Consider the following 57,671-nt stretch of genomic DNA (forward strand, 5'->3'; position numbering starts at 1 on the left):
ATTGGCGACGGTAGACGGCCGTGTTGAATTCGATAACGTCACCTTCCGCTACTTCAGCGGCGGCGAACCGGTCCTCAGCGACATCAGCTTCAGCGCCGAACCCGGCCAGACCATCGCCCTGCTCGGTTCCACCGGCAGCGGCAAATCCACCGTCATCAACCTGATCCCCCGCTTCTATGATGTTAGCGAAGGGCGCATCCTGGTAGACGGCCACGACGTGCGCGATGTAACCATCGAAAGCCTGCGCCAGAAAATCGGCATCGTCCTGCAAGAAACCACCCTCTTCAGCGGGACCATCCGCGACAACATCGCCTTTGGTCGCCCCGACGCCAGCGATGAGGAAGTGATCGCCGCCGCGCAGGCCGCCGCCGCCCACGATTTCATCGTCGGCTTCCCCGAAGGCTACGACACGCCGGTCGGCGAACGCGGTTCCACTCTCAGCGGCGGGCAAAAACAGCGCATCGCCATCGCCCGCGCCCTGCTGATGGACCCCCACATCCTCATCCTGGACGACTCCACCAGCAGCGTAGACTTGAACACCGAATACCTGATTCAGCAAGCGTTGGACAAACTGATGCACGGCCGTACCAGTTTCGTCATCGCCCAACGCATCAGCACCGTCCTCAACGCCGACAAAATCATCGTGTTAGACCAAGGCCGCATCGCCGCCATCGGCAACCACGAAGAACTGATGGAAAACAGCGCCATCTACGCCGAAATCTACCATTCCCAACTCGCCGAAGACGTGGCGATTGTGGATTGACGATTGACGATTGGTGTACCCTCTTCACAATCGTAAATTCCGGAGTTTCTTATGTTTCACCGACAAGATATGCTTTTTACCGAAGAACGCAAGGCGCGCAGCGTCAGCGCGACACTGCGACGGCTGGGACATTACTTCCGCCCTTACACGCTGGCGCTGCTGGTCATCGCCGTGGTGGTAATCGCCAGCACCTACATGCAAGTTCTCATCCCCGACCTTACCGGGCAGTTGGTAGATTGTTACCTCACACCCTTTGCCGCCGGCAGCAACATGCAAGACCTCTTCGCCAACCTGCCAGTGGATCAATTAACCGGTCAGGCAGGCAGTGGGACGGAAACCGCTTTCCAGAGCAACTGCTGGTACACCACACCCGACATTACGGCCACAGCCGAAACCGCCATCCGGGGCATCGGCGTGCTGATGTTGATTGTGACCGGCCTTTACCTGGGCAACGCCCTGCTCAGCGGCATTGGCTTTTATCTGATGAGTTGGGCCGGTTTCCATGTGCTGCGCGATTTGCGGGCGCGGGTGTTTGAACACGTCCAACGCCTGTCGCTGGGCTACTTCACCCGCCACGAAGCCGGCGATGTCATGAGCCGCTTCACCAACGACATGGACACATTGCAGCAGGTGGTGGGCTTTGGCCTGTTAAGTGTGCTGCAAGGGCATTTTGCTCATCGTCTGGACCGTCTATGTCATGCTGACCAAAAGCGTGCCCTTTGCCCTGATTAGCCTGGTAACGCTGCCGTTGATGTTTATTGCCACCAACTGGTTTTCCGGCCAGGCGCGCAAGGCTTTCCGCGTGGCGCGCAAAGAAATCGGCTCGGTCAACGCCGACCTGCAAGAGAGCATCTCGTCGGTGCGTGAAGTGCAGGCGTTCAGCCGCGAGCAAGAGAACATTGACCAGTTCCAGATCAGCAATGCCGCCAACCGAGACGCCAATATCCGGGCGCAGGTGTTCACCAGCGCCCTGGCGCCAACGTTGGAAGCATTGGGTTACGTCAGCCTGGCCATCGTCGCCGGGATGGGCGGTTTTTACATCCTCACCGGCCAGGATATGTTTGGCACTATCATTTCGCTGGGGCTGATTATCACCTTTATCGCCTACACGCAGCAGTTTAACCGGCCGGTGCAGCAAATTTCCGTGCTGTGGACCAACATCCAGAGCGCCATCGCCGGGGCGGAACGCATTTTTGGCCTGCTGGATGAGACGCCCGACGTGGTGGACAAACCAGACGCCATCGAGATGCCCAAAATTGAAGGCCACGTCCACTTCGAGAACGTGTGGGCGGAGTACAATTCGGGTGAACCGGTGTTGAAAGGGGTGACAATTGAAGCGCAGCCGGGCGAAACGATTGCCATTGTTGGGCCAACCGGAGCGGGCAAGACGACGATTATCAACCTGCTGCCCCGTTTTTGGGACATTACCGACGGCCGTCTGACCATTGACGGCCATGATGTGCGCGATGTGACACGCAGCAGCCTGCGCCAGCAAATGGGCATTGTGCTGCAAGATTCATTCTTGTTCAGCGACACAGTGATGAACAATATTCGTTACGGCCGTCCCGACGCCAGCGACGAAGAAGTCATCACCGCCGCCAAACTGGCCCGCGCCGACACCTTCATTGACCGGCTGGAAAACGGCTACCAGACCATCCTGGGCGAACGCGGCTCCGGCCTGAGCCAAGGGCAGCGGCAGCTCATCTCCATCGCCCGCGTGGCCCTCATTAACCCGCGCATCCTCATCCTCGACGAGGCCACCAGCAGCGTAGACACACGCACCGAGCGCGAAATCCAGACAGCGCTGGACCAACTGCTGGCCGGCCGTACCAGCTTTGTCATCGCTCACCGGCTGAGTACCATTCGCAACGCCAACCAGGTCTTGGTGCTAAAAGATGGCGAGATCATCGAACGGGGCACGCACCAGACATTGCTGGCAGCCAAAGGCTTCTACTATCATCTTTACATGAGCCAGTTCCGCCGTCAGGTAGAAGACGACGGCAGCGCCATCGAAGAAGCAATCAACGAATTAGACGCCTTTTTTGTGCCGGGTGATTGAGTTAACGTGAGGCTATTATGGCGATAAACCCTGCTGCATTGGATGACGCGAAAATTTATTGTGACAGAGATGGGCAGGCCAGCGAAGTCCTGATGAGTTATGCAACTTTTCGGCAAATTGAAGCGATCTTCGATGAAGTAATGCCGCATGAGCAGCAATACGCTTTAAGTGAATCCTGGCAAGCGCGTATCCGTGAAGGAGAAGCGGACATCAAAGCAGGACGCACACGCACGGCTGCCTCTGAGAATCTGGACGCGGCGCTTGAGTGGTTGGATGAGTGAGATCACCATCGTCTTCACCGAACGGGTGAAGAAGGATTACCGCCTTTTGCCGGAGAGCATTCAGAAAAAGTTCAAGTTTTGGTAGGGGCTGGACGGCGTGGACAGGCAGCCGCCGCAGCGGACGCCATTTTCCCGCGCCGTCTCGCCCATTTTCGCCTGAACCGGGCGAGACAGGCGGCCGCAGAGATGTTGGAGAATGGCCGAGACGTTGGCCCGCCTATCCCCCCTGCGAGCAGGTTCATCATTGGAATTGCTGCTATTTTGAACCATGCCAGATTTGTTAAACTGCTGGCTAACGTGTGTTGATTTTTCGTTAACGTGAAAGCATTCAATAACTGGCTGCGCCGGCCGCAGCAGCGTCTGTTAAAGGTGGGGGCCGTCATTATTGTGGGGCTGTTGGGGCTGTATCTGGCCTACCAGCTTTTTCAGGCCAGCAGCTACTTGCGCAATCTGGATGACCCACGCAACCGCGCTTTTTTACAGTGGGCCAGGGGGGGCGAGGAGGCCCGCAGTGAGCTGGTCACGGTCCAGCGCGACGCCTGCCCCGGCGCGCCCTTCATCTTGCCCTCAGACGGCTTCATCGGTCTGCTGTACGACGACCCGCGCAGCCCCTACTCCAGCCGCAATCCCCATCAGGGCATTGACATTTTCAGCAGCACGCCGCCCGGCGAGACGCCGGTTTACGCCGCCTATGATGGCTACGTAACCCGCGAGGAACATTGGCGCAGTTCGCTGATTATTCGCGTGCCGGAAGACCCGCTGCGGCCGGGGGAGCCGGTGTGGCTTTACTACACGCACATGGCCGACCGGGAAGGCAACGATTTTATCCACGAGGCGTTTCCGCCGGGGACGCAAGAGAAGTTTGTGCCGCAGGGCACACTGTTGGGCTACACTGGCGATTACAACGGCCGTTCGCCGCGCGCAGTCTGGGTGCATTTGCACTTTTCGTTGGTGCAGGCGGATGGCAGCGGCCGTTACGCCAACGAGTTAGAATTCAGCAACACCCTGGACCCTTCGCCCTACCTGGGGCTGCCGCTGAACTATCGCTGTGAAACGGCCGTTATCACCTGCACGCCAAACCCGGTGTGTCCAGGTTAAACATCACTTTGGGAGCAGCATCATGAAAAAATTTCCACGACGGTATTACCACAGTTTGCGACAGATTGGGGGAGATTTGGTGTGGCCGCTGCGCAATCGGAACAAACTGCGGGCGGCAATGAGCGGTGAGTTGGTCTCGTTTGCCATGCGCGAGCGGTTGATGTTGGCGGTAACGGCCGTCAACGACTGCCGCTATTGTTCCTATTTCCATGCCAAAGAAGCTCTACGCGCCGAGCTGCCTGAAAGCGAAATCCGCCACCTGCTTGAAGGTCACCTGCACCACGCTCCGGCCAACGAACTGCCGGCCCTACTGTATGCGCAGCACTGGGCCGAAAGCGACGGCCAGCCCGATCTGGCCGCTCGACAAACCTTGTATGCCACCTATGGCGCGGAAAAAGCAGAAGCCATTGAAGCAGTTCTGCGCATGATTCGCACCGGCAACCTGGGCGGTAATACACTGGACTATGTAGTGTATCGCCTGTCATTTGGCCGGTTGGGGAAGTCACAACGGGATGAGTTGAAGACAGCCTGACCGGTTAGATCCTGTCCGCAGCCTCTCGGTCATCAGACGATACTCGTAAAGATCATAATCTGATATTTTTTGTAGCGGTCAAAGATTAGTCAAACTCATCAAGTGAAGGGCTTTGCGTCGCAATTTCATTCTGACGAGTCTTCGAGGAAGCATTCCTTTCCCGCCAACCAATAGGCTCGAGGTTCGCTCAAATTGAGCGGTAAATAGTAAAATTGGCGGCATGACTATGCCAGAATTCACAATCAGTGTTGAACGGCTGGATGACCTGCCGCTCTTGTATGGGTTTATCGAAAAGATGGGCATTCAGTCCACCATTGATACCGTCATCAAACCGCACGGGAATTGGCAGGGACTGAGCATGGGTTGGGTGATCTCCATCTGGCTCAGCCACATCATCTCGGCGTACAACCATCGGATGGATCGGGTTCAAGAGTGGGTGGCAACCCATCAGGTTTCTTTGCGGCAGTTGACCGGACAGGACGTGACCGAGCTTGACTTCACCGATGACCGACTGGCGATTTGTCTGCGGGAACTGCACGAGCCTGACCAGTGGCGGCGGATCGAGAGCCTGTTGGGTAATCGGTTGCTGCGCGTTTACGACCTGCGGTCGGTGAACATCGTGCGGCTGGATGGCACAACCGCCGGCTGTATCACGACCCGGCGGGTCACCTGTTGTTTCAGGTGGGGAAGAACAAAGAAGGGTCTATGAACCGCAGTTCAAAGCGATGCTGGGCCAGCCTCGACCCGTTGGGCTTGTTGTTGGCGCTGGATGTGGTTCCTGGCAATCGGGCCGATGACCCGCTGTATGTGCCTTGCTACCAGCGGGTGAAAGAGATGCTGGCCCGGAATGGACTGCTCATTGTCGGCGACAGCAAGATGAGCGCCTTTGACACCCGGGCCACGATTGCGGCGGGCCACGACCACTATCTGACGCCCCTGCCCGATGGCAAGAGTGAACCGGGTCTGCTGGACAAGTACCTGCGCCGGTGGTGGGCTGACGGCGGCGCGGCGATGCCGGTTTTCCTGCCCGACGATGAGCCTGAGGAGGGACAAGAGCCTGACTGCTCCCTGGCCATCGCCGAAGGATTCGAGGTCAGCCGCGCCCATCAGGCTGGGGTGGGCACAGCATGTCGTCTGGTCGGAGCGTTGTCTGGTGGTGCGCTCGTTGAGCTACCAACAGACCGAACAGGCGAACTTGCGGCAGCGGCTGCAGCGGAAGGGGCGCTGCGGGACTTAACGCCTGCGCCAGGGCGGGGTAAACGCCCCATCACCGATGAAGCGAGTTTACAAAAAGCCATTGCCGCTATTGAAAAGCAGTATCGCGTGGCCGGTCTGTTGCCGGTCAGCTACACTCGCCAGGTCACAGAACGCGCCATCCCGGCTATCGCGGTCAACCGGCACGAGTAGAGCAAGACATTCGCTACCAGGTGCAGGTCAAGCGAGACGAGGCGGCGATTGAGTGGGCGCTGTTCCGGGCCGGTTGGCGTATCTACCTGACCAATGCGCCGCAGGCGTCGCCTTTGACCGAGGCCGTCCTGGCTTACCGCGACCAGTATATCGAGGGAGAACATTTTCCGCCGTCTCAAAGGCAAGATGCTCTCCATCACCCCGGTCTATGTCCAGCGGGATGACCATGCGCAGGGCTTGTTTCATTTGCTCTCGCTGGCGGCGCGACTGCTGGCCTTAGGCGATTACACGGCTCGTCGCGCTCTGGCCGACCAACAGTCAGAACTGAGTGGCATCTACCCCGGCAACCCCAAGCGGGCCACGGCTCGGCCGACGATGGAGCGGCTGCTGGAGGCATTTGACAACATCAACCTGAGCATTATCCATCTGACCGGGCAGCGGGTCTGTCAGGCGACGCCGTTAACGCCGTGCAGCAGCGCATTTTATCTCTGTTAGGCTTGTCGGCTCGTTGTATACCAACTGGACTGTGGCCTGAACCGGTTAACCAGGGGTGGATTGGGCCTGTTGACGGTATTTGATTGGTAAAGTGCTTGTTTTTTGTAGCTGTCATATCGGTTTTGCTGGCTTCTGAACCACTTCACCGATATGGCAATCTGAATTGGACTTTTGCTCGTTTATTTGAGCGAACGCCCTGAATAGGGATTCTTCGCTCCCAAGACTCCGCTTAGAATGACAACGATTCCTACTAACCCTTGACCATTACAAAATCTGACATTGTTGTCACCTTGTCAGATGTCACCTTATCACCTTGCCAGGCATCACATCGCGCACCGCCCGGTCGCGCAGCTGCCCACAGCCCGCCTGAATATCAATGCCCCGTCGCACGCGCACCGTGCTGCTGACGCCATAGGCCGTCAACACCTCCTGAAACTTGTCTACCTGCTCATGCGACGAAGGCGCGCCACCGTAACCGGCCGTCGGGTTCAGCGGAATCAGGTTGACGTGACATAACATGCCCTGCACCAGTTTACCCAGCGCCTGGGCCTGCTCGATGGTGTCATTTTCACCGGCGATCAGCGCCCACTCGAAGGTGATGCGCCGGCCGGTTTTTTCCACCACGTAACGACAGGCGTCCAGCACCTCGGCGATGGGCCAGCGGCGGTTGACGGGGATGAGTTTGTCGCGCTCGGCGTCGGTGGCGGCGTGCAGGGAGACGGCCAGCGGCGTCTGGCGCTGTTCGTCGGCGTAGCGGCGCATGGCCGGGACCAGGCCAACGGTGGAGATGGTGATTTTGCGCGCGCCCAGGTTAAAGCCGGCCGGATCGGTGAGGCGGTCTACGGCCGTTAACGTCTGCTCGTAATTGTGCAGCGGTTCGCCCATGCCCATCATCACGATATTGGTCACATGCTCGCCGGTTTGGGCCAGTTCATGGGCGAAGTGCAGCACCTGGGCCACAATTTCGCCCACCGTCAGGTGACGAAAGAAGCCCATTTGCCCGGTGGCGCAAAAAACGCAGCCCATGGCGCAGCCCGCCTGGGTGCTGATGCACAGCGTGCGCCGTTTGTCGTAGGTCATCAGGACGGTTTCGATGTATTGACCGTCGGGCAGTTGGAAGAGGACTTTTTGGGTACGGCCGTCGCTGGAATGCAGTTCATCCACAATCGCGCCGATGCGCAGCGTAGCCTGTTCGGCCAATTGGGCGCGCAGCGCTTTGGGCAGGTTGCTCATCGCCTCAAAATCCAGGGCGTACTGCTTGTAAAGCCAATCCCAGATTTGCCCGGCGCGGAATTTAGGCTGGCCCAGCTCGGCGATGAACTCGACGAGTTGGTCAAAATCTAGATCATACATATTTCGTTTAGCTGTCATGACATATCCTGTGCGAACACGGCCGTTAACTCCCCAATATCCGCCAACACAAAGTCCGGTTGAATGCCCACCTGCTCTATGTCTGCCCGTCTGCTGATGCCCGACAGCAGCAAAATCGCCTGTAACCCGGCGTTTTTTGCCCCCAGGATGTCGGTACTCAGCCGGTCGCCGACCATGGCCGTGTTTGCCGGCGTACCGCCCATGCGCCGCATCGCCTGCTGGAACATAATCGGGCCGGGCTTGCCGATGAGCGTCGGGCTGACACCGGTTCCGGTCTGGATGAAGGCCAGCAGCGCTCCCGCGCCGGGCAGCGGCCCAATTTCGCTGGGAAACGAGGGGTCCGGGTTGGTGCCGATGAAGCGCGCCCCACGGTTGATGAGGTGCGCCGCCATCGCCATAATCTCATAAGTGGCATTGCGCGAGAAGCCGACGACAACGGCCGCTGCCCCCACCCCACTTCTCGCTTCTTCCGGCGTCACAATCGTAAAACCCTGGGCGGCAATCGCCTGATGCAGCCCGGCGTCCCCCACCACGTAGACGGCGCTGCCATTTTCATATTCATCCCGCAAAAACGCGGCCGTCGCCTCGGCCGAGGTGACAATCTGTTCTGGCGGCACGTCTACGCCAAAGCGAGCGAGTTTTTCGGTGTACATCACGGCCGTTTTGGTCGCGTTATTGGTCGCCAATGCAAAACCCATCCCCCGCTGGCGCAGGGTGGCGAATAATTCTACCAGTCCGGGCATGGGCGTTTCGCCGCGCCACAAGACCCCATCCATGTCCAAAATCAGGTTTTCAATATGCGATAACATCGTCATAGTACTATTTCCGTAGTCCACCCGCCGTTTACCAACCGGACGGTTTGTTATAGAATCCACCGACTTGGCAACCAACAAGGGAAATGACATCCATGAAAGTTTCTGTGATTATACCTGTTTACAACGAGCGAGAAACGCTTATTCCGGCCGTAGAGGCTGTGTTAGCCGTCAACCAGGCCTACGAAATTATCGTGGTGGATGACGGCTCCACCGATGGCACGCGCGATTTGTACCCGGCGCTGGCTGAACTGTCCGACCTCATCCACATCCATTTGCATGAGCGCAATATGGGCAAGGGCGCGGCCGTGCGCACCGGCTTCCGCGAAGCCACCGGCGATATTTTCCTGATCCAGGACGCCGATCTGGAGTATGACCCCCGCGATTACGAAGCGCTGCTGCGCCCCATTCTGGAAGGCAAGGTGGCGGTGGTCTATGGCTCCCGCTTTCGCGGCGGCCCGACCAAGACGATGTTTTTCACCCACATGGTGGGCAACAAAATCCTGACGCTGGTAACCAATATCCTCTACAACACCATCATGACCGACATGGAGACCTGCTACAAGGTATTCCGCGCCGACGTAGTGCGCGACATTCCGCTGCGCGCGCGCGGCTTTGAGTTTGAGCCGGAAATCACTTCAAAAGTGTTAAAGCGAGGCTACCGCATCTACGAAGTGCCCATTTCTTATAACGGCCGTGAGTTTAATGAAGGCAAAAAGCTCAATCCCTGGCGCGAAGGGCCAAAGGCGCTCTACTATCTGATCAAGTATCGGTTTGTTGATTAGGCGCGATGGGTTGGCGGGCTAAAATGAGTTTGTGGGTGGTGGTGGGGCTAACGGCCGTTCTCCGTACCCACGCCCTCTTCGCCAACACCTTCCACGCCGACGAAGCGCTGTTTGCCACCTGGGCGCGCTTCATCGCCGCCTGGCGCGACCCGCTGCTGCTGACCCAGGCGGTGGACAAACCGCCGCTGCTCTTTTACCTGCAAGCCCTGTTTTACGCCTACCCGGTGCTGGGTCCAACAGAAATAGCCGGACGGCTGCCAAACTTCATCGCCTCGATTGTGTTGGTCCCGCTGGTGGGGGTGTGGGCCTGGCGGCTGTATGGGGATGGGGTGACGGCCGTTCTCGCCGCCCTGCTCGTCGCCCTCTCTCCTTTTGCCATCCAATTCAGCGCCACCGCTTTCACCGACCCGCTGCTGACATTCTGGTTGGTGGCGGCGCTGGCGAGCGGGAGTTTTGGATTGCGGCTTTTGGATTTTGGATTTCGGAGCAGAGTGCGGCAAGCAGCCGCCAGCCGCCCGCTGCTTGCCGGCCTCTTGTTTGGCCTGGCGGCGGCCACAAAATACCAGGCGTGGTTATTTTTGCCGCTGATCCTGGGGTTGGGCTGGTTGGGTGGCTGGCGGCGGCGCGATTGGGCGCGGTTTGCTCTGGGGCTGCTGCCGGTTCTGGCGCTGCTGCTGGTCTGGACGGCCGTGCGCGGCGCGGGCTTCTCGCTCTGGTCGGCGCAGATGGGCAACTTTGGCGGCCTGCGCCTGGTCTGGTCGTGGGAGTTGTGGCCGCGGCTGGTCGGCTGGCTGGCCTTGTGGCGCTGGCTGTTTGGCTCGCCCGTTTGGTCGGTGGTGGTGGTGATGGCGTTGATACGGCCGTTCCTAAACAAAATTGAGACGCAGATCAACACAGATGAACACAGACCACCAATTCACAATTCACAATTCACAATTCACAATTCACAATTCCTCTCCCTTTTTATCATCGCCTACTTCCTCCTCCACTGGTTCCTGGCCGTGCCCATCTGGGACCGCTACCTGCTGCCGCTGCTGCCGCTGGTGGCGTTACTCGTGGCGCGGTTTCTGGCCGAAATGGTCAATGGGCGATGGTTAACAGCCAATGGTCAACGGCGCGGCTTCATTGTTGTCTGTTCACTGTTACTCGTTAGCTTGTTATTTTCCGCTTTAGACGGGAGGAACGGCCGTCTGCCCATCGGTGGCACACCCCAGGCGGATGGCGGCGCGGCGCAGGTGGCTGCCCTGCTCTACGACGCGCCCTACGGCGCGGTATTGTACGACCATTGGTACAGTTGGCAGTGGGAGTATCACCTCTTTTGGCGGCGCGTTTTTGTCAATTGGGTTCCCTATCCCGACGCCCTGGCTGAAGATTTGCGCGTCTTTGGCGGCGATGGCAGCCCACGCTACCTGGTTTTGCCGCTGGACCAACGTGCGTTACCATTCCAGCGGGCGGTAGCCGCCGCCGGTTTCCGGCTGGCCGCCATAGACGCGCCGCAGCCAACCGCCATGCAGCTTTACCGGATTGAGCGGGAAACAATGAGCGATGAACGATGAGCGATGAACGGGGCATACTGACGCGGATAGGAACTCGCTTTTGGCCCTGGCTGGCAATTTTGGCGCTGGTGCTGCTGTTTTTCAACCAGATGGCCTTCAGTAACCTGATTTTGGCGCGGGGGGATGTGTTTCTCTATTTTTACCCCTATTGGGCGACGGCGGCCGATGCGCTGCAGCACGGCCGTATTCCCTTCTGGAACCCGCATCTCTTCATGGGCGCGCCGCTGCTGGCAAACAGCCAGGTCGGCTTTTTCTACCCGCTGAACTGGCCGGTCTGGTGGCTGCTGCCCACGCCCTACGCCGTCAGCGCCTCCATTTTGCTGCATGTGGTTATTGCCGGGTGGGGGGCGTATCTGGCCGGGCGGCGGGCGCTGGGGCTGGGCAAACTGGCGAGTGGGTTAACGGCCGTTCTCTTTGCCCTCGGTGGTTATTTCACCGCCCAGGTGGAACATGTGAACCAGGTACAGGGTCTGGCCTGGCTGCCCTGGTTCCTGGTGGCGCTGGCACATGGGCCTGTCCGCGACTGGCGCGACGGCCTGAAACGCGCCCTGCACCTCGGCGTCTTATTCGCCCTGCAGCTCCTGGCCGGCCACAGCCAAACCGCCTTCATCAGCGGCATAGCGGTGGGCGTGTGGACGCTGACGATCGGCGATTTACGGTTGGCGACTGACGATTGGCGATTGACGATTGGCGATTTTTCCCGCCGCTTGCTGCCGCTGTTCGGGGCCGTTGGGTTGGCTTTGCTGCTGGCGGGGATTCAACTGCTGCCCACGCTGGAGCTAACCGGCTTGTCGGCGCGGCAGGGAGGGCTGCCGGTCAATGAGGTGTTGTCCTTCTCCTGGCATCCGCTGCTGCTAGGGCGCTCGCTGCTGCCCGCCTATGGACAATCGTTGTTCAGCGAATACGTCGCCTTTTTGCCGATTACCGCGTTGGTGTTGGCGGTGATCGGCGCGTGGCAGTGGCGCAACCGGCCGGGCGTGCTGGCGGCGTTGGCGCTGACGGCCGTTGGCCTCTTCCTGGCTCTGGGTCTCTTCAACCCGCTCTACTGGCTGCTGGCCCGCCTGCCCGGCTTCGACCTGTTTCGCGTCCCGGCGCGCTGGTTGGCGCTGTACGCCCTGGGCGCAGCGCTGTTAGCCGGGGTAGGGCTGGAGAGTGTTATCCGCCAACCGTATGCCGCAGCCCGTATGCCGCTCCGCGTTCCGCGTTCCGCGTTCCTTGTTATCTTTCTGCTGCTGGCCTGGAACCTGGCCGCCGGCTTCCTGAGTCGGATCATGCCCATCGGGCCGGAAGCGCCGTTTGAACGGCCGTCGCCCCTCACCTGGGTGTTGTGGAGCGCCGAGCTGGCGCTGCTGATTGGCCTGCTGCGCTGGCGGCGGGGGGAATGGGCGCAATGGGGGCTGGCAGCAGCAGCCGTTCTCTTCCTCTTCCTCGCCTCCCGCAGCCTGCCCTACAACCACCTCACCACGCCAGAAGCGTTTTTTGATTTGCGCCCACCGGCCGCCAGACTGATTGCCGATGACAGATTTCGGATTTCGGATTTTGGCGCGCCGCCCGACCGGCTGCTAAGTTTGTCGGCTATTTTTTTTGATCCGGGCGATTTGGGCGAGATTGAGAGCATTTACGCCGACCAACTTTCGGCGGCGGCGCTGTATGATTATGTCGTCGCCATCAAGCAGAAGGAGATTATCGCGCCGAATTTGCCGCTGGTTTATGGGCTGGCTTCGGTAGATGGTTTTGATGGCGGCGTGCTGCCGCTGCGCCGCTACAGCGAGCTGATGCGCCTGATTTTGCCCGACGGCCAGATGACCACCGACGGCCGTCTGCGTGAACACCTGACGGCCGTGCCACAAGCCAGGTGGCTGGATTTGTTTAACGGCCGTTACCTCATCACCGACAAAACCGGCGACGAGTGGCGCGCGCTGGACGAATTGGGGCTGGCCGTTTTCTTCGACCGCCAACATCCCACCACCGCCCCGTTCTCGATAGCCTATCTGCCCAATTTCCCCGCCGATACGCTGGTGCTGCTCTCCAGCGGCGACCTGGGCGCAGTGCTGGTGGACAATGGCCGGCCGGCCGATCTGTTGTTCCAGGCGGGCGACCTGAGCTTGTGGGCGCTGCCGGGCGGGGCGGCGCAGATTGCCTTTGCGCCCGGCGCGGGAAACTGGCAAATTCTGGCGGCGACGTTGGCCGATGGGCGGTCGGGCACGTTTATGCCCCTGACGCTGGGCGATTATCGCCTGATCCATTCGGGCGATGTGAAGATTTATGAGAATCTGAACGCGCTGCCCCGCGCTTTTTTGTTGGCGAATTGGCAGTGGCAGCCGGACGAAACGGCCGTATTCAGCGCCATGCAAGCGCCAGACTTTGACCCCCGACAAACGGCCGTTTTGCTGGGCGAGGGCACAGATCAGGCAGGTCTGGCGGCCCTGCCCGGTTCGGCGACCATCGAATCTTACGCGGCGGAGCGGGTGCAGATTCGCGTGGACGCCGCCCAGGAGAGCCTGCTGCTGCTAACCGACGCCGATTATCCCGGCTGGCGGGTGACGGTAGACGGCCGTCCGGCGGCCATCATCGTGGCAAACGGGCTGTTTCGCGGCGTGTTTGTCCCGGCGGGGGCGCATGAGGTGCTGTTTACCTTTGTGTCGTCGAGCTTTGTGAACGGCCGTCTGATTTCATTGGCAGGTTGGGGGATTTTGTCGGTGGGTTTGTTGGTTGGCTGGTTTGTTGGTTGGCGGGTAAAGCGGCCAACCGGCCAACTTAACAAACAGCGCCAATAACAGCCACAGCAGCATCTTTATGCCGGTGATTGTGTTAGAATTAGAGGCCGTGTTAGGGGTTGTGGTTGGCTGATTTTGTTTGATTCCCGCGAAACTCTAAACGAGCCTTCGCGCATTATAGAGGAGATTTTTTTACATGTCTGAGAAAAGAAAGAAAGTCCGGGTCGCCATCATTGGCATCGGCAACTGCGCTTCATCACTGGTGCAAGGCTTGCAATATTACAAAGACGCGCCCGACGACGCCGAAATCCCTGGTCTGATGCACGCCACCGTCGGCGGCTATCACATCCGCGACATTGAACTGTCGGCGGCGATTGACGTGGTGGAAGGCAAAGTAGGCAAAGATTTGAGCGAGGCGATTTGGGCGCACCCCAACAACACCATCAAATTCGCCGATGTGCCTTACCTGAACGTGCCGGTTGCGCGGGGCATGACCCACGATGGCATTGGCAAATATGTCAGCACCGTCGTCAAAAAAGCACCCGGTCCCACGGACAACATCGTCAAAATCCTGAAAGACAGCGGCACGGACGTGGTGATCAATTTCCTGCCGGTTGGTTCGGAAATGGCGACCAAATGGTATGCCGAGCAGGTGATGGACGCCGGCTGTGGCTTTGTGAACGGTATCCCGGTGTTTATCGCCAGTTCGCCTTATTGGAGCAAGCGCTTTGCCGAGCGCGGTCTGCCCATCGTCGGTGATGACATTAAGAGCCAGTTAGGCGCGACGATTACGCACCGGGTGTTGACCAATTTGTTTAAGGACCGGGGCATCCACATTGACCGCACCTATCAGCTCAATTTTGGCGGCAACATGGACTTTTACAACATGCTGGAGCGAGACCGGCTGGAGTCGAAGAAGATTTCTAAGACGCAGGCGGTGACAAGCCAACTGCCGTATGACATGGGCGCGGACAACGTCCATGTGGGGCCGAGCGACTATGTACCCTGGCTGACAGACCGCAAATGGTGCCATATTCGCATGGAAGGGCGGGCCTTTGGCAATGTGCCGCTGCAATTGGAGCTAAAGCTGGAAGTGTGGGATTCGCCCAATTCGGCCGGGGTGATGATTGACGCGGTGCGCTGCGCCAAACTGGCCCTGGACCGGGGCATTGGCGGCCCGCTGATTGCGCCATCGAGCTATTTCATGAAGTCGCCGCCGGAACAGTTTACGGACGATGAGGCGCGGAACAAGACGGAAGCGTTTATTGCGGGGGAATAGTTGGGAGTTGGGAGTTGATAGCAAAAAGGCCGGATAAATCCGGCCTTTTTCAATTGTCAATTGTCAACTATCAACTATCAACTGACTTTGCGTTTGACAACGGCCGTTCCCCCCACCAGCAGCGCCAGCAAGCCGACTACCAAAAGCAGCGGGGTACTCTGGCCGTTGGCGGAGAAGGATTGCAGGGAAACGGCCGTAGGGGTGTTGCAACTATTTAGCGATTGAACAACGCCGACCCCAATACTATTCGGGCACCCATTAATCCCCATAGTATTGATTTGTCCAACAGCCGTTCCTGGGTTACCTAATTCCCAAGTTTCTATTGTGTAATTACACTCTTCACAGCTAGGAACAGCAACTCGATAATAACCCGGTGTATTAGGGTATCCATCAGTCACACCGTTATCTTCAGCGACATAGAGTCCTATTAAATTGCTACCAACGTAAACTGCCACAGCACGACCATCGCGACTTGTACCAATGCTTTCTTCTATCCATCCCCCCGTTGTTGTCATGTCCAGAAAAGTTGGACCTGTCAGATCGGCTGGAGAAGGAGTACCTGCTCCCACGACACGAATTCGAAGCCTAATATTGGACGCTCCTACCGGAACGGTGTTTGATGCACGTAAATAGGCCCATCTTGAAAGTGAGCAATTCGTACCACACCCAGATACAGTAGTTCCTAATGCAAGGTATGATGTACCAAAACTACCGCCTGTTGTGAATGAACCACGATCAGTACCACCGTGGTTAATTCTGGCTGTGAATTCATAACTAGTGTTTTCGTTTAGACCTGAGACAGTCAAATATATCGCAAACGGTGTATCGGTGTTGCCTGTTCTTGCATAAAGTGGCATATGTACGATGGTAGGTATTCCGTCCGCTAAAACAGATTGTGAATCAAACAAGGTCAAAACAATCATAAATGTCAAGACCAGAAAAACGGCCGTCACCCGCAACGGCCGCTGCCAACCACCCAACCCATCCATGCTCAAAAATTGCCTGTTCATGTGTGCCTCCCATGCGGAAATGTGACCAAGGGAAACAGGGCAGAACAGCCCGCGTCTCCCCGAAAATAAACGCAGGCCAATTTTACCAGTACAAAAGTTCTGATTAGGTTAGAAAACGGTTTAAATCAAACCCCGTCCCACCTTAACGGCCGTCTACCAACCCCGCCACATCCGCCCCCACCACATAGGCATAGGGCATCGCCGTCGTGCTAAACGCCACCCCCACATGTCCCCGCGCATCAATGGCGATCAGGCCGCCCGTGCCCTGCACCCGCGCCGCCAAAAGCTGAATGGCCGCATCGCAGGCCAACTGCGCCGGCAAACCATTGGCGACAAAATCACAGGCCCGCTTGCTGATCACCACCTTCATCAACGCCTCCCCCAGCCCGGTGGCGCTGACGGCCGCCGTCCAGTTATCGGCATAACCGCCGGAACCCACCAGCGGGCTGTCGCCGACGCGCCCCGGCATTTTGTCGCGCGTGCCGCCGGTGGAGGTGGCCGCCGCCAGGTTGCCCGCCATATCCAGCGCCACCGCGCCCACCGTGTCGCCCAACGGGCCGGCGGCAGGCTGCGCCCCATCGCTTTCCGACGGCGCTGCGCCGCTTTCCGGCGGCACGATTAGCTCTGCCGCCCCGCAGCGCGGAAAGCCAATGCGGTCGGCGAAAGCGTCCGCGCCCGGCCCCACCAGGAAGGTGTGGGGCGTGTCGCTCATCACCCGCCGCGCCAGGCTGATGGGGTGGCGCACCCGCTGGATGGCCGCCACCGCGCCCATCGCCAGAGTACGGCCGTCCATAATCAGCGCGTCCATTTCAATATCGCCGTTGGCGTTGGGGTAACTACCCCGGCCGGCGTCTAACGCCGGGCAATCTTCCAGAATGTGGACGGCCGTTTCCACCGCGTCCAACGCCGAACCACCCGCCAGCAGCACCGCGTGGCCCGCCAGCGCCGCCGCCCGGCAGCCCGCCTGCCCCACCGCCAACCGCGCCGAGGCCACATCCCACGCCCCCGCGCCGCCATGCACCACAATCGCAATGTTGTTCACCACAGCCTCCATTCACCCAACCTGGACAAGCCAGAACCAGAAAGATTATCCACAGATTTCACCGATTAAGAATCGGTGGCATGGTTCATTTCAGTTGATTTGTGCTTTACAAATTTTGCAAAAAAGCGTGTCATGCTGAGAGCCTGTGCTGAGCTTGCCGAAGCATCCTCCGAAGCATCCCGTTCCTCTGGCGTTAGCGGGATGCTTCCCCGTTCGACGTTGCTCAGGGCCGAAGACTCCGCTCAGACCTTGTCCTGAGCAACGCCGAAGGAATGACAATGCCGCGTAAATTTGTAAAGAAGATGTTTCGCCCGATGAACCATGCCGAATCGGTGAAATCTGTGGACTAACTGCTTGCACAATGAGCAAGGATCTAAAAAGATGCGACGCACTGTCGCACCGCCCCCGGTATTCTACATCCGCCACAAAACATTGCCATACCCGAAGGATAGAGTAACATTGACGCGACACCCTGCTTCCACCTGCTTTGCATCCATGCCGGAGCTTCAATCCATTAAAAACATCACGCCTCTCTTCACGGAACACGGTCTACGGAACACGGAACACGGAACACGGAACACGGCCTACGCCTGATAGTCAACACGCCATATGCAAAAGTATCGCACAACCACACGGATGATTGTCTTTGCCAGCCTGCTGATCGGGTTGGCCGGGCTTGGTTTGTTGGCCTGGCTGATCTGGCCCTGGGCAGCGGACGCCCTGGCCGACGCACCAGCCATCGAGACCGCCCTGCGCCAAACCATCCAGCAAGCCGATCTGACGCCGCTGACGGCCGTTCCCCATTCCAACCCCGCCCAGATCACCCTCGGCCAGGCCCTCTACTTTGAAACCGAACTCAGCGGCAACCGCGACGTAAGCTGCGCCACCTGCCACCACCCCGACTTTGGCCTGAGCGATGGGCTGCCGCTGGCCGTAGGAACCGGCGGCCACGGCGTCGGTCCGGCGCGGCGAGTGGGCGACGGCCGTCAATTTGTGCCACGCAACACCCCAGACGTTGCCAACCGCGGCCTGCCGGGCTGGCAAACGCTGTTCTGGGACGGCCGTATTGCCGGCAGCCCGGCCACCGGCTTCATCTCCCCCGCCGGTGATTATTTGCCGGATGGCTTAGACAGCTTGCTGGCGGTGCAGGCGATGATGGCCGTCACCTCCCGCCACGAGATGCGCGGCGGGTTGTACAATGTGTCCGGCTACCTCATCCAGCCCGGCGAAAGCCCCACCGATTACCAGACTCAGGCGGCACGGCCGTTAGGTTGGTCTGATCAGGCCATAGACGGCCGTGCCAACGAACTGGCCGCCTTTGGCAACGCCCCCGACCAAATGCCCCTCATCTGGCGGCAGTTGATGACCCGCCTGCTGGCCCTACCCGCTTATCCACCCCTGTTCGCCGCCGCCTACCCAGACACACCACTGGCCGACATGGATTTTACCTACGCCGCCAACGCCCTGGCCGCTTTCCAAACCGCCGCCTTCACCGCCACCGATACACCCTGGGACCATTATCTGGCCGGGGACAGCGCCGCCCTTTCTCTGGACGCCAAACAGGGGGCGCTGCTCTTTTTTGGCGCGGCCGGCTGTGCCCACTGCCACAGCGGCAGCCTGTTCACCGACCAGCAGTTCCACAACATCGGCGCGCCGCAGTTGGGGCCGGGCACATCGCCCATTGCGCCGTTGGACGACGGCCGTTACGCCATCACCAACCAACCCACCGACAGCTTCGCCTTCCGCACACCCTCGCTGCGCAGCGTCGCCCTTACCGCCCCTTACCTGCACAACGGCGCCTATGCCCGCCTGGAAGATGTGGTGCGCCACCACCTGAACCCGGCGGCGGCGCTGGCAAAGTACGACGGCCGTTCCCTGCCACCAGAATTACGCCCCAGCCTGCAAAACGAACCGGTGACGCAGCGGCAGATTTTAGCCACCCTGTCGCCGCTGCTGGCCGAAAGCCAGCCGCTGACCAATCGGCAAATCGGGCAGATTGTGGCTTTTCTAAATAGTTTAACGGACCAGAGCTTACAAGTTTCGGCAAACCCGTAACAGTCGTAAACCGAAGTCCGTATGTCGTTTGCCGTTGGCATTTGCCACAGGCAGCGCCCTACGGAACACAGACTACGGAACACGAGTAGGCTCCAACTGACAACGGAGGTTTTATGATAAGTCGTTTCTTGCCTATCGCGCCGCAGCGCCTGGTTGTTTTGCTTTTATTGGTGCTGGTGTTGACGGCTGCGGCCGTTTTTGCCCGCCAACCCCGCCTCGCCAGCGGCCAACAACCCCAAATCAGCGCCGCCACGGCCCTGGAGGATGTGAACGTAACCCTGGTGAACGTGGCCGGGGGCTTCAACCAGCCGACCGACATTGCCAACGCCGGCGACGGCCGTCTCTTCATTATCGAGCAGCCGGGCCTCATTCGCATCATCGCCGCCAATGGGACCGTGCTGCCCACCCCCTTCCTGGACATCCAGGACCGGGTAGGGACCGGCTTCTACGAGCAAGGTTTGTTGGGGCTGGTTTTTCACCCCGACTACGCCAGCAACGGCTACTTCTACGTCTACTACATCGCCACCGACGACAGCAGCCACATCGCCCGTTTCAGCGTTAACGGCGGTGATCCCGACACGGCCGATCCCAACAGCGAATTCACCATCCTGACCATCGCCCAGCCCTACCAGAACAACAACGGCGGCGACCTGAATTTTGGCCCCGATGGTTATCTGTACATCGCCCTGGGCGACGGCGGCAGCGTGGGCGACCCCGATGACAACGCCCAAAACGGCGGCACATTGTTGGGCAAAGTGCTGCGCCTGGACGTGGATGGCGTGACCGCTACAACCAACTATCTCATTCCGCCCGACAATCCTTTTGTCGGCGATGCCGCCGTGCTGGACGAGATTTGGGCGCTGGGGCTGCGCAATCCCTGGCGCTTCAGCTTCGACAGCGCTACCGGTGATCTGTACATCAGCGACGTGGGTTTGACCCTGTACGAGGAAATTAACTTCCAACCGGCCGCCAGCCCTGGCGGCGAAAATTACGGCTGGCGCTGCTACGAAGGCAACGAAGCCCACAACCTGGCCGGCTGCGGCCCGGCGGCGGATTACGACTTCCCGGCGCTGGCCTATCCCCATTTCGACGGCAGCACGTTCCTGGGCTGCTCAGTGACCGGCGGCTACGTATATCGTGGCAGTTGGTCCCCCGCCCTGATCGGCCGCTATATCTTTGCCGATTATTGCAGCGGCCGTTTCTGGGCAATGTCGCCCGACGGCGGCGGGGGTTGGGATGTGGCGGCGCTGAACGCGCAGTTGGTCAACGCCAGCGCCTTTGGCGAAGGCGCCAACGGCGAGTTATACGTGGCCGGGCGTGACAACGGCATTATTTACCGCCTCAAGGCAGAGCCGACCACGCCCACCGTCAGCCTGGGTGTGGTGGCGTCCGGCTTTAGCAGCCCGGTAGGCATTGCCAACAGCGGTTTGCTGGGTGACGGCCGTTTATTCATCGTGCAAAAAGGCGGCCTCATCCGCATCCTGGAAAGCAGCGGCGCGATCCGCGCCACCCCCTTCCTCAGCCTGGTCGGGCAGGTCAGCGGCGGCTCTGAACAAGGGCTGTTGGGCCTGGCCTTCCATCCCGACTACGCCAACAACGGTTATTTCTACGTCAACTACACCAATCTCAGCGGCCATACCGTCATCGCCCGCTACACGGTCAGCGCCGGCGACCCTGACGTGGCTGATCCGGCCAGCCAGCTGACGCTGCTGACCATCAACCAACCCGTCAGCAACCACAACGGCGGCGACTTGAAGTTTGGCCCAGACGGCTACCTCTACATCGGCATGGGCGATGGCGGCGGCAGCGGGGACCCCAACGACCTGGCGCAAAACATGGCTCTGCTGTTGGGCAAAATGCTGCGCATTGACGTGAATCCGGCGGCTGGCCTGGCGCCAGACTGCGGCGGCGGCAGCAATTATTCCATCCCCGCCGACAATCCTTTTGTGGATGGCAGCGGCGGGACGTGCGACGAAATCTGGGCACCCGGCTTGCGCAACCCATGGCGCTTTAGCTTCGACCGCCTGTTGGGCGATATGTACATTGGCGATGTGGGCCAGGGCATCTGGGAAGAGGTGAACTGGCAGCCGGCCAGCAGCCCCGGTGGGGAAAACTACGGTTGGCGCTGCTACGAAGGCAACGCCGCCTACAACCTGACCGACTGCCAACCGGCCAGCGCCTACACCTTCCCCATCTTTGTCTACAACCATTCGCAGTCTAACTGCACGGTGACCGGCGGTTATGCCTACCGCGGCGACGATTACCCGGTGTTGTGGGGCCATTACGTGTTTGCTGATTATTGCAGCGGCCGTTTTTACGCCTTGCATCCCGATGGCGATGGCAGCTGGCAGTCGGTGGCCTTGGGCCAACTGTTGACAACCTTTGGCCCCAGCAGCTTTGGCGAAAACGTGAATGGCGAATTGTTTGTCAGCCACATCGGCAATGGCACGATCTATCGCGTGCAAGAGGATACGCCGCCGCCGCCTACCCCCATCCCCACAGCCACCGCCACGGCGACGGTAACGGCCACACCCACTGCCACGCCTACCGCCACGCCAATGCCCGACTTTGATTGGTTTGTGTATCTGCCTCTGGTCAGCGCCGAAGCGGAAGAGTAGCAGCCGTAAGCCGTAAACCGTAGTCCGTAGTCCGTGATCCGTGATCCGGATTACGGGCATGGTTCACTCCAGGCGATATGTGCTTTACAAATTTGGCAAGAAAGCGCGTCATGCTGAGAGCCTGTGCTGAGCGAAGCCGAAGCATCCCGCTGCTCTGGTGGGAATGGGATGCTTCACTCCGAAGACTCCGTTCAGCATGACAATTCAGCGTAAATTTGTAAAGAATTTGTTTCGCTTGATGAACCATGCCGGATTACGATATACGGATTACGGAATACGGATTACGGATAGCAGGCATCCGCCTTGTCTGACGGCCGTATCTACGGTTTGAGTATGACCGGCAGGTAGATGCTGTAGTCGCCGTTCACGGCCGTTGTCGTCAACACACTCACGGCCGTTGCCAGCGCATCCCCGGCCGAGGTGGCCGTGATGGTAACGCTGTCGCTTTGGCCGTGAACGGCCGTTAGCGGAACCGCCACACCAACCACAAACTGCGCCGACTCGCCCTCGCCCAGCGCCACAATGCCCGGCGCTGCCGCCCCCCACGCGCTGCCGCCGAGTGTAATGGCGAACGTGTCGCTGACATTGCCCGTATTCGTTATAGACAGGGTGTACGTGACCATACTGCCCGAAGCGCCAAAGCCATCGGCGGCGGTGGGCGTCAGTATGACGCCATAATTGGTTTCGGCCGTGGTCGTCAGCGTAGACGCCGCACTGACAGCGGCATCGCCAACCGAGGTCGCCGTCACCACCATCACATCGGCATCACCGCCGACCGCGCCATCGGGCACAGCCACCGTCAGCGGCACGGCGGCCGCTGCGCCGGCGGCCAGCGTCACCGTCGGCGGCAGGCCAACGGCCCAATTCGCCCCCGCCGCCGTGAAGCCAAAGCTGTCGCTGATAGTGCCGCTGTTGGTGATAGACAGTGTATACGTCACCGTGCTGCCCGGCGCGCCAGTTTGGTTGGCCGCCGCGGGAGCCAGAGTCACGCCATACGTGGGGTCGCCCACTGCCAGCGGCACAAACATCGGGCCGCTGTAACAGGGATACGTTTCCGGGTTGGGTTCGCCAGATACCGTCCAGCAGTAGTAACTGCCCGGTGTGGCGTTGGTCACCATTTGCGGCGCATACCAGATGACAATGTTCTCAGCGACAATAGATTCGCCGTTGATGTAATTGTGCGGCCCTTGCTGGTAATTGCTGTTGCAGCAGGAGCCAATCACGCCCAGGTCGGTATCTCCTTCGGCCGGTTTGTGCTGCGTGACATAAATGAAACCATTGTCGCCCAGCCCGCCATCGCCAAACTGCCCCTGCCCCGGTTCCAGGGAATAACCCGCGCCAGAAACGTCGGACACCTGCCATTTGTATCCTTCCACGGTGTAGGGCACGTCTTGAAGCTGCCAAAATTCGATGTTTTCGGTTTGCCACTCTGAGCCGTTCCAGGTGGCGAAAGAATCATTGGCCGAGCCGTTAACGGCGATGTCCACACGGACGACGGGGCGGTAGGTGGCGTTTGTGCCACACCCTTTGCCATAAGCGCCGCTGACAACCCGGAAACGGCCGTCGCTGAAAAATTGGATGTGCTGGTCGTAGCGGTAGTTGCAGCCGCTGCCCCAATTGCTCATGCGGAAATCCTGCACCACCTCAAAGCCAATCACGTTGCTCTGGCCATCTAGCAGATCGTGTATCTCCGTCTCGCCGTAGGGATAAATGGGGAAACCACCGCCGCCGCCGCCGCAGCCGGTGGAATCTACAAAACCCGTGCTGGTGTAAGCCGCGTGCCATTCCACCAGCTTGATGTTGTTGGCGACCAGTTCGCCGTTGTAACGGATGGTATGCACGCGCAGCCCATCGGTTCCGGTGGTCTCATAGGCCAATTCCCAGCCATCGCGGTTGACTGTGCCCGGCGCGGGGCAGCCCTGGGGAATGGCGGGCATCGAGGTGTTGGGTGTGTCGGGTATCATCTCTGTCCAGGCAATGTCCACCAGACGCTCGTCGGTTAAATCCACGACGGCCCAGAGGAAGCGGTCGCCCAGGTTAAAGGTGGGCGCGGCGCACAGGTGGCCTTCGTCGCAGATGGTTCCCGGCATTCCGGCAGGCACTGGGGCCACTGCAACAGCCTGCGGGCGGTAACCCAACGCTTCGATAACCTGGGGCGCGTTGGTGGCAATTTGCACAGCGCGGTCGGCCAGCCGTTTGTTGATGCCTGGCTGCACGCCTGGCTGGTGGAGTACGTCTAGGACTTCGTTGGTATCGGCGCGAACGATGGCTAACACGGCCGTGTTGTCATCGAAGTTGTAGATTTCTACCTGGTAGCATACGGCCGTGGCGCAGGCGCTGCTGTCTGGGGTGAACTGGCCCATCACGTCGCGCACGCCAAACACCTCGGCGCGGCGGCCAACCGTGTGTTGGATGACGCGGGGATCGGCTAAAGCGGCCGTTTGCGCCGCTTGCTGCGCCTGGGTGGCCGTTTGCGCCAACGGTGCGGCCACCGGCTTGCCGCGCACCGTCTGCGTCGGCTGCCACAGCAAAACAACGCTTAACAGCAAAATAGCGGCCAGCAGTACAAACAGGCCAAGTGGTCGGAACAACGCTTTTGTTTCATCATCACCTCGGAAATTTGAACGGTCGTTTGCAGGCTGCGCCTGGGCTGTCGCTGTCATGGCTGACGCAGAGATGGGAAAAGGCGGCCAGGTTGTCCCTCCGCGCCCTCCGGGCGGCGGCAATGAAATAGCAGGAGGGGCCTGACTTTCCAGGCGGCAAGCAATTGTAGCAGGTCAGGCGGCGATCTGTAAAGCGTCGGAGCGCGATCAGCAATTCTCAATTTGCCCTGGTGTGCTAGTAAGGGCGGGACGGCGCGGACAGGAACAGCCGCAGCGGATGGCATTTTCCCGCGCCGTCTCGTCCCTTTTCGCCCTGATCCGTAAAAATCCGCCAAAATCCGTGCCAATCCGCGTCCCAGTTTAGTTGATTATCTTTGCAGTTTTGTACTGATCAGTTGCTTGACGCGATTGTTCTGCTTTATGTCATGCTGAGAGCCTGTACTGAGCCTGCCGAAGCATCCTCCGAAGCATCCCGTTCAGCTTTAACAAACAAAGCATGGGATTCTTCGCTCCGAAGACTGCGCTCAGAATGACGTGAATGAAACGCACCCGATGCCAATTCAGACAAATAGTAATAAAAAGCAGTACCAAATATCTATTTTGAAAAATCTAATAAAATAATACAAAGAAGCGCAATACAAAATATAACAAAATGCTCAACTATCCTCTCAATATCTTGAGACTGTGGCCGCATCCCAGTCCCGAAGGGCAGCTCTCCTGACCGAGCCACAAGCAGGTAAAGTCAGAGACTACCGGATCTGCCCCAAGTTATTGAAAAGATATGTAAGGTTGCAGCCCTTATAACAGTGCTGCAATGTGGGGCTTGCCACTTGGTGCGGTAAGCAGTTCGTCATTTACCCCCCGGCCCTCTTTTAATCATTTCATCATCATATTTTCATCTGGAGAGAACTTCATGTTGACTCACGTTGCCACATATCTGCTTGCCTGTTGGAAAAAACCTCCCTTATGGCTGTTAAGCGCAGCCCTGATCATCGGTCTGCTGCTGGCCCGGCCCGTCAGCCCGGTCGCCGCCCAGACCACCACGGTTGTCGTCTCGCCGGACCAGATGAATGGCTGGTCGCTGTACCGCGAAAACCCCAACCTGGGAGCGGGAACCGGCCAGTTTGTATCTGGCCCGGCCACAGCCCCGCTGGGGAGTGGCAGCCTGCGCCTGACTGTAGCTTCAACGGCCGTTGGTGAAAGCATCGGCCGACATCTACCGACCACCCGGTTTAGCGCTGTGACCAACCTGACCTACAGCGCCTACCGCGCCAGCGGGGGGGCGGCCCAGGCCGTCGCCCTGCAATTCAACGTCTGTCGCAGTTACTTCTTCTCGTTTTGCACCGGCGCAAGTCGTCTGGTCTATGAGCCTTATTGGACGGGGACCTATCCGGCTGTCGGCGTCTGGCAAGAATGGAACGCCCTGGCGGCCAACGCCCGTTGGTGGATGACCAACATCAATGCCGCAGCCACCTGCGGTCGCAACAATCCTTGCACTGTTACCCAACTGCTGCAAGCCTACCCCAATCTAGACATCTATCCCACCAACAATATCGGCGTGCTGCTAAAAATTGGCGGTGGCTGGCCTTCCTTTGATGGCAATGTAGACAGGTTGACCATCGGCATCAACGGCGTCAATACCACCTACGATTTTGAGCCAGGGCTGCCGGTGCATAACATCACCCAGAACACCCACCACGCCACCATTCAGGCGGGGGTGAATGCGGCTGCGGCCGGTGACGTTATCGAGATAGACCCCGGTAGTTACAGCGAAAACGTGGTCGTAGACCGTTCATTAACCTTACGCGGCGCCGGCGCGGGCTTAGACCCGGCGCAGCATACCATTCTGGAGGGCGTCAGCCAGACGGGGCGGGGCGTGACCATTAACGGCGGCGTAACGGCCGTCACCCTGCAAGGTATGCGCGTGCAAAACTTCGAGCAGTCCGGCATTTACGCCGCCGGCAGCAACAACAACCTGACGGTACAACATGTACAGGTAATCAACAACGGCCGTCCCGCCACCAGCGACGCCGGCCTGTACGTCAACGGTCCGGTAGATACCGTCCTCATCCATCACGTCGAGGCAGCCTACAACGAGACGCGCGGCATCGTTATCTGGAATGGCTTCAAAACACGCATCACCCTCAGCAACAACTACGCTCACCACAACAACTGCTGCGGCATCGAACTGCAAGACGGCACGGCGTCTGGCGTGACCATTTCTGGCAATACCGTGCAAGACAATACCGACAGCGGCCTTTCGGCCATTGGGCTGACGGCTGGGGCAGGGGCCAACCTCATTTCCGGCAACGTGGTGACAAATAACGGCCGTTTCGGTATCGAGATCAAAAACCCCAACGGTACCGGCCTGGACAGCGGCGATGGCAGCATCGTCGTGGAAAACAACACCGTCACTTTTACCCCCACGCCCACCATGAACGTCCGCGACCACGCCGGCATTGCCATCTTCCGCCGCTCATTCACCAACGGCAATCCGCAGGGGTACGCCGATATACCGACCGGCGTGATTGTGCGTAACAACAGCGTCAGCGGCTACCAGCAGCAAAACCCTGCTCGCGTTGAAAGCGAAGGCTTTGGCATTGTCATCGAAGGGACCAACCATACCGTCAGCGGCAACACCCTACAAAACAACGATGTCGCTGTGCAGCACCAGGGCGGCTTGCATCCACATGCCAACTACACGCCCAACAATGTGGGCGATGGCGACCAGGCCGACGGCCGTTCCGCCGCCTATTTTGGCCGTGGCAACGCCCCCTACGCCTGCGACATTGCCATCCGCGACAATACCTTCAGCCTCAACAATCAGGATTTGCGTCAGGCCGTCGGCGGCGGCAGTGGTGGTCTGGTCACCAACACCACCACCAGCAAATACTTCTGCACCATCCAGGCAGCCATTGACGACAGCCACACCAGCGCCGGCGATACCATCACCTTATCCGCTAATGTGTTCAGCGAACTGGTCAATGTGAGCAAAAGTGTCACGCTGGAGGGCGCGCCGGGCACAGTCCTCATGCCCAACGCCAACGTGCCGGACTTCGCGTCGGCCCACGCCGGATCCATCCTTTGGCTGCAAGCGCCCAATGTGATCATCCGCAACCTGACGCTTGATGGCGACAACCCGGCCATCGGCGGCGGCCATGCCTATGGCAGCGCCGACATCAACGCCGCGCGCGGCATTTACATGGGCGGCAGCGGCGGGCTGCACGATGGCGCAACCATCGAAAATGTCAGCCTGCGCAACCTGGGGCGCGGTGTGAACCTGTACGGCGGGCAGGGCCACATCATCCAGGACAACACCGGCAGCAACTTCGGCGGGCCAGACGCGGGCAATTATGGCTTTGGCATTCTGCTGCAAGGCAATACATCGGCGCAAATCAGCCGCAATCAGATAAACAATGCGCTGGCCGCGGGCATCTTTATGCAGAACAACCAAAGTGTGAACGGCAGCCGAATCGCCGACAACACGGTGACTGACGCCGGGATTGGCCTGGGCTGGAATATGCTCTACGGCGGGGCGACGGCCGTTGTGGAAAACAATACTGTCGCCAACGTGGAATTGGGGATGCAGGTCACATCTATTGGCAATGGCTCCCTGACGGTGCGCCAGAACAACTTCACGTTGGGCAGCGGCAGCGACGAAACAGGTTTCTACGTCTGGAACACCGCGCCGGATACGGTCCTCATCAGCCAAAACAGCATCGTCGGCGGCGATGTTGCCGTGGCGCTGGCCGATGACAGTGTGCCGTTTAACCTGGGACCGGCATATTTACGGCTGACAGACAATGTGTTGGAGGGATCGGGTACGGCCGTTGACATCCTCAGCAATTCCTCCACCCACAGCGTCCATCTACGGGCCACCGGCAACATCATCCGCAGCGCCGCCGTTGGCCTCAACATCACCGGTGCGGCCCAGGTGGACCACCTGACCTTTGCCGGGAATACGCTGGAAACCACCGACGTGGCTTTGCAGGCAGCGGCCGGCGGCGATTTGTTCGCTTACGCCAACAACATCAGCGGCTTCATAACCGGCGTCAACGACACAGTTGGCGACTTGAACGCCGGGCATAACTGGTGGGGCGCGGTTAATCCGGGCAACGTGAACAACGCCCACGCCGACGATTTCCGGCTGGGCGCGGCCGTACAGACCTGGACCGATGGCCTGGGGTCTGTGGCGCTGCCAGACAACATCGCCGGACAGAATGCGACGTTCAGCGGTGGGGCGGGCACGCTGGTCATTGTGAATCATGGCAGCGGGTTGAGCAGCGTGCCTTTTGACAAAGGCATCGCCAGCGATACCGGCGCGGTACAGTGCGCCGACTTTTATGATTTTTTTGCCGTTGGCGGTGATGGCAGTTACGAGATTAGCATTCCGGTGGCCGATGATCCCGACTGCGCCGCGGGAGCGGTGGACGACAAGCTGTTTCAATTCGCCCTGAACGGCAGCGGCGCGCCGGACCTGACCTGCGCGCCGGATACGGCTTGTTGGAACAGCATTGGCGCTGCCCGTGAAGGGAATAGATTGACGGCCGTTGTGTCTGCGTCTGAGGTACTGGGAACGCCGTTTACCGCCCCTAACCAGCGCAACAACGACCCAACGGCCGTTTCTCTGGCGTCGTTTGGGGCAGCGCCGGTGAATGGGTGGGGCTGGATAACGGCCAGTGCCCTGGGCCTGATTGGGGCCATTGCGGCGGCCGTTCTCCTTAGGGTAGAGGGTAGAGGGTAGAGGGTAGAGGGCGCGTTGATGATAAAACGGCGCTGTATTTATAGATTGTCAGAAAAACATTTTGGTCGGTAGGGGCGACCCTTGTGGTCGCCCTCTGGCAAATGGGCGGGCACAAGACCCGCCCCTACCCAAAATCATTATCTAAATGTCTATAGTAAACAAAAACGGCCGTTTCTCTGCGAGAAACGGCCGTTTTCTGTGTGTCGGGGCAGCGGGATTCGAACCCACGACCTCGCCGACCCGAACGGCGCGCGCTAGCCAAGCTGCGCCATGCCCCGAACAGATTGGATTATAGTGAAACCCGGCCAGATTGCAACACCAGATTGTCGCCAGAGCGCTGCCAGACGGCCGTTTCGGCCGTTTCCCCCATTTCCTTCATGCCCAACAACTGCCACACCTGCCGACTAAACACCGCCGCCGCGCTGGTGGTAAACAACCTGGTCCGCCCATTTTCCCCCGATTCGTTCAGGCCAGCCTGCTGTCGCAGCACCCGCTCCACCTGGCGGGCAACGGCCGGCGCCGGGTCAATAATCACCACATCAGGCCCACTTATGCGCTGCAACAAGGGGATGAGGAAGGGGTAATGGGTGCAGCCCAACACCAGGGTATCCACCCCACTGGTTAGCATGGGCTGAACAACGGCCGTTAACAACGGCATGGCCTCTGGTGTATCTATCTCCCCCCGTTCAATCAGGTCAACCCAACCCCGGCACGGATCTTCCACCACCACCACATCACCGGCATAACGGGCCATCAAATCCGCATACCGTTCGCTGGCAAAGGTGGTCGCCGTCGCCAACACCCCCACCCGCCCGCTTTGCGTCTGGCGCGCCGCCGGTTTCACCGCCGGTTCCATGCCCACAAAAGCCACGTCGGGGAAGGTCTGGCGCAGCGGTGTCAGAGCCGCCGCCGACGCCGTGTTGCAGGCCACGACGATCAGCTTCGCATCTTGGGCCAGCAAAAAGCGGCTGATGGCTTCGCTAAACTGGCGCACTTCTGCCAGAGGGCGTGTGCCGTAGGGCACGTGGGCCTGGTCGGCCAGATACAGCAGGTGTTCATGGGGCAGCAGCCGCTGCAATTCCCGCAAAACCGACAACCCACCCACACCGGAATCAAACACGCCGATGGGGCGATGGTCGCCTTGGGGACGCTGCTGCGGGCTGGGGGCGCTGCCGGTAGACATCAGCGGCGTTTATTGGGAACGGCCGTTACCCGCCGCCGTCACAAATCCTCGAAACAAATGCTGCATGGCCGGGTTGTCCGCCACCAACCATTCAGGATGCCACTGCACGCCAATGGCAAATGGATGGTCCGGCGCTTCTACGCCTTCAATAATGCCATCCGGCGCAGCCGCCACCGCTTTTAGCCCCGGCGCCAGATCACGGATGGCCTGATGGTGCAGGCTGTTGACGGCCGTATGCGTCACACCCAATGCTGCCGCCAGCCGTGAATCTGGGGCAATCTCTACAGTATGGGCAGCATAATTGCGCGGTTTCACATTGTCATAATCATGACCCAACGCGCCGGGTATCTGGCTGGGAATGTCGGCCCACAACGTGCCGCCCAGGGCCACGTTGAGGACCTGATGCCCGCGGCAGATGGCTAACAGCGGTTTTTGTTGGGCAACGGCCGTTTGCGCTGCCCAAATCTCCACCCGGTCCCGGTCCGCATCCACGCGCTGCATCCAATCATTCATGGGCTGCTGGTAATACACCGGGTCTACATCCCCGCCGCCGGGCAGCAAGACGGCGTCTACCAACGCCAGCAGCCGCTGCAAATCGGCCGTTTCCAGCCCCAGCGGAATCATCAACGGAATGCCACCAGCCTGGCACACAGCTTCAATATACGCTTCTGTCAGCGCCATAATCGCCGAAGACCCCTCTTTCGATCCCGCCGACCGGTAGACCGTACAGCCAATAATTGGCTTTTGCGCCGCCTGTGTAATTGCCATATTTATACCCTGGAAAGCAAAAAGGGTGAAAGCACGACCCTTTCACCCAAATAATATCTTGCCTGGAATCCATCAGCCGACGACCGCAGGTTGTTTTGCGAAGGCATTTAGCCGAACGGCCGTAGCAGGATTACCAAATACAAATCACCCTACTGATGATTAATAGATCCGTTTTTCGCGCAGACGGGCCGATTTACCGGTGCGTTCCCGGAGGTAATACAACTGCGCCCGACGAATGTGTGCATGACGATGAACTTCTATTTTTTCGATGCGCGGCGATTGCAGCAAGAAGGTACGTTCAACGCCCACACCGTTGGCGGCAATACGCCGCACGGTGAAGTTCTGGTTCGCCCCACCCTTGCGCAGCCGAATGATGATACCGCGCACAATTTGAATACGTTCATTGCGTTCACCGACGTTAATACGCAAATGAACCGTTACATTGTCACCCACGTACATATCCGGCAGCCCTGTTTTGGCTTCCTGATCAAAGGCTTGTAATAATAAATCAGACATGACCTAATTCTCCGACAAAGTGTGATGCAGGCTTCTCACCCTGTTAACCGCAGCATAAAAATAACCCGACAGGCGGGCTAGAAGGGGAAATATATCACGACCGGCCTCGTCTGGCAAGGGAAAATTAAAGGTGGCGCCCTACGGATTACCGATAATGGATTGCCGCTTACGGGTACTAGAATTTCCGTGGCCTCGCAGACGGATCGCAAACCAGACAAGTCAGGTATAATGAACAAAAGGCAAACCGCCGACGATGGAAACGACTTTGTGATCAAACAACAAGTCCCAACCGACACCCAACTCATCGAAGATTGTCGTCACGGCCGTCAAGAAGCCTGGCAGCAGATACTCACCCGCTACGAACGGCTTGTCTTCTCCATCCCCCTCAACTACGGTCTCACCCGCGCTGACGCCGCCGATGTCGCTCAACTTACCTTCACTACTCTGGTAGAGCATCTGGAACGGCTGCATCCAGATAGCAATTTGGGTGGTTGGCTGGCTACTGTCGCCCGGCGGCACAGCCTACATCATCTGCGTAGACACAAGCGAGAATTCCTGGGCCAGGATGAAGATGTGGCCGAAAGCCACTTCCTCTTGAATACCCCCGACAGCGACGCAACCACCTACTGGGAGCGGGTGAATTGGCTGAACCAGGGATTAGACCTGCTAGACAAACGCTGCCGCGATTTGCTGCTGCTGCTCTATTTTTCTGAAGAACAGCCCGCTTACGAAGAAGTAGCCGAGCAGCTTGGCCTGCGCGTGGGCAGCATTGGCCCTATTCGCGGCCGCTGTCTGGAGCGTCTGCGTGTCATCCTGGTAGAACGTGAAGAGTGAACCCCCAAACTGCTGTATTTTTCGCGCCACTTCTGGCTTATATTAAGTGAATCGTAAGAAAGCAGGTTTAGCGCAAAGGAAAGATCATGATGGCAGATTCTCGAATTCCTGACACAACCCAATTAGCCGATTGGTTGGACGGTAAATTGTCGCCAGAGGAAACGGCCGTTCTCAGCCAACACATTCAGGCCAACCCCAACCTCCAGGAACAAGCAGACTGGCTGCACGACTTCCTGCAAATCAGCCGCACCACCACCCTGATCAATCCGCCGCCCACCGTGCGCCAGGCGGCCACCGCCGCTTTTGCTGCCTATGCCCAAGCAAAACGGCCGTCCAGCCGCCTCCAAAACCTCATCGCCACCCTCACCGCCGACAACTGGCAGCGCCTCTCCCTGGCCGGAGTCCGTAACATCACCCTGGGGACCACCCCCCGCCAACTCATCTACAGCAGCGACCTGGCCGACGTGGCCCTCAACATTCAGGCGCAAACCGACGGTGGGCAAATTGATCTGAACGGTCAACTCTTCCCCCTGGATGACAGCGACCCCGGCGATTTTATTGTCCAACTGCTTCAAGATGGCCTGGAGCGCCGCCTGGACAGTTGCAACGATCTGGGTAAATTCAGCCTGACCGGGCTGCCCGCTGGCGTCTATGAATTGCTCCTCAGCAGCGGCCAGATGGAAATCGAGATTGGGCCGCTGGAGCTGCGCTAAAGAGCCATCTTACGCCTGAGTCAAAGCCAGTACACGTATTCGGTAATCCGTATCCCGTATTCCGTAGGGCGCGGTCTCTGGCAAATGCCAACGGAAAACGGCATACGGACTTCGGTTTACGTCTACTAGACACCTAAACTGGTACATAAACGATGCCCCTGACGCCTGAATTTATCGCCGAACTATTGACCCAGCCAACGGCCGTTGCCCAGACCGTATTCTTGCTACAGGCCGATTTATGGCATGAAACGGGCCTGACTCGGCTGCTTGACAGCGCCAACCGCCTCATCAACAGCGACCTGGCCCAGGCGCGCCAACTGCTCGACCTGTGTGCAGACCTGGCCCCTGCGCTCGCCCCATCCCTTCAGCCCCAGGCCATTTATCTGCGCGCCCAGACCTTCGCCCTCAACGGCGAGTTCGAGTCGGCGTTGGCCGGCATCGCCCAGGCGCAGGCCGCCTACCAGGAAACCGGGCAGACGGCCGCCGCCCTGCGCACCAACGTCGGCCAGATCAACGTCCTCATCCACCTGGGACGCTATCAGGAGGCGCTCGACACCGCCCAAACTGCTCTGGCCGCCATCACCCAGACCACCGATCTGCCGGAGGAAACGGCCGTTCTGCTCACAGCCCATCTCCAGAACAATCGGGGCATCTGTTATAAGTTTATGGGGCGTTACGCCGACGCCATGTTCGCCTATAAAACTGCAGAAAGCCTGTTTCAGGCAGCCGACCAGCAAGAAGACGTGGCCAACATCCAGATGAATTTGGGCGTCATGCTGGCCGAATTGGGGCACGGCAGCGAAGCCCTGACCGCTTACGAAACGGCCGCCGCCATCTACAGCCAGACCGCCAATCGTCGGCGGCAGGCGCAAAATTTGGAAAACATGGGCGAGCTGCACCTCTGGCTGGGCAATTACAACCGGAGCCTGGACGCCTTTGCCGCCGCCCGCGACCTCTTTGCCACGCTGGACGCCCCCCTGGAACAATACATTTTGGAGCGGCTGACGGCCGATGCCTACCTGGCCCTCAACCTGCTAACGGAGGCAACGACCGCCTACCGCGCCGCCATCGCCGGATTAGAGTCGGGCGACGTACCCCATTACCTGGGCTGGGCGTTGTGGGGGCTGGGGGCGACGCTGCTGCGCCGCGGACGGTTGTCTGCGGCGGCGGAGACGCTGAGCCGGGCCGCTGACATTTTTGCCGCCGCGGGGAATGAACATTTACACTCAGCCGTACTGCTGGAGCAGGCGGCAGTGGCACAAGCCCAAAACGACAGCAGCACGGCGCTGCGGCAAACCCACCAGGCATTGGCGCTGATCAGCAAACAGGATTGGCCGGTGCAGCGCATTTACGCCAACCTGCGGCTGGCCGACCTGCTGCTGCCAGATACGGCCGCCGCCGAACCCCTTTTGCACGAAGCCAACCATCTGGCGGCGCTGCTGCCCCTGCCGGACCTGCGCTTTCGCGTGCAGCAGCGGCTGGGGCGGCTCTATCTTCTCCAGGGGCGCGGGGCGGAGGCGGAGGCAGTGCTGACAACGGCCGTTGCCGAAATCGAACGGCTGCGCGGGACCCTGGTCCGCCAGACTTTACGCGCCTCTTTTTTGCAGGACAAAACGGCCGTGTATGCCGACCTGGCCCAACTCTATCTGGCGCGCGGCGACCAGGACAGCCTGCAAAAAGCGTTCAGTGTGGCCGAGCAGGCCAAGTCCCGCGCCCTGGTAGACCTGCTCAGCGGCGTCATCGCCGCCCAACTGCAAAGCGATACGGACCCCGCCCAGGCCAATCGGCTGCAAAGCCTGCAAGCCGATTTGCACGCCATCTACAACGAAGCGCTGCGCGACAGCCCGGAAGGGGACCGCGCCGCCCGCCTGACTGAACTCAACGACCGCGCCGCTGCGCTGGAGCAAGAGATTAGCCGCCTGCGCCTGCGCCTGGAAGGCGGCGGGGCCGACGACGACCTGGCCCAGGCCCTTCCCTTTGCCACCCTACAGCCAGCGCTGCCGGCCGACCAGACGCTGTTGGCCTACCACATTCTGGGCGAGGAAATCCTGGCCTTTGTTTACCGGGATGGGGTTTTGCAGGTGGTGCGACAGCTCGGCAGCCTGCCTGTTTTGGGCAAACATCTGGCCGCGTTGGCGGTGGAATGGCAGCGCTTCCAGGCCAATCCCGCCTTCATTCAACGCCACCTGCCCCGGCTAACCCAATCCACACAGCACATTTTGCAGGCGCTGCATCAGGAACTTGTCGCGCCGGTCATGGCTCTGCTTAAGGGCAGTGAGCGGTTGGCGATCATCCCGCATGGGCTGCTGCACCATTTGCCCTTTGCGGCCCTTTACGACGGCCGTTCCTATCTGCTGGACCAATTTGAACTGACCATCGCCCCCAGCGCCACCGTGCTGCACCTCTGCCGGGCGCGGACGCCCCGCCTGGCGGGACAGGCGGTCATCTTTGGCGTGGACGACCCGCTGATTCCTTTTGCCGTGCAGGAGGCAACGGCCGTTAGCGGCTGCCTGCCGCACGCGCGCCTGCGCCTGGGTGAGCAGGCCACCCTGGCCGCTCTGCAAAGAGAAACGGCCGATTGCACCTTGCTGCATCTGGCCTGCCACGGCCTCTTCCGCCGCGACAATCCCCTCTTCTCCGCCCTCAAACTGCACGATGGCTGGCTGACGGCCGGCGATGCCATGCAGCTAAAATTGCCCGGCGCCTTCGTCGCCCTGAGCGCCTGCGAATCAGGCCGCAGCGAAGTCATCGGCGGTGATGAGTTGCTGGGTCTAACCTACGCCTTTCTCGGCGCGGGTGCGGCTGGGCTGTTGGTCAGCCTGTGGCTGGTGGAAGACGAAACCACCGCCGCCCTGATGACCCACTTTTATCAGCAGCTTGCTCAGGGGACGGGCCACGCTGCCGCCCTGCGCCACGCCCAACGCAGCCTCAAAAAAAACCACCCCCACCCCTACTACTGGGCGCCCTTTGTCCTCATCGGCCAGAATTAGTGCCTTAGCCAGGTTGCTAACCCTTTACCCTGCTGCCTAGTACCCGTAACCCGAAGTCCGTATACCGTATTCCGACAGCGTTTGCCAGAGGTAGCGCCCTACGGATTACCGAATACGGATACTAGCCGGTGAATTTCATCCACAGGCTGAACTGAACTTCCAAAATTGGTGTATTTTTCGGCCACGCTGCGGCTTACATCTATAGTGGAACGTAACAACAGTGCTGCTCTGGAAAAGAACAAACCAGCTCAGTCGTCATATTGGACCCACCAAAACAAAAATTTGCCGCAAACGCTATCTTGGACCATGAAGGAGCGAAACATGTATTCAACAAATCGTAAACTAATCCTGTTTATTAGCCAGGTACTATTGGGAGGGCTGTTGTTAACGGCCGTTCTCAACCGCGCCACCCTCGCCGCTGAACTAGAGCAGGCCGCGGGGGCCAACATTCTTTACCTGCCCTCGGTGCAGATCAGCATCCCATCCTCGGTGATATTGGACGAGATCATCGTGAAGCTAGACGCACAGCAGGCGGGGGCGACCATCGCGGCCATCAACCAGACCTACAACACCACAACGGTACGGCCGTTATCCCTCGGCCGCGCCATCTACCTGCTGCAAACCGTGCCCGGCGCAGACCTGGACCAGCTCGCGCAAACGATGACCGCCGATAGCCGCATCGTGTACGCCGAACCGAATCGTCCCACCGACGCCCCGGAATCTATTGGCCGAGAGGCGTTCTCCTGGGGTGGGCCGGATGATGGTCCCTATAACGAGCAATACGCCCAAGAGATGCTGGGGCTGCCCGCTGCCCACGCTCTTAGTCAGGGCGCAGGCGTGATTGTGGCCGTCATTGATACCGGTGTGCAGTTGAACCATCCCCACCTGGCCTCCCACTTAACGGCCGCTCGCATTGACTTTGTAGATGGCGACGACGTGCCAGAGGATGAATTTAGCGGCGGGGATGATTATGGCGCGGGGCACGGAACCCACGTCGCCGGTATCGTCCGCCTGACGGCCCCGCAGGCGCAAATCATGCCCATTCGCGTGCTGGATACCGACGGCCGGGGTTACTCTGCCACCGTCGCTGAAGCCATTCTTTTTGCCCTGGAAAATGGGGCAAATGTCATCAATCTCAGTCTGGGTATGCCTTACGAGTCTCCTCTGCTGCAGGATATCATCGAAGATGCCACGGAAGAAGGGGTGGTGGTGGTGGCCGCTGCCGGAAATTTGAACAGTACGCAGAAGCAGTACCCGGCGGCGACGGAGTGCGTGTTGAGTGTAACGGCCGTTAACCCCAACCGGATCAAAGCCGATTTTGCCAGCTACGGAGACTGGCTGCTGCTGTCTGCGCCGGGCGTGGGCATTTACAGCACCCTGCCCGTAGATGGCTATGGCAGTTGGAGCGGCACTTCGATGGCCGCCCCCTTTGTCGCCGGGCAGGCGGCGCTGCTGCTGGGCCTGAACGCGGGCCTGAATGTGGCGCAGATAGCCGATTTGATGGGGGGAACGGCCGTTGACCTCAATCCCTTCAATCCCAGCTACACCAACCAGCTAGGCGTCGGCCTGATCAACGTCATCGCCAGCCTCAACGCCCTGCAATCGGGCAACATCCCCATCCTGGAACTGCTGGACGAAGACTGCGACGACGATGACAATGACGACGGCGCTGCCCACAACGCTGGTGATTATTTTATGTTTGCCAAAGCGTCCGGCGATGGCGGCTCCTCCGACCCTAAAGTCTACGAACCAGTCTGTGACGGCGCCAACGACAAACAGGCGGATATCAGCGGCAGCAATAGTGATTTTTACGGCCGTTTGCACAGCAACGCCGACCTGGCCATTTCCGGGTCAGATAACCGGTTCCGCAACACCCTTTCGCCCAACTCCGAGCTAACCTACGGCGTCAACGACGGACCCTCATCGGCCTGCCAGTTGCAAGCCGAAAATTCCAACACCTATGCCAGTGGCTACCCCCTCAACATCACCGGCAATGGCAACCCAGGCAGCATCCAGGGGCCTTACCAGATTGGGCCAAAAGGGTGGCCAGGCAACCTGGGCAAGTTCCTGGACGTCAGCGGCATGACCTTTGGCAATAACATCGCCCAGGTTTTGCCGGGCCGCGTCTGTGACCGCGGCTCCTTAACCCACTCCGGCGTCATCGAAATTACCGCCGCCGATAACGGCAAGGTCGTCTGCAACGGCGGCGATCCCATCGTCATCAGCGACTCCGGTCTGGGCACACCGGTCAATCCCTTCCGCGTGACAATGGTGTCGCATGGGCTGATCGAAATCAGCGGCTCCAACCATTATCTGGCCCCAGCCGCCTATAGCGTGCTGGCTTGGACCGACCAGCGATTCAGCAACGAAGCCACCAGCATCAAAATCGCCGGGAGCAATGTCAACGTCATCGAGCGGGCGATCCTCTTCTCGCCGCGCAGCGGGCAGGACGTTTCCGGTTCCAATAATGCGCTTTTGTGTATCCAGATGGTCGGCCAGGGGGCGCTCAAAGCGGCGGGCAGCAACTCGGTTTTGGGGCCGTTCGCCCCCGGCTGCTAACGTCCAGGTTGCCTCAAGTTTGAGAACAGGCGCGCGAGATGACGCTCTCTCGCGCTTTTTTTGTTTTTCCGCTTGGACCTGACAGATTTCCGGAAACCTGTCAGGTCTTACTGGAAAACTGCTGTATTTTCTCCCCATCGGTCGGGCTTATATCTGTTAGCCGCACAAACAGCGGCAGCTACGTTACAACAAAACCCGATCTTGGAGGCAACGCAATGACAGAACAGTTAAACGCTTTCGGGCATTTGCTGATTATTTTGGCCTTTATCATCCTGCTGATTGACATCCGGCGGAACCAGCGCACCCTGCGCCGAACGATACGGCACAGCCGCTGGGTTTACCGGACAATCCTGGCTGTGGCAGTTTTTAGCGGCCTGGCCAATGGCGTCTGGCTGATTTATTTTGCGGCCGATCTGGAGGTGCACACTGCCCTGGGTTGGTCGCTGAGTTCGCTGACCCATCTAAGCATCCTGCTGCTGGTTTTTACTGTGGCGGTGTTGATACGCTCCAAACTGGTGGGCGAGCGCGTGGAGGGCAGGCGCCGCATCCTGGCGATTGGCGCCCATCCCGACGATTTGGAAATCGCCTGCGGTGGCACGCTGGCCCGCCTCTGCGACGAAGGCCATCTGGTGGCCGGCCTGATTCTGACACACGGCAGCCAGGGCGGCGACAGCCTGATTCGCCAGATGGAGGCGCAGAATGGGGCCAGCTTTCTCGGTTTGCACGACTTTACCTTGCTTAACCTGCCGGACACGAATTTGGATTTAGACGGGGTGCGCCAGGCGATTGAAGAGAAGGTGCAAGCCTTCCGCCCGGACATCATCTTCACCCATTCAGAGCATGATCAACATCAGGACCACCAGATCATCCACCAGGCGACGCTGCAAGCAGGGCGGCGGGTGAATACGATTCTTTGCTATGAAAGCCCTTCAACGACGCTGGACTTCAAGCCCAGCCTGTTTATTGAGATTGGTGATTACGTAGATGTGAAGATTGAGAGTATCCGCGAACACCAGAACCAGGCGCGTAAGGCGTACATGGACGCCGCTCTGGTGCGTTCCCAGGCGCGGGTGCGCGGCGAACAGACCAAGACCCATTATGCCGAGGGCTTTGAAGTGCGCCGCGCCCTGATGATGGAAGGAGGAATCTTATGAGAGTGCTGGTAACTGGCGTTGGTGGCCCGGCCGGCCGCCACGTGAGCCAATTGTTATGTCAGGGCGGGCACAAGGTGATTGGCGTGGACATGCAGTTGGTGACGCTGTCGGGATTGGCCGCCTTCTACCAGGCCCCGCCGGCGCGTGACCCGACGTATGTGGATTGGTTGGCGCAAACGGCCGTTACCGCCGACCTCATCATCCCTACCGTGCAGGAAGAGCTGACCATCATCGCCGCCGCCCAGGATAAGCTGCCCTGCCCCGTTCTCATTGCTCCGGCCCTGCCTGTATCTGTCGCCCACGACAAATACCAGACAGCGCAAGCTCTGGCTGTTAGCGGCGTGCCCGTACCTGAATTTGTCCGTCCGGCTGACCTGCATTCGGCCGCCGACGTGGCAACAATGGTTGGTTGGCCTTGCCTGAGCAAACCGCGCGTCGGGCGCGGCGGGCGCGGCGTGACGGTCTACGACAGCCCGGCGGATTTCCCGGCTCTGGCGGCTTTGGATGAAGATTACATTGTGCAAGCATTTGCCCCCGGCGCGGAATACGCCGTCAATCTCTATGTGAATGGGGTGGCGACAGTGGTGGTTGTCCTGGAAAAGACGGCTTTACGTGAAGGGCGCACTGGCAATGCTGCCCGGGTGCGCCGGGTGGACGCGCCAGATGTGGCGGTAACGGCCGTTGCCGCCGCCCGCGCCCTGGGATTGACTGGCCCACTGGACATAGACATCCGCCGCCGCGCCGATGGTTGCCCCCTGGTGCTGGAAATCAACGCCCGCTTTGGGGCCAACATCGCCCACGCACCGGAAGTTCTGGCGATTGCTCTGGCGTAATCCGTATTCCGTGTTCCGTATTCCGTGAACTGTCACAGACGGGTTACGGACTACGGGTTACGGTTTACGAACAAGGCTCTTCTATGCTTACACTCATCCAATTCACCTACCTGCTGCTTAGTCTGTTAGCCCTCATTGTCGGCTGGCACATGCTGCTGTTCTTCCCGTTGTCGCTGCTGCATCAATACCGGCAACGGCGGCCAGCGGAAACGGAACAGGAACGGCCGTCTGTCTCCATCATCGTACCCGCCTACAACGAAGCAAAGGTCATCGGCAACTGCGTTCGCTCCATCTTGCGCTCCGACTACGACTGTTACGAAGTCATCCTGGTCAACGATGGTTCCAGCGACGACACCCTGGCTCAGATGCAGCAGTTCGCTGCCCAGCCGCGCGTGCGTGTGATTGACAAGCCCAACGGCGGCAAGGCGTCGGCGCTGAACGCCGGCATCCGCCAGGCGCACGGCGACGTTCTCTTCTTTGTTGACGCCGACGGCATTTTCCGCCGCGACACCATTCGCCAGATGGTGATGGGTTTCAACAGCCCGGCCGTTGGCGCCGTCTGCGGCACAGACTGCCCGGTGAACCTGGACCGCTTACAGACGCGCCTGATGGTAGTGCAAACCCATGTTACCACCGGCATGGTGCGCCGCGCCCTGGCAGCGATCAACTGCCTGCCCATTGTCTCTGGCAACATCGGCGCGTTTCGCCGCGACGTGTTAGAGCAGATCGGTTACTTTCGCCACGGTTTCATTGGCGAAGACCTGGAGCTGACCTGGCGGGTCCATCGCGCCGGTTATCGGGTAGCCTTCCAGCCGGAGGCGGTGGTTTATGCTGAATTGCCCTCGACGGTGAAGGCTTTGTGGAAACAGCGGGTGCGTTGGGGTCGAGGGCTGCTGCAAACGGCCGTTCTCCACCGTGATATGTTCTTCAAACCTCACTATGGTCTGATGGCTCTCTACCTGCCGCTCAATGTTCTCAGCCTGACTCTTATCCCCATCCTGCAACTGCTTTTGCTCTGCCTGCTGTTCACTCTGCTGGCTTCAGGGGCCAGCCCGCTCGAAGATGGTTTCCTCAGCTTCTTGGGCTGGCTGGGCTTTGCCGCAACCAGTTTTACCACCGCCTTTGCCATCGCCTTAAACCGCGCCTGGACCGACCTGAGATACATCTACGTGCTGCCTTTGTGGATACCCTACGCCTTCTTTCTCAATTTCGTCATGCTCTGGGCGTTTGTCCTGGAACTGCGCGGCGTAGAGGCAAAGTGGAACAAGCTGGAGCGCACCGGCGTGATTAGCCGCCGGGATACAGCGCTTTGAGGCATTGATGACAAAAAACACCAGGGAATGGATTCCCTGGCTAAAACAGGAAGTATGCTGACGCACACTCTGGTAAGGAACCCTTATGAATTCTCCGTTTTTATCGAATATGAGCCATGCGTTTGGTTTTTTTATACTGTTGGCTGTTTTGGGATTGCTGACGGGGTGTCGGGAAACGGCCGTTTCCCAGCCTACCACCAACGAGATAACGCTTGAAGCGTTGTTAGACGATGCAGCCAACCAGCCAGTCGCCAAAGAGCTGCGCGAGGAAGATTTACCCGGTCGTCTGGCAGAATCGGGAGCGAACGAGGACGATTTGGAAAATCGTCCTACAGAGGCGGTGCGGCTGCCCGTCATCCCGACGCCGACGCCGACGCCAGCGCCCATTCGCGCCATCGGCGTCAATTACGCCCATGTTTCTGCCAGTCGCAGCGAGGTCCCCGCCCTGCAAGCCTACGCCGCGGCCGTTGGCGTCAACATGGTCGGGCTGAACGCCGGGCGGCCCGATTGGGCCTACTTCCGCTGGCAAGAACATCCAGAATACTGGTCCAGCGCCGTGCGCAGCAGCAGCATTGATTTCCTGGCCGAGGACACCCTGAATTTCCGCACCGGAGGTCTAGCCAACGTCCACATCAACGCTATGATAGACATCTACGCACCCAACTACATCGCCGCCCACCCGGAAACGGCGGCCATCAGCTATTGGGGCGAAGCCAGCCCGCTGCTGGTCAGCACGGCCGCTCTCGCGTCTGGCCCCTTCCACGATTTGGTCCTGGAAATGATCGCCGCCATAGCCGCCAACTACCCGGTGGACTCCATCTCCATCACCGAACTCTCTTACCGCATTTACGGCTACGGGCCGGATGATCTGGCGCTCTACCGCGCCCATACCGGCCGCGACGATTGGCCGCGCAGCCGAAACGGCGTCATCCTGTTCGAGCATCCTTCGATTGGCGAATGGCGCTCGGCGGCGCTGGCCGGTTTTCTGGCCAAGGCGGCGGCCATTGCCCAGGCCCACGGCAAAGAACTGTTCTTCGACGTTGAAGTGAGTTGGGGCGATCTGGCGAATGAGGGGGGTGAGTACGGCCACGATTATGCCACGCTGCTAACGGCCGTTAACCGCATCATCGTCTGGGGCTACACCGATCTGGCCGGGTATCCGCCCGCATACGCCGGGGAGATTGCCACCTACCTGGCAGAACGTTACCAGCCAGAGCAGATCATCCTATCGGTAGGGTTATGGGGGCCAAATGGCACGGTGATGGCAGCAGAGGAGATGGCAACGGCCGTTGCCGCCATCCAAACCAGCGCCATCCCCCACGTCTGGATCACCCCCACCTCCCTGCTGACCGCTGACCATTGGGAAAAGTTGCTTCCTGCGGCGCACGATTAAGTTTGCACCCTTTTGCCCACTTTCTTGTTACCTATGTAGGAGAACGTTATGCATGACTTAAGCGACGCGGAATTAGTGGAACGCGCCCAATATGGCGACCTGGAGGCCGTTGGTCTGTTGTATGACCGGCATCGCACGCCTATTTTTCGGTATGTGCGCGCCCGCATCTACGACACTCACCTGGCCCAAGACCTGACGGGCGAGGTCTTTTTGCAGATGGTGGCCCACCTGGAAGATTACCAGATAACGGCCGTACCCTTTTCCGCCTGGCTGTACCGCATCGCCCACAACCACATCGTCAACTACATCGGCCGCAAGGAAAACCAATACCAGCACGTATCGTTGTTTGAGGCGGGCAACCTCAATCAAAGAGAGGCAAACCCGGCGCGCCTGGTAGAACGGCAGTTGACCCTGGAAGCGGTGCAGCAGGCGTTGGAGCGCATTGACGAAACACAGCGCGAGATCATCATCTTGCGCTTCTGGCTCGGCTACTCCCTCAAGGAAGTAGCCACCATGCTCGATAAAACGGTAGCGGCCGTGAAATCGCACCAACATCGCGGCTTACTCGCCCTGGAAATGGTAATGAAATGATGAGTGAAAACGGAACAACACACAAAATGGATGCCGAAGAGGTATTACAGCAAAAGTTAACGCAGCTAGAGTTAGGCTACCCGCTGGACGAGACGCTGGCGGATGCGCCGGAGCAAGAAGCGCGGCTGTTGCAGTTGGCAGTGGCGCTGCAAGCGACCCCCTTCCCGGCCGAAGACGAAGCGATGGCCGCGGAGCAGCGCGCCCGGCTGCTGCGGGTAACCAAAGGGTTGGCCCTGAAACCAATACCCGTCGCTGAGCCAACCGCAGCAACTCCGGCGGCCGGCGCGGCCTTTGTCCTCTTGCTGGATCGGCTGCGCGCCGGGATGGACGGGCTGCTCCAGCGGCGCGAATTGGCGGTTGGACTGTCGGCGGCGCTGGTCGTCGTGGTGGCAATCCTGGCTGTGGGCCTGTTCCGCTGGCAAGATAGCCGTCAGGCGGGCATGGCTGCCCAGGATGAGTCGTCGGCGCTGGTAGATGCAGGCCCAGAAAGAGATAGTGCGCCCAGCGTTGGCCCGGAAGCGGGCGAGACAGCCACAGGGGAGGAAACGGCCGCAGCCAACCCCACCGCCGATGAACCCATCGCTGCCCTCCCAGACGCCACCGCCGGGCACAGCATCTTCCTGCCGGTGACGACCAATCCACTGGTGACAAATGCGCAAACGGCCGTTCTGGAAACCATCCACGGCCTCGTCGAGCGGCAAAACGAGGATGGCAGTTGGACGGTCGTGCCGCGCCTCAGTTCGCTGACCGCCGGGCAGCGCATCCGCACCGGCTCACTTTCCCAGGCCAGCCTCACCTTTTACGACGGCAGCCAGGCCACCCTCAGCGCCAACAGCGAGCTGACCATCGAGCAGTTAAATGCCCTGCGCGCCGAAGAAGGGCTGCGGACCATCGTTCTGACCCAACACCTCGGCGAAAGTGACCACTATGTGCAGTTCCGCAGCGATGGCGGCTCCCGCTACGAGGTGAACACCCCGGCCGGCTCCGGCATCGCCCGCGGCACCCAATTCCGCGTCCTGGTAACGCCTGAGCTGCAAGCCCAATTCGCCGTCAGCGAAGGCAAAGTGGACGTGACCGGTTTGAATCAGACAGTCTCTGTGGTGGCCGGGCAGACAACGGCCGTTCTCGCCGGCAGCCCGCCCCAACCGCCTGCCTTCCGCATTTATGGTGAAGGCGAAGTCAGCCAGATTGGCCCGGTCTGGACTATCGCCGGGCAGACCTTCGAGACCAACGACCGCACCCGCATCATTGGCGCCCCCCAGGTGGGCGACCTGGTGCGCGTCGAAGGGCGGCTGTTAGACGACGGCCGTCGTCTGGCCGACCGCATCACCCTGCTGCGGCGCGCCGTTGCCAACCGCTTCACGCTCAGCGGCGCCGTCGAGTCTATCGCCGCAACCGTCTGGGCGGTGGCCGGGCAGACCATCCTGGTAGACGCCAATACGCGCCTGGACGACGACATCGTCATCGGTAACCGGGTGCGGGTGCAAGGCGTCATTTTGGCCGGGGGCACGCTGCGCGCCGAACGCATCGAACGATTGGATGACCTGGGACACCCCTTCCGCTTCACCGGTCTGGTAGAGATGATCGGCCGGGACGCCTGGACTATTTCTGGGGTGACCATTGCCGTTAACGCGGCAACGGCCGTTGACAATGGCCTGGTAATCGGCGATCTGGTAGAGGTGCGCGGCCGGATTCTGGACGACGGGACCTGGCTGGCGCGCCGCATCACGCGGGCCAGCGATGACCTGCCGGAGTTTTCCTTCAGCGGCCGGGTGCAGGCTATAGACCCCTGGCAGGTAGCCGGCGTCACCTTTGAGACGCGGGAATGGACGGCCGTTGATCCCAGCATCAGCATCGGCGACCGGGTGCGGGTACACGGCGTCATCCTGGCCGACGGAACCTGGGTGGCTTCCAGCATCCAGCGCCTCGGCGGTGATGATGATGACGACGATTACGACAGCATCATCCTGGTCGGCATCGTCAGCAGCATCAACCCCTGGGTGGTCAATGGTCTGCAACTGTTTCTCACTGATAGTTCGCGCATCCTGGGCGACATTCGCGTCGGCGACCTGGTGCTGGTGCGCCTGCGGCTGGCAGCCGATGGCACGTGGCAGGTGGTGAGCATACGGCCGTTCACGCCGCGCTTTGGCCTGGGCTGCCTGGTCATCAACACCATCGTCCTGGGCGTGCAGCCCAACCAGCTTACCCTGCAACACTGGCCCACCCTCAGCCTGGACGACGACGATTTCGACGATCTGGGTGATATCGCCTTGAACAGCGTCATCACCTTGCCGCTCTGTTTCAGCTTTGACGGCGTCATTGTCATCATCGCTCCCATCATTATCATCTACCCACCGATCGTCATTATTATGCCGCCTGCGCCACCGCAGCCGCCACAACCGCCGCCCAGAGGCAACAACAACGGCAACAACAACCGCAACAACAATGGCTAGATGGGCTAGATTGGACCAATCTTGAAGATTGGTCCAATCTACTTTCATACCCAACCATGACAAACCTGACCACCTGGATAACTCACAAAGAACGCGAGAGCGCAGCAGTAAAGCAAACGGCCGTTCTCCCCTGGTCTGCTCGTTTGCTCGTGGCGCTCATTGCCGGAGACGTCCTCTTTCTGCTGGCCCATTTCTTACTCGTCTTCACGCCCCTGTTGACCAGCGGCAGCTTTTATCTGGACGTGGATGGCGGTTATCCCGAATGGGTTCAATACCTGAAATTCGGCAGCCTGGCGGCGCTGATGGCGCTGCTGTTCCGGCGGCAGCGCGCGCCGTTGTATCTTTTTTGGCTGGCGCTGTTTGCCTATCTGCTGCTGGATGACGCCCTGCGTTTGCATGAAGTAGCGGGCTTGTGGCTGGCGGAAACGGCCGTTTTGCCCCCCCTCCTCACATTACGTCCCCAAGACCTGGGCGAATTGGGTTTCTCCGCCGTGATAGGTCTGGCTTTGCTCACGGCGCTCGTGCTGACCTACCAGTTCAGCCGTCCTCAGGCGCGGCGCTTTTCCCAGGGGCTGCTGCTGGCGCTGGCGGCGCTGGCCTTTTTTGGCGTCGCCGCCGATATGGTGCAGGTGATGGTTTTACCCTGGCTGCGGCCATACCCCTTCCTGCGCGAACTGTTTGTGGCCGTCGAAGAGGGCGGGGAAATGATGACGGTGAGCGTCATGGTCTGGCTGGCTTACCGGCGGGCAGAGCGGATACATGGCTGGACGGCCGTTCAGATCAGCGCCTGGGTGCGGGAAACGGCCGTGGCGCTGGGGTTGTTGGGGGTGGTAACGGCCGTTTTCGCCCTGATTCAATGGGGCACGCCCGCTCTGGTAGGCAACGATGGTTATTACCACGCCAAAATGGCCTACCTGCTGCGCCAGGGCGGCCTGGTCGCTGCCCAACCTCATCTGCCCCTGACCGTCCTCGGCGGCGACAACTTTTACAACCACCATATGCTCTATCACCTCTACCTGGCCCTCTTCGCCCAGACAGACCCGGCGCTGGACGGCGGCCTGGCGCTGACGCAGCAGGTAAAAGTCGCCACGACCCTGCTGGCCGCCCTACCCTTTATGGCCGTTTGGTGGCTGCTGCGCGGGCAAGGGGTGCGGCGGCCTATCTTGTGGACGTTGGGACTGTTTGCTCTGTCGGAGCCGTTCCTTTACCGCCTGAGTATGCCCCGCGCCCAGTCCGCCTCATTGTTGGTGTTGGTGTTGGGGCTGCATTGGCTGCTGCACGGCCGTTACCGCCGGCTGCTGCCGTTGGGCGTGGTCTACGTCTGGCTCTACGACGCCTTTCCGCTGCTGCTGGTGATGGCGGGCATCTATTTTACGGTCGTGTTCCTGACAGAGCGGCGGCTGGTCTGGCCGGCGCTGCTCTACCCGGCGGCGGGCATTGCCCTGGGCCTCATCGTCAACCCCTATTTCCCGCAAAACATCACCTTCATCGGCCACCATTTGCTGGCTAAATTGGGTGGCAGCGGGGCTGTCCGGGTGGGCATTGAATGGTATCCATATGACACCGGGGCGCTGCTGCAAAACTCTGGTCTGGCGCTGGCGCTCTGGCTGGGGACACTGCTGTGGTGGATGATATTCCGTAAGCCGTATTCCGTGTTCCGTAGGTCGTCGTTGGCAGACACGGACAACGACTCACGGACAACGACTCACGGCTTACGGCTTACGGCTCACGGCTCACGCAACCTGCTCACCCTATTTCTCCTCACGGCCGTTTTCGCCCTCATGCTCTTCCGCGCCCGCCGTTTCATCGAATACTTCCCCGCTTTTGCCCTCATCTTCGCGGCGCTGAGCTTGGGAATGGGACACGGATCCACACAGACCTGGGGTGAGCCTGGTCGAGCCATGAACACGGAATACAATCCGCGTTTATCTGCGTTCATCCGCGTCCTATTAAAACCGATTTTGGTGGTCTGTCTGGTTTTGCTGGTTTTGCTCAATGTGCGGGCAGCGCGAACGGCCGTTGCCGATTCTTACCCCGCCGATCAATACACCTCGGCTGCCCTCTGGCTGCGCGCCTACAGCGAACCGGGCAGTATGATCTGGCATACCGATTGGGACGATTTTCCCCGCCTCTTCTTCTACAACAGCGACGCCCGCTACACGGTGGGGCTGGACCCCACCTTCATGGCGCGCCACGACCCCGTTTTGTTCGATGAATGGGTACAACTGACACGCGGCCAAGCGGCCCACCCCGGCGCAGCCATCGGCGAACGCTTCGCCGCCGCCTACGTCTTCTCCGACCTGGAACATGAGGCGTTCTTACAACAGGCAGCCGCCGACCCTGATTTGCGTGAGATTTATCGCGATCAGTACGCCGTCATTTTTGTGGTGGAAATGCCAGAGGGAGTTGAACGATGAGAAAAACATCTGTGCTTTTCACGCCAGATTTCTGAGATGATCAGGTGGTATCTTCCCAGTAACTTGGGATGGCTCGGGTCGGTCTCCTGACTGTGCCACAACGGGCACGGTCAGGAGAGCCGCCTTTCGGGACTGAGAAGTTACCACAAACCAGTTTCGCTGAGGGTTCAGGCGGGCCAGATTTTGCGCCCGCCGCCGGGCGGCACAATCGCGGCAATTTGCGCCAATTCGACGGCCGTTAGTGGCGGCAGCAGACCGGCCTGCACGTTGTCGCGCATCTGTTGGGTGTTTTTTGCGCCGGGAATAACGGTGGTCACGGCCGGGTGCGCCAGGGTGAATTGCAGCGCTAACTGCGCCAGAGTACGGCCGTTCGCCAACGGTTCCAGTTGGGCAACCTTCGCCAGATCATCCAGAAAAACAGCGTTTTCCTCCGGGGTTTCATGCCAACGGCGGCGGAAATCCCCTTCCGGGAAGCGTGACTGCGCGTTGTACTTACCGGCCAGAATACCCATCGCCAGCGCGCCGCGCACGATCACACCGATGTTGTGCGCCTGACAGTAAGACAGAATATCCGCTTCCGCGGTGCGGTTGAGGATGCTGTAATCCACTTGCAGCACAGCGCAGCCGTCATCGGCGTTGAAGGCTTGCAGGTAACCAAAATCGCTGGTGCTGACGCCATAGGCGCGCACTTTACCATCTCGCTGCAGCCGCTGAAAACCGGCCAAAAAGATTTCCATGTTCGGCTCGCGGAAGTCAATGTGGCTCTGGATGACATCCACGTAATCGGTTTGTAGGCGGCGCAGATTGCTCTCCACACCGGCGATCAGCTTTTCCACTGTGTCGTAGGCCGATTGGCGCGCTTCGCCGTCGAAGCCGCGCCAGCCGATTTTGGTGGCTACGATGAAGCTGTCGCGCCGCCCCTGCATCGCCTGACCCAGCAGTTCTTCGCTGTGGCCGCTGCCGTAAACGTCGGCTGTATCAAAGAAGGTGACGCCGCTGTCCAGGGCGAAGTCTATGGCGTCGAATATTTCCTGGTCGTCGGTCGCGCCCCACTGGTCACCGCCGGCGGCCCACAGGCCCATGCCAATTTCGGTGACAGAGAGGCCGCTTTTGCCCAACGGCCGTTCCTGTAAAGATGGATTGTTCATGTAATTATCTCCTCGATCACGCCCACCACGAAGCAGGCGTCAATCAGCATGATAGGTTAAAGAAAAACGCGCACCAATTGGATTTGCTGGTCGCGGTTTAATATGTGTTGGCTTGTGGCCGGGTCCAGACAGCAGCCGGGCAGGGAGATGATACGGCCGTCATCCATCACCACCTCAATCGCCGTCCCTGCGCCACGGGTATAGACAATGGGCGTCTGGCAGAAAGTGAACGCCAGCGAGTTGGTGGGCAGGGGCAGCGTTTGTGGCTGCCCGGCCACGTCCACATAGTTGAAATTGCCCGGTTCGCTTAAAAACTCGTCCGGCCGCAGCAGCGTCGGCGCAAAATGAAGCGCGCCATTCTGCACGAAAACGCCCAACTCGCCCCAGCGCGTGAGAATTTCTTCCTTCACCTGGCCGGTCATGCCTGGCTGCTGCGCGCCCCGTCCCATTGGCGTATGCGAGTAGGGGTCGGTGGGGAATGCGCCGTAGGTGGCGGGCGTTTTGTTGTAACCCAGCCCGGCGCGAATGTCGTGATAGGCAGCGGCGAGGGCCTGAGCAACGGCCGTTGCCGCTCCCTCAGCCAACACCACCTGCTGATAACATTCTTGCGCCGCCAGCAGCAGCTTGGAGACCATGTGCCAGTAGATGCTGCCCAACCCTTCGTAAGCAAAAAACGTGCCAGAACGTCCGGTAAAGGCGCGATGGTTGAAGGTCGCCTCAAACAGATCAAGCAGGAAGGCGCGTTCGGCGGCGGCCAACTGGGCATAGGCGGCTTCCTGGGCCAAACCATCCAGGGTTCGTGCCACGTCATTGGCATTACGGAAACGGCCGTTAAAATGAAATACACCTGCCTCATCCCGCACCAGCAAACGGCCGTCGCCGGCCGCCACCAGCGCCGCCACCAACTCTGAGCCAGCCACCTGACCGGCAGCGACGTTGTTTTTCTGACGGAAACCAGGCAGTTTGCGGTTGGGATAAAGCATGTAGGTGTGTTGGTCGGCGCGGTACAGGTCGCTGTGGCGCAGGCTGTGCAGCAGCGCGGCGGCTTCGTCTGGGGCCAGCAGCCCGGCAGACAGAACAGCGACCTGCCCTTCCAACATCAGGTAGAGGTTTTCTATGGCCGCGCTTTGCCCATCATCCAGGCGCAGGATGTTATAGGTGTGGTAGAGGCCGTCGGGACGGCGGTTGGCGCGCAGGGTATGTTCGATGTAGTTTTGCGCCAGCGCCAGGAAGCCGTGCAGGTCGGAGCGGCTGATGGCGGTTTGGGCGGTGGGCAGGCCGTTTTGGTAGATGGTGGCGCGGTAGGCGGTGGCCGCCGCGCCCAACGCATCCATCAGCGCCCGCCGCGTTTTGTCCTCGAAGCCGGTGTCCAGGTAGGGTTGATGGGCAGTCAGGGTGGCTTGCACCGCCGCGAACAGGTCGGCAACGGCCGTATTCACCACAAACGCTTCGTCAGCGCCGCCAACCAACCGCGCCTGCCAAAAGGCGATAAAGCGGCGCAGATAAGCGGCCGTCACCACCGACAGCCCTTTGCCCACCAGGGCGTTGTTGGCGTCGTTCCATTCGGGGCGCTGGGTATTCATCCAGATGCCGCCGTCGGGGACCAGATTGGTGAGTTTAGCCAGCAGCAAAGTCAGCAATTTTTCGCTGAGGGTGACGTGGATGACCTGCCCGGCGGAATCGCGGTGCAGACGGCCGTCTGTGCCCAGGTGGGTGACGGCCGTTTCTATCGCCTGCTCCTGCGCCCAATCAAACGCAATGGTGTTGTACCAATCGGTCAGCATCTCCGTATAGGGCTTAAGGCGGTAAGGGACGTTGGCGTAAGCAAAAATAGGACGGTGGTCAAGACGCGCTAATACGCCGGGGTCGGTTTGTTCAGCAATTTCCAGCAGCTTTTGCAAATAGATGATCTGGTGGTCGCTCCAATAGCCGATGTTGGCCCAGGGGTTGTTTGGCTCCGGGATTTCCCACTCCAGGCCGTCACGAGTGACGCGGTATGGGTTGTAACCATCGGCGGTGGTGGCATTAAGGAATTTGGCGATCATGCCCGGCGCATAACCAGGAAAAGCCAGCGCCAGCGGCTCCCAATTTTGGAAAATATCGCGCCAGTTGCCCTGATAGTCGAGGCGCGGCGAGCCGTCTGGCTGTTTCAGGTTGATAGAGAACTGGTTCCACGGGCGGCTGGGGTCGCCATGGCGGCGGCTAAAGGTGAGCGGCAGATATTCGTAGCACAGGCGGATCAGGTCGGGGTTGTCGGCGGCGGCGGCCCGTTCATACAAATCACCGCTGGGTAACTGGGTGGGCAGCGCGGCGAACCAATCGGCCTGCCTGCCCAGCAGCGGGCGGTGACGTGTCTGAATAAAGTCGAGCAGGTCGCTCCGGTCTACCTGATAACCAGCGGCAAAGATGCCGCCGCGCATGATGTTAAACATGACGTTGGCAAAATGGTGGGCGGTGGTCGTAGGTTGGGCGGATATCTGTAAGCCATCGGCGGCGGCGACGTAGCGAACAAGATTTGCTGTGTTCTGGTCTATGTCGGTCTCAATTTGTTGTTCGATGCTCTGCCGATCTTGCCCCAACAAGCCGGCCAGCCGGGTGACGGCCGTGCTGTCTTGATTCACGTCGGCGATGATGTGCCAGCGGTGGTTTTGGCCCGGTGGCAGGGTAAGGGCGACGTTGACGAAATAAGCGCCCGCTTTGCCACAGATGTCTTGTTCGGGGGTGAGGGGACGGCCGTCGCCAAACGCCGCCACCTGCTCCGTACAAAGTAAATGAATGGGATTGTCTAATCCTACCTGCCAGGCGACAGTCGCCATGAGCGATTCGCTCGGCTCTGCCTGGTCGGTGAGGGTGGCGCTGAGGGCGAAGATGCCCAGGCCGGTGGCCGCGTCTAGTTCGCTGCGCTTATAGGCGTGCAGCAGGCTGCTCATGGTCGTCTGCAAGGCGTTGGTGGCGCCGTAGGGCAGCAAATTGTGCAGGCCGTCGAGCAGCTCAATCTGGCAGGATTGGTCGCTGTTATTCTCCAGCCAACAGGTGCGAATGAAACCAAAGCGGTCGCCTGTGCGCCAGCCACGCGCAGCGTCAGCCCTAAATCGTGGTTGATTTCGGCAAAGACGAGTTTGTTACCGGGGATGTTTTTGTACAGATGGCGTTCGCACCGATAAAGCGCGGCGTATTGGTTGGAAAAGGGGCGCCAGAGATGGGAACGGCCGTTGCGTTCCACCCGCAGCACCGTTTTGCTGCCGGTCTGTTCGTGATGGGCGGTGATTTTGTCTTCTGTTTCGTAGGGGAAGAGGGCGGAGTCGGCGTTGGTCCGGCCAGCCGTCAGGCCGCCCGTGCTGCTAATGAACAGCCAATGGTCCGCGCCGCTGACCAGACTCATGAAAAAGGGGGGCATCTGGTCGTAATGGGCAATGCGATAATAGGTCTCGCCCAGGAGATGGACAAACTCGCCGGTGGGCTGGGCGTCATTGGTCGAAAGGGGTGTACGGCCGAGGTAGAGGGTGTGATTTTTCATGGGTTATTTGCGGTTGTGGTCATGGCTTATGAGCCATGGGTCATAGGTGGCGCGTGGACGATCTGCGGTTCGCGGCCAATGTTTTCCTTGATGTCAATTTCGCCGCTGTACGGCCGACCGATCTAGCCAAAATTATACCCCAACACCCATAAGACCGCCCAGATACTCTGGCGGCGGCAATCCTCAATTTAACAAGAGACATCATGAGTGAGCTGCACCCACCCATGAAGCCTTCTGTGTTGGCTGCCTCTGGCATCGTAAAGTGGGCCGATTTGTGGCACAATCAGACTATGATCGCCGGAATCCGCAAGTCAGGGCCAGGGGGAGCAAACGCAAGCGACGTCAAGCTGCAAATGCATCAGCGACGGCCGTTGCTGTGGCTGGCAGTTTTGCTGATAACGGCCGTTTTCCTGCCTGATCGCGCCTGGAACACCCTGTTGGTCGGCTTTGGTGGTCTGTTCCTGGCCGCTTACGGCTGGACCTATTTTCTGATCCACGGGCTGCACGCCAGCCGCAAGCTCCGCTTTGGTTGGGTGGCTGTGGGCGACCGGCTGAGCGAACAGTTTGAATTGGTCAACGACAGCCCCATCCCGGCGCTGTGGGTCGAAGTGATAGACCAGTCCAATGTGCCCGGTTACAACGCGGCTGTGGTGCAAAGCCTCAGCATCGGCAGCCACATTCATTGGCGACAGTCGGCCATCTGCACGCGGCGTGGGCAGTTCACCCTGGGGCCGTGGGCGCTGCGCACCGGCGACCCGTTTGGCATCTTTTCGGCCACGCGCACTTACCCGGCCAGCGACGAAATCATCATCCACCCACCTATCCACAGCACGCTGCCCATCCCCCTGCCTTCTGGACAAAGCAGCGGGCGCGCCCACGCCCGCGAACGGGCGCAGCAGGCGACGATCAACGCCGCCGGCGCGCGCGCTTATCAGCCCGGCGACCCATTCCGCTGGATCCATTGGCGCGTCAGCGCCCACCGCGACGAGCTGTTTGTGCGGGAATTTGACCTGGACGCGGCCGGCGATTTGTGGCTGATGTTGGACATGCAAACGGCCGTGCAGTTAAACAACGCGGCTTTAGGGACCGAAGAACACGCTGTGCTGCTGGCTGCCGCCATCAGTGCGCGGGTGCTGCAAAACAACCGGGGCGTGGGCCTGGCAGCTTACGGTCGGACGCCGCAGGTGGCCCCACCCGCCAGGGGGAAGGCCAGCAGTGGCGGCTGCTGCGGGCGCTGGCCCTGGTGAGTGCCGATGGCCTGGTGGACGTGGGCGTGGGCTTGCGCGATCTGGCAAATCTGGCGCAGCGGGGCAGCACGGCCGTCATCATTACCGCCAACGGTTCAGCCGACTGGCTGCCGCAGTTAATGCACCTGACGCGCCTGGGCATCCAACCCATCGTCATTTTGCTGGATAGGGCCAGCTTCGGCGGCGAGGGAAACAGCGAAGGGCTGCGCGTCGCTATCCGGCAGTTGGGGTTTGCCGTTTACGTCGTGCGCCAGGGCGAAATCGGCGAACCGCTGGAACAGCATGAACGGCGCGGCTTTTGGGATTTTCGGGTTACGCCGCATGGGCGGACCATCGTCGTTCATAGCCCTTTTGAAAAGGTGTAGGTTTTGGGTAATCGGTAATCGGTAATCCGTAATCCGTAAGCCGTAGGCCGTTTCTGACCATGATAGCGCAGCTTACAGTTTGGGCCTGGAATCGGTTTCGCCCGCGGGAGGGCTGGTTGGCGCTGGCAGTGGCGGTGGCGCTGGTAGCCTGCGTGGCCGGGGCCATCCTGGAAGTGAACTGGACGCCAGAAGCAAACGTGGTAGGGGTAACGGCCGTGTTTGGTCTGCTGATGGGGCTGCTGCTGGCTAAACGCCCTACCAGCCCGCGCCTGGCCTGGACATTACTCACGCTTTATGGCCTGCTAATTAGCGGCATCGTTTTGGCGAATTTATGGCCGCCTACGGCCGTTTTACGCGCCGGTTGGTGGGCGACGGCCGATTATTGGCGACAAAGCAGCGCACTCTTTGTGGACCGGGCAGCCAGTTGGGTCGTCGCCATTTTTCAGGGCAACCCCAGTCAGGAAACCGTCGTTTTTGCTCTAGGTTTGGCGTTGGCCGCCTGGTTCCTGGTCGCTTACGCCACCTGGACTATCTTTCGCCAGCGACGGCCGCTGCCCGGTCTGGCATCACTCGGCGTCGCCCTGGCCGTTAATAACTACTTTGGCCTGGCGGAGTTGTGGTGGTTGGCTGTTTTTGTTGGGCTGGCCGCGCTGCTGGCTGCTCTGGTTCACTTTGCCACCCTGGAAGAAGAATGGCAGCGCGCCGGCATAGATTATTCCGCCGAAATTCGCCTTGAACTGATCATCGTTGGCGGCGGGACCGCCCTATGCCTGCTGATGTTATCTATGATTCTGCCCACCTTCAGCCTGAGCAAACTGGCGGCAGCTTTGCAAAACCATCCCCTGGTAGTAGAAACCGAAAAGACACTGGGGCAGGTTTTTGCCGGCGTAGAGCAGCCGCGCCAGGCAGGGCTTAGTCCGGGTAGACCGGGCGGCAGCGGCCTGCTGCCGCGCAATTACCTGCTGGGCAACCCACCTGAATTGGCCGACCAGGTGGTGATGACGGCGGCGCTGGAAATCGCCGCTCCAGATGGGCAATGGCTGCCAGCCACGGCCGCTGTGTTGGCTGGCGCTCATTGGCGGGGGTTGAGTTACAACGTGTACACCGGGCGCGGTTGGGCGTTGTCCGAAGAGCGCGAAGAGCCGGTTCCCACCGGGCAAACCATCGCCCTGCCAGACGCCGCCGGGCAAACGCACTTGCGGCAAACAATCGCCTGGCGGCAAGATGAACGGCTGATCCGCTATACAGTCGGCCTGCCCCTGACATTCGACCACGACGTGGTGGTGCAGTGGCGTGGGCTGGCGGATTTGTCGCGCGTCCAGGGCAAACCGGCCGAATACCAGGCCATGTCACGCCTGACGACGGCTGGAGCGGCCGCTTTACGGGCAACGGCCGTTGCCGACACGCCCTCCCTCATCCTTGCCCGCTACACACAGCTGCCCGGCAATTTGCCAGAGCGCATCCCCGCCCTGGCCCAAGAAATCGTCGGCGGCCTGGACAATCCGTATGATCAGGCGCGGGCGCTGGAGCAGTTTTTGCGCCAGTATCCCTACTCGCTGGATGTGGAACCGCCGCCGCCAGACCAGGACCCGGTGGATTATTTTTTGTTCGATTTGCAGCGCGGCTACTGTGATTATTACGCTTCGGCCATGGCGGTTATGGCGCGCAGCCTGGGCTTGCCGGCGCGCATCGCTGTGGGCTATCTGGCCCAGCCGCCGGACGAAACCGGCGTGCAGCACATCCGGCAGGCGGACGGCCATTCCTGGCCGGAGATATATTTTGCCGGATACGGCTGGGTGGAGTTTGAGCCGACGGCCGCTTTTGCCAGCCCTCATGATGCGGCACGGCCGTTCTTCACCGCGGAACCTACCTTCGACGATGTGTTGGCTGTGCCGCCGACGGCTTTGCCGCTGCGCCAACCAGCTCCCCGCCCAATTTCCTGGGCTGTCATTGCCGGAGGGCTGGGGCTGGTGGCTTTGCTGGTCGGAGCAGGCGTGTGGCTCTGGCGGCGGCCAACAAACGAGAAAATGGAGGATGGGGTCGTGTGGGTGTACGGCCGTTTGCAGCGGCAGGCAGAACGATTGGACCAACCGGCGCAGTCCGGCCAGACGCCGATGGAATTTAGCGCGGCGCTGCAAGAGCGGTTGGACCAGTTCGGCCAACATGCCCGGCTGACGGCCGTCTCGTCCAGGCTGAAACGGGGCGTGGCCCGGTTAACAGACCTGTACAATGAGCGCCGCTATTCCCCACCAACAACGGAGAACAGCGATGAAGATGAAACGGCCGTGCAAACCTGGCGCGAGATGAGACGGCCGTTGTACCAACTGTGGCTGGTCAAAAAAATCATGAAGTGACGCCAAACTGTATCCGTTCACGCCCCCTTGCAAATCCTCCCGGAGGCTGACAAGACAGGCAGAGATTCGCTCGCTTTAGCCTCCGAGAGGGTGATC

General features: G+C 59.9%; 38 protein-coding genes, 1 tRNA gene and 2 pseudogenes (1 of these 41 cut by a window edge). 30 read left to right on the forward strand and 11 right to left on the reverse strand.

The window, feature by feature from the left end:
• From IPM39_03400 to IPM39_03440, 9 genes and pseudogenes are all read left to right on the forward strand, one after another.
• Positions 1-763, forward strand: the end of a protein-coding gene (locus IPM39_03400; GenBank protein MBK8985118.1) for an ABC transporter ATP-binding protein. The gene continues 1,136 nt to the left of window position 1, outside the view; only the last 763 of its 1,899 coding nucleotides appear in the window; its start codon lies off the left edge, out of view; the stop codon is at positions 761-763.
• Between the two features lie 69 nt (positions 764-832).
• Positions 833-2,822 (forward strand): annotated as a pseudogene (locus tag IPM39_03405) (ABC transporter ATP-binding protein).
• A 17-nt stretch (positions 2,823-2,839) separates the two neighbouring features.
• Positions 2,840-3,103, forward strand: a complete 264-nt coding sequence (locus IPM39_03410; protein ID MBK8985119.1) for a hypothetical protein — start codon at positions 2,840-2,842, stop codon at positions 3,101-3,103.
• 318 nt (positions 3,104-3,421) lie between these two features.
• Positions 3,422-4,201: a hypothetical protein gene (locus IPM39_03415; GenBank protein MBK8985120.1), complete on the forward strand. Its 780-nt coding sequence runs from the start codon at positions 3,422-3,424 to the stop codon at positions 4,199-4,201.
• Between the two features lie 22 nt (positions 4,202-4,223).
• Positions 4,224-4,733, forward strand: coding sequence for a carboxymuconolactone decarboxylase family protein (locus IPM39_03420; GenBank protein ID MBK8985121.1), 510 nt, complete (start codon positions 4,224-4,226; stop codon positions 4,731-4,733).
• 226 nt (positions 4,734-4,959) lie between these two features.
• Positions 4,960-5,442 (forward strand): DUF4277 domain-containing protein, encoded by a 483-nt coding sequence (locus IPM39_03425; GenBank protein MBK8985122.1) that lies wholly within the window; start codon positions 4,960-4,962, stop codon positions 5,440-5,442.
• Positions 5,439-6,140, forward strand: a complete 702-nt coding sequence (locus tag IPM39_03430; GenBank protein ID MBK8985123.1) for a hypothetical protein — start codon at positions 5,439-5,441, stop codon at positions 6,138-6,140. Before IPM39_03425 ends, IPM39_03430 begins: the two co-directional genes overlap by 4 nt.
• 20 nt (positions 6,141-6,160) lie before the next feature.
• On the forward strand, positions 6,161-6,364 hold the full coding sequence (locus IPM39_03435) for a hypothetical protein (GenBank protein ID MBK8985124.1): 204 nt from the start codon (positions 6,161-6,163) through the stop codon (positions 6,362-6,364).
• Positions 6,327-6,635 carry a hypothetical protein gene (locus tag IPM39_03440; protein MBK8985125.1) on the forward strand — a complete coding sequence of 103 codons (309 nt, stop codon included), beginning with the start codon at positions 6,327-6,329 and terminating at the stop codon, positions 6,633-6,635. Before IPM39_03435 ends, IPM39_03440 begins: the two co-directional genes overlap by 38 nt.
• A 300-nt stretch (positions 6,636-6,935) precedes the next feature.
• On the opposite strand, the gene rlmN is transcribed toward IPM39_03440, so the two are convergent.
• Positions 6,936-8,006, reverse strand: coding sequence for a 23S rRNA (adenine(2503)-C(2))-methyltransferase RlmN (gene rlmN, locus IPM39_03445; GenBank protein ID MBK8985126.1), 1,071 nt, complete (start codon positions 8,004-8,006; stop codon positions 6,936-6,938).
• Positions 8,003-8,821 carry an HAD-IIA family hydrolase gene (locus tag IPM39_03450; GenBank protein MBK8985127.1) on the reverse strand — a complete coding sequence of 273 codons (819 nt, stop codon included), beginning with the start codon at positions 8,819-8,821 and terminating at the stop codon, positions 8,003-8,005. Before IPM39_03450 ends, rlmN begins: the two co-directional genes overlap by 4 nt.
• 92 nt (positions 8,822-8,913) lie before the next feature.
• Between IPM39_03450 and IPM39_03455 the strand changes: the two genes are divergently transcribed.
• From IPM39_03455 to IPM39_03470, 4 genes are all read left to right on the forward strand, one after another.
• A complete protein-coding gene (locus IPM39_03455; GenBank protein MBK8985128.1) occupies positions 8,914-9,603 on the forward strand; it encodes a glycosyltransferase family 2 protein in 690 nt (229 codons plus the stop codon).
• A gap of 23 nt (positions 9,604-9,626) precedes the next feature.
• Complete coding sequence (locus tag IPM39_03460; GenBank protein ID MBK8985129.1) at positions 9,627-11,159, forward strand: phospholipid carrier-dependent glycosyltransferase; 1,533 nt, start codon at positions 9,627-9,629, stop codon at positions 11,157-11,159.
• Positions 11,156-13,936, forward strand: coding sequence for a YfhO family protein (locus tag IPM39_03465; protein MBK8985130.1), 2,781 nt, complete (start codon positions 11,156-11,158; stop codon positions 13,934-13,936). Before IPM39_03460 ends, IPM39_03465 begins: the two co-directional genes overlap by 4 nt.
• A 136-nt stretch (positions 13,937-14,072) precedes the next feature.
• Positions 14,073-15,155 carry an inositol-3-phosphate synthase gene (locus tag IPM39_03470; GenBank protein ID MBK8985131.1) on the forward strand — a complete coding sequence of 361 codons (1,083 nt, stop codon included), beginning with the start codon at positions 14,073-14,075 and terminating at the stop codon, positions 15,153-15,155.
• A 77-nt stretch (positions 15,156-15,232) separates the two neighbouring features.
• Here the strand turns inward: IPM39_03470 and IPM39_03475 are convergent, their stop codons facing one another.
• Both IPM39_03475 and IPM39_03480 read right to left on the reverse strand, forming a co-directional pair.
• Complete coding sequence (locus tag IPM39_03475; protein ID MBK8985132.1) at positions 15,233-16,165, reverse strand: hypothetical protein; 933 nt, start codon at positions 16,163-16,165, stop codon at positions 15,233-15,235.
• Positions 16,166-16,307: 142 nt separating this feature from the next.
• Positions 16,308-17,219, reverse strand: coding sequence for an isoaspartyl peptidase/L-asparaginase (locus tag IPM39_03480; GenBank protein MBK8985133.1), 912 nt, complete (start codon positions 17,217-17,219; stop codon positions 16,308-16,310).
• A gap of 597 nt (positions 17,220-17,816) precedes the next feature.
• On the opposite strand from IPM39_03480, the gene IPM39_03485 reads away from it, so the two are divergent.
• Both IPM39_03485 and IPM39_03490 read left to right on the forward strand, forming a co-directional pair.
• Positions 17,817-19,262, forward strand: coding sequence for a cytochrome-c peroxidase (locus IPM39_03485; GenBank protein MBK8985134.1), 1,446 nt, complete (start codon positions 17,817-17,819; stop codon positions 19,260-19,262).
• A gap of 1,208 nt (positions 19,263-20,470) precedes the next feature.
• Positions 20,471-21,880, forward strand: coding sequence for a PQQ-dependent sugar dehydrogenase (locus tag IPM39_03490; protein MBK8985135.1), 1,410 nt, complete (start codon positions 20,471-20,473; stop codon positions 21,878-21,880).
• 320 nt (positions 21,881-22,200) lie between these two features.
• Here IPM39_03490 and IPM39_03495 read toward each other — a convergent pair whose 3' ends face one another.
• A complete protein-coding gene (locus tag IPM39_03495; GenBank protein ID MBK8985136.1) occupies positions 22,201-24,471 on the reverse strand; it encodes a hypothetical protein in 2,271 nt (756 codons plus the stop codon).
• Positions 24,472-25,396: 925 nt separating this feature from the next.
• Between IPM39_03495 and IPM39_03500 the strand changes: the two genes are divergently transcribed.
• Positions 25,397-29,227, forward strand: a complete 3,831-nt coding sequence (locus IPM39_03500) for a right-handed parallel beta-helix repeat-containing protein (protein MBK8985137.1) — start codon at positions 25,397-25,399, stop codon at positions 29,225-29,227.
• Between the two features lie 203 nt (positions 29,228-29,430).
• On the opposite strand, the gene IPM39_03505 is transcribed toward IPM39_03500, so the two are convergent.
• From IPM39_03505 to rplS, 4 genes are all read right to left on the reverse strand, one after another.
• Positions 29,431-29,505 (reverse strand) — tRNA-Pro (locus tag IPM39_03505).
• Between the two features lie 11 nt (positions 29,506-29,516).
• The gene (gene murI, locus IPM39_03510) at positions 29,517-30,410 is read right to left on the reverse strand and encodes a glutamate racemase (GenBank protein ID MBK8985138.1); all 894 of its coding nucleotides are present in this window, start codon (positions 30,408-30,410) and stop codon (positions 29,517-29,519) included.
• A gap of 9 nt (positions 30,411-30,419) precedes the next feature.
• Positions 30,420-31,178 carry a gamma-glutamyl-gamma-aminobutyrate hydrolase family protein gene (locus IPM39_03515; GenBank protein ID MBK8985139.1) on the reverse strand — a complete coding sequence of 253 codons (759 nt, stop codon included), beginning with the start codon at positions 31,176-31,178 and terminating at the stop codon, positions 30,420-30,422.
• Between the two features lie 159 nt (positions 31,179-31,337).
• Positions 31,338-31,694, reverse strand: coding sequence for a 50S ribosomal protein L19 (gene rplS / locus IPM39_03520; GenBank protein ID MBK8985140.1), 357 nt, complete (start codon positions 31,692-31,694; stop codon positions 31,338-31,340).
• Between the two features lie 228 nt (positions 31,695-31,922).
• Here rplS and IPM39_03525 point away from each other — a divergent pair, with 228 nt between their 5' ends.
• The 11 genes from IPM39_03525 to IPM39_03575 all read left to right on the forward strand — a co-directional run bounded on the left by IPM39_03525 (position 31,923) and on the right by IPM39_03575 (position 48,944).
• Entirely contained in the window at positions 31,923-32,528 is a 606-nt protein-coding gene (locus IPM39_03525) for a sigma-70 family RNA polymerase sigma factor (protein ID MBK8985141.1), read from the forward strand.
• Positions 32,529-32,614: 86 nt separating this feature from the next.
• A complete protein-coding gene (locus tag IPM39_03530) occupies positions 32,615-33,241 on the forward strand; it encodes a hypothetical protein (protein MBK8985142.1) in 627 nt (208 codons plus the stop codon).
• Between the two features lie 152 nt (positions 33,242-33,393).
• Positions 33,394-36,231: a CHAT domain-containing protein gene (locus IPM39_03535; protein MBK8985143.1), complete on the forward strand. Its 2,838-nt coding sequence runs from the start codon at positions 33,394-33,396 to the stop codon at positions 36,229-36,231.
• Positions 36,232-36,552: 321 nt separating this feature from the next.
• Positions 36,553-38,790 (forward strand): S8 family serine peptidase, encoded by a 2,238-nt coding sequence (locus IPM39_03540; protein ID MBK8985144.1) that lies wholly within the window; start codon positions 36,553-36,555, stop codon positions 38,788-38,790.
• 215 nt (positions 38,791-39,005) lie between these two features.
• Positions 39,006-39,944 carry a PIG-L family deacetylase gene (locus IPM39_03545; GenBank protein ID MBK8985145.1) on the forward strand — a complete coding sequence of 313 codons (939 nt, stop codon included), beginning with the start codon at positions 39,006-39,008 and terminating at the stop codon, positions 39,942-39,944.
• Positions 39,941-40,777: an ATP-grasp domain-containing protein gene (locus tag IPM39_03550; protein ID MBK8985146.1), complete on the forward strand. Its 837-nt coding sequence runs from the start codon at positions 39,941-39,943 to the stop codon at positions 40,775-40,777. Before IPM39_03545 ends, IPM39_03550 begins: the two co-directional genes overlap by 4 nt.
• A gap of 83 nt (positions 40,778-40,860) precedes the next feature.
• Positions 40,861-42,090 carry a glycosyltransferase family 2 protein gene (locus tag IPM39_03555; protein MBK8985147.1) on the forward strand — a complete coding sequence of 410 codons (1,230 nt, stop codon included), beginning with the start codon at positions 40,861-40,863 and terminating at the stop codon, positions 42,088-42,090.
• Between the two features lie 85 nt (positions 42,091-42,175).
• Entirely contained in the window at positions 42,176-43,483 is a 1,308-nt protein-coding gene (locus IPM39_03560) for a hypothetical protein (protein MBK8985148.1), read from the forward strand.
• Between the two features lie 48 nt (positions 43,484-43,531).
• Positions 43,532-44,074, forward strand: coding sequence for a sigma-70 family RNA polymerase sigma factor (locus tag IPM39_03565; protein MBK8985149.1), 543 nt, complete (start codon positions 43,532-43,534; stop codon positions 44,072-44,074).
• Positions 44,071-46,527 carry a FecR domain-containing protein gene (locus IPM39_03570; GenBank protein MBK8985150.1) on the forward strand — a complete coding sequence of 819 codons (2,457 nt, stop codon included), beginning with the start codon at positions 44,071-44,073 and terminating at the stop codon, positions 46,525-46,527. Before IPM39_03565 ends, IPM39_03570 begins: the two co-directional genes overlap by 4 nt.
• A gap of 56 nt (positions 46,528-46,583) precedes the next feature.
• Positions 46,584-48,944 (forward strand): hypothetical protein, encoded by a 2,361-nt coding sequence (locus IPM39_03575; protein ID MBK8985151.1) that lies wholly within the window; start codon positions 46,584-46,586, stop codon positions 48,942-48,944.
• A gap of 167 nt (positions 48,945-49,111) precedes the next feature.
• Here IPM39_03575 and IPM39_03580 read toward each other — a convergent pair whose 3' ends face one another.
• Positions 49,112-50,092: an aldo/keto reductase gene (locus IPM39_03580; protein ID MBK8985152.1), complete on the reverse strand. Its 981-nt coding sequence runs from the start codon at positions 50,090-50,092 to the stop codon at positions 49,112-49,114.
• 56 nt (positions 50,093-50,148) lie between these two features.
• Positions 50,149-53,609, reverse strand: a pseudogene (locus tag IPM39_03585) (hypothetical protein).
• A gap of 203 nt (positions 53,610-53,812) precedes the next feature.
• On the opposite strand from IPM39_03585, the gene IPM39_03590 reads away from it, so the two are divergent.
• The 3 genes from IPM39_03590 to IPM39_03600 are packed head-to-tail and all read left to right on the forward strand — an operon-like array spanning position 53,813 to position 57,575.
• Positions 53,813-54,856 (forward strand): DUF58 domain-containing protein, encoded by a 1,044-nt coding sequence (locus tag IPM39_03590; protein ID MBK8985153.1) that lies wholly within the window; start codon positions 53,813-53,815, stop codon positions 54,854-54,856.
• Positions 54,853-55,221 (forward strand): hypothetical protein, encoded by a 369-nt coding sequence (locus tag IPM39_03595; GenBank protein ID MBK8985154.1) that lies wholly within the window; start codon positions 54,853-54,855, stop codon positions 55,219-55,221. Before IPM39_03590 ends, IPM39_03595 begins: the two co-directional genes overlap by 4 nt.
• Positions 55,222-55,280: 59 nt before the next feature.
• Positions 55,281-57,575, forward strand: coding sequence for a transglutaminase domain-containing protein (locus IPM39_03600; protein MBK8985155.1), 2,295 nt, complete (start codon positions 55,281-55,283; stop codon positions 57,573-57,575).
• The last annotated feature ends 96 nt before the right edge of the window (positions 57,576-57,671 follow it).

It is taken from the genome of Candidatus Leptovillus gracilis (assembly GCA_016716065.1).
In the GTDB taxonomy this organism is placed as follows: domain Bacteria; phylum Chloroflexota; class Anaerolineae; order Promineifilales; family Promineifilaceae; genus Leptovillus; species Leptovillus gracilis.

Coding starts and splice junctions, on each gene's coding strand:
- IPM39_03410 (MBK8985119.1), top strand. CDS start 2,840: ATGGCGATAAACCCTGCTGCATTGGATGACGCGAAAATTTATTGTGAC.
- IPM39_03420 (MBK8985121.1), top strand. CDS start 4,224: ATGAAAAAATTTCCACGACGGTATTACCACAGTTTGCGACAGATTGGG.
- IPM39_03425 (MBK8985122.1), top strand. CDS start 4,960: ATGCCAGAATTCACAATCAGTGTTGAACGGCTGGATGACCTGCCGCTC.
- IPM39_03430 (MBK8985123.1), top strand. CDS start 5,439: ATGAACCGCAGTTCAAAGCGATGCTGGGCCAGCCTCGACCCGTTGGGC.
- IPM39_03440 (MBK8985125.1), top strand. CDS start 6,327: ATGCTCTCCATCACCCCGGTCTATGTCCAGCGGGATGACCATGCGCAG.
- rlmN (MBK8985126.1), bottom strand. CDS start 8,006: ATGACAGCTAAACGAAATATGTATGATCTAGATTTTGACCAACTCGTC.
- IPM39_03450 (MBK8985127.1), bottom strand. CDS start 8,821: ATGACGATGTTATCGCATATTGAAAACCTGATTTTGGACATGGATGGG.
- IPM39_03455 (MBK8985128.1), top strand. CDS start 8,914: ATGAAAGTTTCTGTGATTATACCTGTTTACAACGAGCGAGAAACGCTT.
- IPM39_03460 (MBK8985129.1), top strand. CDS start 9,627: ATGAGTTTGTGGGTGGTGGTGGGGCTAACGGCCGTTCTCCGTACCCAC.
- IPM39_03465 (MBK8985130.1), top strand. CDS start 11,156: ATGAGCGATGAACGGGGCATACTGACGCGGATAGGAACTCGCTTTTGG.
- IPM39_03470 (MBK8985131.1), top strand. CDS start 14,073: ATGTCTGAGAAAAGAAAGAAAGTCCGGGTCGCCATCATTGGCATCGGC.
- IPM39_03475 (MBK8985132.1), bottom strand. CDS start 16,165: ATGAACAGGCAATTTTTGAGCATGGATGGGTTGGGTGGTTGGCAGCGG.
- IPM39_03480 (MBK8985133.1), bottom strand. CDS start 17,219: ATGGAGGCTGTGGTGAACAACATTGCGATTGTGGTGCATGGCGGCGCG.
- IPM39_03485 (MBK8985134.1), top strand. CDS start 17,817: ATGCAAAAGTATCGCACAACCACACGGATGATTGTCTTTGCCAGCCTG.
- IPM39_03490 (MBK8985135.1), top strand. CDS start 20,471: ATGTCGCCCGACGGCGGCGGGGGTTGGGATGTGGCGGCGCTGAACGCG.
- IPM39_03500 (MBK8985137.1), top strand. CDS start 25,397: ATGTTGACTCACGTTGCCACATATCTGCTTGCCTGTTGGAAAAAACCT.
- murI (MBK8985138.1), bottom strand. CDS start 30,410: ATGTCTACCGGCAGCGCCCCCAGCCCGCAGCAGCGTCCCCAAGGCGAC.
- IPM39_03515 (MBK8985139.1), bottom strand. CDS start 31,178: ATGGCAATTACACAGGCGGCGCAAAAGCCAATTATTGGCTGTACGGTC.
- rplS (MBK8985140.1), bottom strand. CDS start 31,694: ATGTCTGATTTATTATTACAAGCCTTTGATCAGGAAGCCAAAACAGGG.
- IPM39_03525 (MBK8985141.1), top strand. CDS start 31,923: ATGAACAAAAGGCAAACCGCCGACGATGGAAACGACTTTGTGATCAAA.
- IPM39_03530 (MBK8985142.1), top strand. CDS start 32,615: ATGATGGCAGATTCTCGAATTCCTGACACAACCCAATTAGCCGATTGG.
- IPM39_03535 (MBK8985143.1), top strand. CDS start 33,394: ATGCCCCTGACGCCTGAATTTATCGCCGAACTATTGACCCAGCCAACG.
- IPM39_03540 (MBK8985144.1), top strand. CDS start 36,553: ATGTATTCAACAAATCGTAAACTAATCCTGTTTATTAGCCAGGTACTA.
- IPM39_03545 (MBK8985145.1), top strand. CDS start 39,006: ATGACAGAACAGTTAAACGCTTTCGGGCATTTGCTGATTATTTTGGCC.
- IPM39_03550 (MBK8985146.1), top strand. CDS start 39,941: ATGAGAGTGCTGGTAACTGGCGTTGGTGGCCCGGCCGGCCGCCACGTG.
- IPM39_03555 (MBK8985147.1), top strand. CDS start 40,861: ATGCTTACACTCATCCAATTCACCTACCTGCTGCTTAGTCTGTTAGCC.
- IPM39_03560 (MBK8985148.1), top strand. CDS start 42,176: ATGAATTCTCCGTTTTTATCGAATATGAGCCATGCGTTTGGTTTTTTT.
- IPM39_03565 (MBK8985149.1), top strand. CDS start 43,532: ATGCATGACTTAAGCGACGCGGAATTAGTGGAACGCGCCCAATATGGC.
- IPM39_03570 (MBK8985150.1), top strand. CDS start 44,071: ATGATGAGTGAAAACGGAACAACACACAAAATGGATGCCGAAGAGGTA.
- IPM39_03575 (MBK8985151.1), top strand. CDS start 46,584: ATGACAAACCTGACCACCTGGATAACTCACAAAGAACGCGAGAGCGCA.
- IPM39_03580 (MBK8985152.1), bottom strand. CDS start 50,092: ATGAACAATCCATCTTTACAGGAACGGCCGTTGGGCAAAAGCGGCCTC.
- IPM39_03590 (MBK8985153.1), top strand. CDS start 53,813: ATGAGTGAGCTGCACCCACCCATGAAGCCTTCTGTGTTGGCTGCCTCT.
- IPM39_03600 (MBK8985155.1), top strand. CDS start 55,281: ATGATAGCGCAGCTTACAGTTTGGGCCTGGAATCGGTTTCGCCCGCGG.